The sequence below is a fragment of the Amycolatopsis sp. DSM 110486 genome (assembly GCF_019468465.1).
Taxonomy (GTDB): Bacteria; Actinomycetota; Actinomycetes; order Mycobacteriales; family Pseudonocardiaceae; genus Amycolatopsis.
Window position 1 is genome coordinate 4,396,713 of sequence record NZ_CP080519.1, and the last position, 57,671, is coordinate 4,454,383.

49 protein-coding genes and 1 tRNA gene (2 of these 50 cut by a window edge) are annotated in these 57,671 nt (G+C 70.0%); 23 read left to right on the forward strand and 27 right to left on the reverse strand.

What is annotated here, in order from left to right; translation table 11 throughout:
• The 11 genes from K1T34_RS21425 to K1T34_RS21475 all read left to right on the forward strand — a co-directional run.
• A protein-coding gene (locus K1T34_RS21425; RefSeq protein ID WP_220245998.1) for a nucleotide sugar dehydrogenase crosses the window boundary here: on the forward strand, positions 1-1,160 show its 3' portion. Its footprint begins 157 nt before the window's first position; 1,160 of the gene's 1,317 nt are visible here — the last part of the coding sequence; the start codon falls outside the window, past its left edge; its stop codon occupies positions 1,158-1,160.
• A complete protein-coding gene (locus K1T34_RS21430) occupies positions 1,150-2,337 on the forward strand; it encodes a glycosyltransferase family 4 protein (RefSeq protein ID WP_220245999.1) in 1,188 nt (395 codons plus the stop codon). Before K1T34_RS21425 ends, K1T34_RS21430 begins: the two co-directional genes overlap by 11 nt.
• A gap of 143 nt (positions 2,338-2,480) precedes the next feature.
• A complete protein-coding gene (locus K1T34_RS21435; protein WP_220246000.1) occupies positions 2,481-3,830 on the forward strand; it encodes an exopolysaccharide biosynthesis protein in 1,350 nt (449 codons plus the stop codon).
• Positions 3,827-5,563 (forward strand): Wzz/FepE/Etk N-terminal domain-containing protein, encoded by a 1,737-nt coding sequence (locus K1T34_RS21440; RefSeq protein ID WP_220246001.1) that lies wholly within the window; start codon positions 3,827-3,829, stop codon positions 5,561-5,563. The genes K1T34_RS21435 and K1T34_RS21440 overlap by 4 nt, the downstream gene beginning before the upstream one ends.
• Positions 5,564-5,577: 14 nt before the next feature.
• Entirely contained in the window at positions 5,578-7,503 is a 1,926-nt protein-coding gene (gene asnB, locus K1T34_RS21445; RefSeq protein WP_220246002.1) for an asparagine synthase (glutamine-hydrolyzing), read from the forward strand.
• Between the two features lie 7 nt (positions 7,504-7,510).
• Entirely contained in the window at positions 7,511-9,691 is a 2,181-nt protein-coding gene (locus K1T34_RS21450) for a bi-domain-containing oxidoreductase (protein WP_220246003.1), read from the forward strand.
• The gene (locus K1T34_RS21455; protein ID WP_220246004.1) at positions 9,691-11,595 is read left to right on the forward strand and encodes an alginate lyase family protein; all 1,905 of its coding nucleotides are present in this window, start codon (positions 9,691-9,693) and stop codon (positions 11,593-11,595) included. The genes K1T34_RS21450 and K1T34_RS21455 overlap by 1 nt, the downstream gene beginning before the upstream one ends.
• 174 nt (positions 11,596-11,769) lie before the next feature.
• Positions 11,770-13,137 (forward strand): right-handed parallel beta-helix repeat-containing protein, encoded by a 1,368-nt coding sequence (locus K1T34_RS21460; RefSeq protein WP_255638778.1) that lies wholly within the window; start codon positions 11,770-11,772, stop codon positions 13,135-13,137.
• 1 nt (position 13,138) lies between these two features.
• Entirely contained in the window at positions 13,139-14,383 is a 1,245-nt protein-coding gene (locus tag K1T34_RS21465; RefSeq protein ID WP_220246005.1) for an O-antigen ligase family protein, read from the forward strand.
• Positions 14,380-15,567, forward strand: a complete 1,188-nt coding sequence (locus K1T34_RS21470) for a glycosyltransferase family 4 protein (RefSeq protein ID WP_220246006.1) — start codon at positions 14,380-14,382, stop codon at positions 15,565-15,567. Before K1T34_RS21465 ends, K1T34_RS21470 begins: the two co-directional genes overlap by 4 nt.
• Before the next feature lie 118 nt (positions 15,568-15,685).
• Positions 15,686-16,327, forward strand: coding sequence for a phosphatase PAP2 family protein (locus K1T34_RS21475; RefSeq protein WP_220246007.1), 642 nt, complete (start codon positions 15,686-15,688; stop codon positions 16,325-16,327).
• 11 nt (positions 16,328-16,338) lie between these two features.
• Here K1T34_RS21475 and K1T34_RS21480 read toward each other — a convergent pair whose 3' ends face one another.
• From K1T34_RS21480 to K1T34_RS21490, 3 genes are all read right to left on the reverse strand, one after another.
• Positions 16,339-16,941 (reverse strand): TetR/AcrR family transcriptional regulator C-terminal domain-containing protein, encoded by a 603-nt coding sequence (locus K1T34_RS21480; RefSeq protein WP_220246008.1) that lies wholly within the window; start codon positions 16,939-16,941, stop codon positions 16,339-16,341.
• 29 nt (positions 16,942-16,970) lie between these two features.
• A complete protein-coding gene (locus K1T34_RS21485; RefSeq protein ID WP_220246009.1) occupies positions 16,971-18,422 on the reverse strand; it encodes a right-handed parallel beta-helix repeat-containing protein in 1,452 nt (483 codons plus the stop codon).
• A 141-nt stretch (positions 18,423-18,563) separates the two neighbouring features.
• Positions 18,564-23,903 carry an RHS repeat-associated core domain-containing protein gene (locus K1T34_RS21490; protein ID WP_220246010.1) on the reverse strand — a complete coding sequence of 1,780 codons (5,340 nt, stop codon included), beginning with the start codon at positions 23,901-23,903 and terminating at the stop codon, positions 18,564-18,566.
• Positions 23,904-24,021: 118 nt separating this feature from the next.
• Here K1T34_RS21490 and K1T34_RS21495 point away from each other — a divergent pair, with 118 nt between their 5' ends.
• Positions 24,022-24,723 carry a cyclopropane-fatty-acyl-phospholipid synthase family protein gene (locus K1T34_RS21495; RefSeq protein ID WP_255638630.1) on the forward strand — a complete coding sequence of 234 codons (702 nt, stop codon included), beginning with the start codon at positions 24,022-24,024 and terminating at the stop codon, positions 24,721-24,723.
• Between the two features lies 1 nt (position 24,724).
• Here the strand turns inward: K1T34_RS21495 and K1T34_RS21500 are convergent, their stop codons facing one another.
• The 13 genes from K1T34_RS21500 to K1T34_RS21560 form a co-directional block, all read right to left on the reverse strand.
• Positions 24,725-26,035 (reverse strand): glutamate-1-semialdehyde 2,1-aminomutase, encoded by a 1,311-nt coding sequence (locus K1T34_RS21500; RefSeq protein WP_220246011.1) that lies wholly within the window; start codon positions 26,033-26,035, stop codon positions 24,725-24,727.
• Between the two features lie 12 nt (positions 26,036-26,047).
• Entirely contained in the window at positions 26,048-26,590 is a 543-nt protein-coding gene (rfbC, locus tag K1T34_RS21505) for a dTDP-4-dehydrorhamnose 3,5-epimerase (protein WP_220246012.1), read from the reverse strand.
• On the reverse strand, positions 26,587-27,771 hold the full coding sequence (locus tag K1T34_RS21510) for a polysaccharide pyruvyl transferase family protein (RefSeq protein ID WP_220246013.1): 1,185 nt from the start codon (positions 27,769-27,771) through the stop codon (positions 26,587-26,589). The genes rfbC and K1T34_RS21510 overlap by 4 nt, the downstream gene beginning before the upstream one ends.
• Positions 27,768-28,721 (reverse strand): glycosyltransferase family A protein, encoded by a 954-nt coding sequence (locus K1T34_RS21515; RefSeq protein WP_220246014.1) that lies wholly within the window; start codon positions 28,719-28,721, stop codon positions 27,768-27,770. The genes K1T34_RS21510 and K1T34_RS21515 overlap by 4 nt, the downstream gene beginning before the upstream one ends.
• Complete coding sequence (locus K1T34_RS21520; RefSeq protein WP_255638779.1) at positions 28,718-30,064, reverse strand: hypothetical protein; 1,347 nt, start codon at positions 30,062-30,064, stop codon at positions 28,718-28,720. The genes K1T34_RS21515 and K1T34_RS21520 overlap by 4 nt, the downstream gene beginning before the upstream one ends.
• 41 nt (positions 30,065-30,105) lie before the next feature.
• On the reverse strand, positions 30,106-31,371 hold the full coding sequence (locus K1T34_RS21525) for a DUF4910 domain-containing protein (protein WP_220246015.1): 1,266 nt from the start codon (positions 31,369-31,371) through the stop codon (positions 30,106-30,108).
• On the reverse strand, positions 31,371-32,393 hold the full coding sequence (locus K1T34_RS21530; RefSeq protein ID WP_220246016.1) for an NAD(P)-dependent oxidoreductase: 1,023 nt from the start codon (positions 32,391-32,393) through the stop codon (positions 31,371-31,373). Before K1T34_RS21530 ends, K1T34_RS21525 begins: the two co-directional genes overlap by 1 nt.
• Before the next feature lie 5 nt (positions 32,394-32,398).
• Positions 32,399-33,046, reverse strand: a complete 648-nt coding sequence (locus K1T34_RS21535; protein WP_220246017.1) for a PIG-L deacetylase family protein — start codon at positions 33,044-33,046, stop codon at positions 32,399-32,401.
• The gene (locus K1T34_RS21540) at positions 33,043-33,831 is read right to left on the reverse strand and encodes a glucose-1-phosphate cytidylyltransferase (RefSeq protein WP_220246018.1); all 789 of its coding nucleotides are present in this window, start codon (positions 33,829-33,831) and stop codon (positions 33,043-33,045) included. Before K1T34_RS21540 ends, K1T34_RS21535 begins: the two co-directional genes overlap by 4 nt.
• The gene (locus K1T34_RS21545; RefSeq protein WP_220246019.1) at positions 33,828-35,063 is read right to left on the reverse strand and encodes a class I SAM-dependent methyltransferase; all 1,236 of its coding nucleotides are present in this window, start codon (positions 35,061-35,063) and stop codon (positions 33,828-33,830) included. Before K1T34_RS21545 ends, K1T34_RS21540 begins: the two co-directional genes overlap by 4 nt.
• Before the next feature lie 278 nt (positions 35,064-35,341).
• Positions 35,342-36,214, reverse strand: coding sequence for an LLM class F420-dependent oxidoreductase (locus tag K1T34_RS21550; protein ID WP_220246020.1), 873 nt, complete (start codon positions 36,212-36,214; stop codon positions 35,342-35,344).
• Positions 36,211-37,086, reverse strand: a complete 876-nt coding sequence (locus K1T34_RS21555; protein WP_220246021.1) for an LLM class F420-dependent oxidoreductase — start codon at positions 37,084-37,086, stop codon at positions 36,211-36,213. The genes K1T34_RS21550 and K1T34_RS21555 overlap by 4 nt, the downstream gene beginning before the upstream one ends.
• Before the next feature lie 39 nt (positions 37,087-37,125).
• Positions 37,126-38,094 carry a YncE family protein gene (locus tag K1T34_RS21560; RefSeq protein WP_220246022.1) on the reverse strand — a complete coding sequence of 323 codons (969 nt, stop codon included), beginning with the start codon at positions 38,092-38,094 and terminating at the stop codon, positions 37,126-37,128.
• A gap of 133 nt (positions 38,095-38,227) precedes the next feature.
• Here K1T34_RS21560 and htpX point away from each other — a divergent pair, with 133 nt between their 5' ends.
• Positions 38,228-39,076: a zinc metalloprotease HtpX gene (htpX, locus tag K1T34_RS21565; protein WP_220246023.1), complete on the forward strand. Its 849-nt coding sequence runs from the start codon at positions 38,228-38,230 to the stop codon at positions 39,074-39,076.
• A 6-nt stretch (positions 39,077-39,082) separates the two neighbouring features.
• Here the strand turns inward: htpX and rfbA are convergent, their stop codons facing one another.
• Together rfbA and K1T34_RS21575 are read right to left on the reverse strand one after the other, a co-directional pair.
• Positions 39,083-39,967 (reverse strand): glucose-1-phosphate thymidylyltransferase RfbA, encoded by an 885-nt coding sequence (rfbA, locus tag K1T34_RS21570; protein WP_220246024.1) that lies wholly within the window; start codon positions 39,965-39,967, stop codon positions 39,083-39,085.
• Between the two features lie 42 nt (positions 39,968-40,009).
• Positions 40,010-41,158 (reverse strand): exo-alpha-sialidase, encoded by a 1,149-nt coding sequence (locus K1T34_RS21575; RefSeq protein ID WP_220246025.1) that lies wholly within the window; start codon positions 41,156-41,158, stop codon positions 40,010-40,012.
• Positions 41,159-41,374: 216 nt separating this feature from the next.
• Here K1T34_RS21575 and K1T34_RS21580 point away from each other — a divergent pair, with 216 nt between their 5' ends.
• Positions 41,375-42,061, forward strand: coding sequence for a hypothetical protein (locus tag K1T34_RS21580; RefSeq protein WP_220246026.1), 687 nt, complete (start codon positions 41,375-41,377; stop codon positions 42,059-42,061).
• On the opposite strand, the gene K1T34_RS21585 is transcribed toward K1T34_RS21580, so the two are convergent.
• The gene (locus K1T34_RS21585) at positions 42,048-43,061 is read right to left on the reverse strand and encodes a methyltransferase (protein ID WP_220246027.1); all 1,014 of its coding nucleotides are present in this window, start codon (positions 43,059-43,061) and stop codon (positions 42,048-42,050) included. The genes K1T34_RS21580 and K1T34_RS21585 overlap by 14 nt on opposite strands.
• A gap of 138 nt (positions 43,062-43,199) precedes the next feature.
• On the opposite strand from K1T34_RS21585, the gene K1T34_RS21590 reads away from it, so the two are divergent.
• Positions 43,200-43,829, forward strand: coding sequence for a helix-turn-helix transcriptional regulator (locus K1T34_RS21590; protein WP_220246028.1), 630 nt, complete (start codon positions 43,200-43,202; stop codon positions 43,827-43,829).
• A gap of 211 nt (positions 43,830-44,040) precedes the next feature.
• Here K1T34_RS21590 and K1T34_RS21595 read toward each other — a convergent pair whose 3' ends face one another.
• Positions 44,041-44,532, reverse strand: a complete 492-nt coding sequence (locus K1T34_RS21595) for a YajQ family cyclic di-GMP-binding protein (RefSeq protein WP_220246029.1) — start codon at positions 44,530-44,532, stop codon at positions 44,041-44,043.
• A gap of 127 nt (positions 44,533-44,659) precedes the next feature.
• On the opposite strand from K1T34_RS21595, the gene K1T34_RS21600 reads away from it, so the two are divergent.
• Both K1T34_RS21600 and K1T34_RS21605 read left to right on the forward strand, forming a co-directional pair.
• A tRNA-Tyr gene (locus K1T34_RS21600) sits at positions 44,660-44,741 on the forward strand.
• A 408-nt stretch (positions 44,742-45,149) separates the two neighbouring features.
• Positions 45,150-45,593, forward strand: coding sequence for a hypothetical protein (locus K1T34_RS21605; protein WP_220246030.1), 444 nt, complete (start codon positions 45,150-45,152; stop codon positions 45,591-45,593).
• Positions 45,594-46,032: 439 nt separating this feature from the next.
• On the opposite strand, the gene K1T34_RS21610 is transcribed toward K1T34_RS21605, so the two are convergent.
• Complete coding sequence (locus K1T34_RS21610; RefSeq protein ID WP_220246031.1) at positions 46,033-46,458, reverse strand: TIGR03667 family PPOX class F420-dependent oxidoreductase; 426 nt, start codon at positions 46,456-46,458, stop codon at positions 46,033-46,035.
• Between the two features lie 114 nt (positions 46,459-46,572).
• Here K1T34_RS21610 and K1T34_RS21615 point away from each other — a divergent pair, with 114 nt between their 5' ends.
• From K1T34_RS21615 to K1T34_RS21630, 4 genes are all read left to right on the forward strand, one after another.
• The gene (locus tag K1T34_RS21615; protein ID WP_220246032.1) at positions 46,573-46,953 is read left to right on the forward strand and encodes a hypothetical protein; all 381 of its coding nucleotides are present in this window, start codon (positions 46,573-46,575) and stop codon (positions 46,951-46,953) included.
• 29 nt (positions 46,954-46,982) lie between these two features.
• Positions 46,983-47,654 (forward strand): hypothetical protein, encoded by a 672-nt coding sequence (locus tag K1T34_RS21620; RefSeq protein WP_220246033.1) that lies wholly within the window; start codon positions 46,983-46,985, stop codon positions 47,652-47,654.
• The gene (locus K1T34_RS21625) at positions 47,654-47,884 is read left to right on the forward strand and encodes a hypothetical protein (RefSeq protein ID WP_220246034.1); all 231 of its coding nucleotides are present in this window, start codon (positions 47,654-47,656) and stop codon (positions 47,882-47,884) included. Before K1T34_RS21620 ends, K1T34_RS21625 begins: the two co-directional genes overlap by 1 nt.
• Before the next feature lie 75 nt (positions 47,885-47,959).
• Positions 47,960-48,244: an MSMEG_0570 family nitrogen starvation response protein gene (locus tag K1T34_RS21630; protein WP_220246035.1), complete on the forward strand. Its 285-nt coding sequence runs from the start codon at positions 47,960-47,962 to the stop codon at positions 48,242-48,244.
• Between the two features lie 51 nt (positions 48,245-48,295).
• On the opposite strand, the gene lon is transcribed toward K1T34_RS21630, so the two are convergent.
• From lon to K1T34_RS21655, 5 genes are all read right to left on the reverse strand, one after another.
• On the reverse strand, positions 48,296-50,698 hold the full coding sequence (lon, locus tag K1T34_RS21635; protein ID WP_220246036.1) for an endopeptidase La: 2,403 nt from the start codon (positions 50,696-50,698) through the stop codon (positions 48,296-48,298).
• A 121-nt stretch (positions 50,699-50,819) separates the two neighbouring features.
• Positions 50,820-51,656 carry an SAM-dependent methyltransferase gene (locus K1T34_RS21640; protein WP_255638632.1) on the reverse strand — a complete coding sequence of 279 codons (837 nt, stop codon included), beginning with the start codon at positions 51,654-51,656 and terminating at the stop codon, positions 50,820-50,822.
• Complete coding sequence (locus K1T34_RS21645; RefSeq protein WP_220246038.1) at positions 51,653-52,501, reverse strand: SAM-dependent methyltransferase; 849 nt, start codon at positions 52,499-52,501, stop codon at positions 51,653-51,655. Before K1T34_RS21645 ends, K1T34_RS21640 begins: the two co-directional genes overlap by 4 nt.
• A 32-nt stretch (positions 52,502-52,533) precedes the next feature.
• Positions 52,534-53,052, reverse strand: a complete 519-nt coding sequence (locus K1T34_RS21650) for an MFS transporter (RefSeq protein WP_220246039.1) — start codon at positions 53,050-53,052, stop codon at positions 52,534-52,536.
• A gap of 11 nt (positions 53,053-53,063) precedes the next feature.
• Positions 53,064-53,957, reverse strand: coding sequence for an MFS transporter (locus K1T34_RS21655; RefSeq protein WP_220246040.1), 894 nt, complete (start codon positions 53,955-53,957; stop codon positions 53,064-53,066).
• Here K1T34_RS21655 and K1T34_RS21660 point away from each other — a divergent pair.
• Positions 53,950-54,510: a TetR/AcrR family transcriptional regulator gene (locus K1T34_RS21660; RefSeq protein WP_220246041.1), complete on the forward strand. Its 561-nt coding sequence runs from the start codon at positions 53,950-53,952 to the stop codon at positions 54,508-54,510. The genes K1T34_RS21655 and K1T34_RS21660 overlap by 8 nt on opposite strands.
• On the opposite strand, the gene K1T34_RS21665 is transcribed toward K1T34_RS21660, so the two are convergent.
• The gene (locus tag K1T34_RS21665; RefSeq protein WP_220246042.1) at positions 54,507-55,445 is read right to left on the reverse strand and encodes a GNAT family N-acetyltransferase; all 939 of its coding nucleotides are present in this window, start codon (positions 55,443-55,445) and stop codon (positions 54,507-54,509) included. The two genes, K1T34_RS21660 and K1T34_RS21665, sit on opposite strands and share 4 nt — an antisense overlap.
• 252 nt (positions 55,446-55,697) lie before the next feature.
• Between K1T34_RS21665 and K1T34_RS21670 the strand changes: the two genes are divergently transcribed.
• Positions 55,698-57,671, forward strand: partial view of a bifunctional diguanylate cyclase/phosphodiesterase gene (locus tag K1T34_RS21670; RefSeq protein WP_220246043.1) — the 5' portion only. Its footprint extends 660 nt past the window's final position; the window shows 1,974 of its 2,634 coding nt (coding positions 1-1,974); the start codon lies at positions 55,698-55,700; the stop codon falls past the right edge of the window.

The following is a 57,671-nucleotide window of genomic DNA, read 5'->3' on the forward strand; positions in this document are numbered from 1 at the left end:
AGCTGACGGCCGAGGTCGTGGCGTCGGGGGCGCTGCGCGCGACGACCGACGTGGCCGAGGCGGTGGCGGCGACCGACGTGTCGCTGATCTGCGTGGGCACGCCTTCGGCGCCCAACGGCAGCCTCTCGACCGAGTACCTCGAGCGTGTGGCCGACGAGATCGGCGAAGCGTTGGCGCACAAGGGGTCCCGCCACACGGTGGTGTTCCGCAGCACGATGCTGCCGGGCACCTGTCTCGACCTGCTGGTGCCGATCCTGGAGAAGTCCAGCGGCCGAACCGCGGGCGTCGACTTCGGCGTGGCGGTGAACCCGGAGTTCCTGCGCGAGGGCACCAGCGTGCGCGACTTCTTCGACCCGCCCAAGACCGTGATCGGCGAGCTCGACACGGCCAGCGGCGACATCGTGGCCGAGCTCTACACGGGCCTGCCCGGCGACGTCTTCCGCGTGCCGATCCCGGTGGCGGAGATGACCAAGTACGCCGACAACGCCTTCCACGGCTTGAAGATCGGCTTCGCCAACGAGCTCGGCGCCGTGTGCCGCGCGCTGGGACTCGACTCGCACAAGGTGATGGACGTCTTCCTCGCCGACCGCAAGCTCAACGTTAGCCCCGCGTACCTGCGCCCGGGCTTCGCGTTCGGCGGTTCGTGCCTGCCGAAGGACCTGCGCGGACTGGTCTACGCCGCACGCCGCGCCGACGTGTCGGTGCCGATCCTCGAGCACGTGCTGCCCTCGAACGAAGATCACCTGCAGCGCGCGTTCGACCTCGTCGCGCGCACCGGCAAGCGCAAGGTCGGGCTGTTCGGCCTGTCGTTCAAGCCGGGCACCGACGACCTGCGCGAGAGCCCGCTCGTCGAGCTCGCCGAGCGGCTGCTGGGCAAGGGCTTCGAGCTCAAGATCTACGACGCCAACGTGAGCCTCTCGCGGCTCATGGGCGCCAACCGCGAGTACATCGAGAGCCGGCTGCCGCACCTCGGTCAGCTGCTCGCGAGCTCGGTCGAAGAGGTGCTGGAGCACGCCGAGGTGTGCCTCGTCGGCACCGCCGACCCGGCCGTGCTGGCCGCTCTTCCCCACGGTGGCGAGCAGACGCTCGTCGACCTCGTCCGCCTCCCCGACGCCGAGGTGCGCCGGGCCGAAGAGGGATACGTCGGCCTTGCCTGGTGACAAGAAAAAAGCCCTGATCCTGGTCGAGAACCTCTCGGTTCCGTTCGACCGCCGCGTGTGGCAGGAGTGCCAGACGCTGCGCGACGCCGGCTGGGAGGTGCACGTGATCTGCCCGCAGGGCACCAAACGCGACACCGAACCCGAAGCCGTGATCGACGAGGTGCACATCCACCGCTACCCGCTCAAGGCGGCGACCGGTGGCCCCGCCGGCTACCTGCAGGAGTACGGCTCCGCGGTGTGGCACACGTTGCGGCTGGCCCGCAAGGTCGGCCCCGTCGACGTGGTCCACGCCTGCAATCCGCCGGACCTGCTGTTCCTCGTGGCGCGGATGCTCAAGCGCCAGGGCGCGAAGTTCATCTTCGACCAGCACGACCTCGTGCCGGAGCTGTACTTGTCGCGCTTCGACCGTGGTCAGGACCTGCTCTACCGCGGCGTCTGCGCGCTCGAGCGCTCCACCTACCGCGCGGCCGACGTCGTGATCGCCACCAACGAGAGCTACCGCCAGGTCGCCCTCATCCGCGGCGGCAAGCGGCCCGAGGACGTGTTCGTGGTCCGCAGCGCGCCCGTGGTCGAGCGCTTCCACGAGGTGGCGGTGGAGCCGGAGCTCAAACGCGGCAAACCGCACCTGCTCTGCTACCTCGGCGTGATGGGGCCGCAGGACGGCGTGGACTACGCGTTGCGTGCGCTGGCTTCCCTGCGTGACGAGATCGGCCGCGACGACTGGCACGCCGTGTTCGTGGGCGCCGGCGACGCGTTCGACGACGTGGTGGCGCTGTCGAAGGAACTGGGCCTGGAGAACCAGGTCGAGTTCACCGGTCGCGTCTCCGACGCCGACCTGTTGCGCTACCTGTCCGCGGCCGACGTGTGCCTTTCGCCCGACCCGCTCAACCCGCTCAACGACGTGTCGACCATGAACAAGATCATGGAGTACATGGCGATGAGCAAACCCATCGTCTCGTTCGAACTACGCGAGGCCCGCGTCTCCGCGGGTGAGGCCGCTCTCTACGCGCCGGCCAACGACGTCACCGAGTTCGCGAAGCTCGTCGCCGTGCTGCTCGACGACCCGGGCGAGCGCGTCCGGATGGGGGAACTCGGCAAGGCGCGGGTCAGCGGGCCACTGGCCTGGGCGAACTCACAGAAAGCCCTGCTCGCCGCGTACGAGCGGGCTGCGCGCTGAGCCCACGTGCTTGATCGCGGTTTGAACAAGGTTCGTGCGTTCGGTGTAACCAACGCCTCCAGCACGACGACGGGGTCAGTGACCGGTACGCCACTTTCGGAGGGGAGACCCCGGTTTTGAGTGACGACACGGTACGACTTTCGATGGTGGGACAGGTTCTGCGCAGACGCTGGAGGGCGCTGCTGATCCTGGTGGTCGTGGGGGCGGGCGTCGGTGCGGGTGCTTCTGTCGTGCTCTCGCCCGGTTACGAGACCACGGCGAGCGTGCTCCTGCAGGGCCCGCGCCAGGCCGACGAGCTGCTGACGCAGGCCCAGGTGGCCACCAGCTCGGTGGTGCTGGACCGCGCGGCCGCGGCGCTCGGCATGCGCGAGGCCGGTCCGGACCTCCAGAAGAAGGTCACGGCCTCGGTGGCGCAGGGCAACGTCGTGGCGATCAGTGCTTCGAGCGACAGCCCGGAGCGCGCGCAGCAGCTGGCCGATCAGGTGGCCAAGGAGTTCGTGAAGTACTCCACGCAGCTGCTGTCCAACTCGGCCGGCTCGTCGGCCCAGCTCGCGCAGGAGCAGCGGGAGGCGCTGCGCCAGCAGGTGGCGCAGACCAACCAGCGCATCCTCGACCTGTCCCGTTCGGTGTCCGACGGCCAGACGGTGGAGGGCGTGCAGGTCCGCACGGAGCTGCAGGGCCTGCGCACCTCGCTGGAGCAGGCGATGAACAACCTCGACGCGGCCGACGCGGCCACGGGCGCCGGCAACATGGTCGTGATGGGGCCGTCGGAGAAGCCGACCTCGCAGGCTCCGCCCACGCTGCCGCAGCTTGCCGGGGGCGGCGCGATCCTGTTCTTCCTCATCGGCCTGCTCAGCTACCTCTTCGGGGCGCGCAGCGACCGCCGGCCGCGCAGTGAGACGGAGATCGGCTCGGCGCTGGGTGCGCCGGTGCTGGCGAGCGTCGACGTGCCGGAGACCGGTGAGCCTGAGCGCACCGCCGGCTTCCGGGGCGCGCTGCGCCGGATCACGGGCAGCGACAAGCCGTGGAACCTGCCGGAGGTGCCGGCTTCGGCCGACGAGTCCAGCCGTGAGGTGCGGTACCGCCGGGTGTTCGCCCGGCTGGGCACCGACCGCGACGGCGTGCTGCGGCTGCTCGTGCTCGTCGCCGCGGGCGACAGCGCGGCGCGGCGCGCGGCGACTCAGTTCGCGAAGGTCGCCGAGACCGAGCGCGTGCGGGTGGAGCTGACGATCACGGAGGTCACCGTGGGCTCCGGCGTGCAGCCGACCGTGCCCGACGGCACCGCCGGCGTGCTCGCGGTGCTCTCGGTCGGCAGCCGCAGCGCGTGGGAGCTCGTGGCGATCGCCGAGGCGTGCGCCGACGCGGGCCACGAAGTGCTCGGCGCCGTGCTCACGCGTCAGGTCCGTGTCACCGGGAAACCGCGCAGAGAACCCGCCTCGGCGGATCCACCCCAGGTCCCGGTGGACCGTGACGCGATGGCAGGTTCGTCATGACCAGTTCGCAGAGCTCCTCGCCACCACTGATCGACCTGCAGAGAATCGTCGTCGCCGTGCGCCGGCACCGCCGGCTGTGGGTCGCCTTCGCGTTGCTGGGCCTGGTGGTCGGCGGCGCGGTGGCCGTGCTGCTGCCGGCCCCGCCGACCGCGGTCACCAAGGTGATCGTGATCCATCCGGACGACTCGCCGACCGACAGCGGCACGCTGATGCGCACCGACGTCGCCGTGCTGGAGACCGCGAAGATCGCGTCGGCCGCGCTGCAGAAGGTGCACAGCACCGAGGCGACCGAAGACTTCCTGAAGGACTACACCGGCCTCGGCCTGACCAACAACGTCATGCAGGTGACGGTCACGGCCAAGACCAAGGAAGACGCTGTCGCCAAGGCGCAGGCGCTGGCCGACGTCTTCATCGCCGACCACGTGCAGCGCAACCAGGCCGCCGCGACCGCGCAGGCCAAGGCGCTGCTCGACCAGCGCACGCAGGCGCAGCAGGAGCTGGCGCAGATCGACTCGCAGGCCGCTACCGAGGCGGACAAGGGCAGCCGCGCGAACGCCGGCACGCTGGAGCAGCTGTACACGCAGCGCGCGGACCTCGTGTCGAAGATCGCCGACCTGCAGAACCAGGCGCAGCAGGCGGGCATCGGCACACCGCAGGTGGCCGCGGGCACGCAGATCGTGGACGCGCCGGCGATCCAGAAGGTGTCGTTGCTCAAGACGGTCGCCACCAACGGCGCCATCGGCTTCGCGCTCGGCCTCGCCCTCGGGCTGGCCCTGGCGATGGTCACCGCGCTCGTGCGCGACCGGCCGGTGCTGCGGCGCGAGGTCTCCGAGCACCTCGGTGCGTCGGTGATCGCGCAGCTGCCGTCGAAGCTGCGCGGCCCGAAACGGTTGTGGGCCAAGTCGAAGCCGGTGGTCGAACGCAAGCGCGTGGCCGTGACGCTCGTGCGGGCGGCCCGGGCCGAACGCGGGCCGCTGTCGTTGCTGGAGCTCGGCGCGCCCGGCGTGGCCGCGGGGCTCGCGGTGGACATGGCGGCGGAGCTGGCCGAGGACGGGCCGGTCGTGGTGATCGACGACCTGCCGCGTCACGACGCGAAGCGCCTGACCGTGGCCGGCGACGTGAAGGTGGTCGAGGTCGGGGACCCGTCGATCAAGCGCGCGGTGTACCGGCTCGGCGTGGGCACGGTCGCGCCCGGCACGGCGTGGACGGACCTGGAGTACCTCGGCACGGAGACGGTGCTGGTCGTGCGCTCGGGCCACGCGAACACGCTGTGGCTGCACACCGTGGCCCGGCAGCTCGCCGACTGCGGCATCCCGATCCTGGGTGTAGTGCTCGTCGATCCGGACCCGAAGGACCAGACCGACGGGACGCTGTGGGACGGCCTGCACACCGCGTTGCGCGGGCGGGCGTCCGTGGTGGTGGCCAAGCAGATCGAGAAGCCGGCCGAGCCGCTGCGGAAGTTCGTGGAGCAGGAACCGGAGAAGCCGATCGACTGGCCGGTCGAGCACGACGTGAACGACGCGGCGACCACCATCGAGGCGTCGGTCGTCAAACCGGCCAAGCCCGCCGTGCCCGTCGAAACGAAGGGCCACCTCGAAGCGCCGACCCGCCGGCTCAGCCCGGTGCCGCGCAAGCCCGAGGAGCGCGCGCCGGAACAGCGCAAGTCCGAGCCCGGCAACTCCGAGATGCCGACCAAGAAGTTCGCGCCCGTCCAGTCCGGTCCGGAAAGCTAGAGAGGGTCACGAACATGTGCGGCATCGCAGGTGCCTACCACTGGCCGGACGGCGGCCCGCTCACCGATCGGCTCACGAAGTGCCTCGCGCACCGAGGGCCGGACGGTTCGGGGCGCTACGACCACCGCGCCGGCGCCGGAGAAGTCCACTTCGGACACCGCAGGCTGTCGATCGTCGACCTGTCCGAGACGGGCGCGCAGCCGATGGTGGCCGAGGGGCTCGCGCTGACGTACAACGGCGAGCTCTACAACGCCCCGGAGCTGCGCGCGGAGCTGGAGGGCAAGGGCGTGCGGTTCCGCGGCACGTCCGACACCGAGGTGCTGCTGCGCGCGTGGCGCGAGTGGGGCGTCGACTGCCTGCCGCGGCTGCGCGGGATGTTCGCGTTCGGCGTCTTCGACGAACGCACCGGTGAGCTCACGCTGGTGCGCGACCAGCTGGGCATCAAGCCGCTGTTCTTCGTGCGGCGAAACGGTGGCGTGGCGTTCTCCTCGGAGCTCAAGGCGCTGGCCACCGAGCTCGGCGGCACGCTGGAAGTCGACAAAGCGGCGCTCATCGCATCGCTGCTGTACTACTGGGTGCCCGACAGCCGCTGCGCGTACCGCGAGGTCGAGAAGCTGCAGCCCGGCGCGTGGGTGCGCTTCCGTCCGGACGGCACGAGCGAGCGCGGCGCCTACTGGTCGCTGCGCCAGGTCGCCGAGGAAGGCGAGGCGTATCGGGTTCAGGGGGGTGGCGACGTCGACCTCCACGAGGTGATCGCCGACTCCACGAGCAAGCACCTGCTCTCCGACGTCCCGGTCGCCACGTTCCTCTCCGGCGGCCTCGACTCCAGTTACCTCACCGGGCTCGCCGCGCGGCAGCAGCCCGGGATCTCCGCGTACACCATCGGTTTCCGCGCCGAGGACGCCAAGTTCGAGGCGATGCCGGACGACTTGAAGTACGCCAGGATCGTCGCCAAGCAGTTCGGTGTCGACCTGCACGAGATCGAGATCGCGCCGCAGGTGCTCGACCTGTTGCCGCGCATGACCTACCACCTCGACGAGCCCATCGGCGACCCCGCGGCCATCAACTCGTTCCTCATCTGCTCGGCGGCGCGGGAGGCCGGCGTGAAGGTGATGCTGTCCGGGATGGGCGCCGACGAGATGTTCGCCGGCTACCGCAAGCACTACGCGAACCAGCTCGCCCTGCGTTACCAACGCGTTCCCGGCCTGGTGCGCAAGCCGATCGAAACCGTCGTGGACCGCCTGCCCGTCGCGTCTGCCAGCCGCGGTTACCGCACGGTGCGGTTCGCCAAGCGGTTCCTGTCGTTCGCGGAGCTGCCGGAGGAGACGGCGTTCCGGCGCAGCTACACGATGTACGACCGCGGCGAGCTGCTCGACCTCGTGAACCCGGACCTGGCCGCCGACGTCGACGACGTGCTCACCGAACACGCGGACACGTACCACGACCAGGCGCTGAGCGACTACGTCAACCGCATGTGCCTGGCCGACACGCGGATGTTCCTGCCCGGCCTGAATCTCACCTACACCGACCGCTCGACGATGGCCGCCTCCACCGAGGTGCGCACGCCGTTCGTCGACGTCGAGGTGGTCAAGGCGGCGTTCCGGGTGCCGGGAAACAAGAAGATCGTCGGCCGCCAGGGCAAGGCGGCGCTCAAGGAAGCCGCGCTGGCGATCCTGCCGAAGGAGATCGTCTACCGCCCGAAGGGTCTATTCAGCGCCCCGCTGCGGGCCTGGATGAGCCGCGACCTGGCCCCGCTGGTGCGGGAGGTCGTGAACGAGGGCGTGCTCGTCGAATCCGGGTTCCTGCAGCGGGAGGCCCTGCAGAAGCTCGTGGCCGAGGACGCCGCCGGGCAGCAGGACCGCGCGAAGCACCTCTGGCACGTGTTGACCCTTGAGTACTGGTACCGCGCCGCGTCTTCGACGACTATTCCGAGCAGCTAGGAGTGCTGTGAAGCAGGTAGTGCAGAACTACAAGAGCGGGGAGCTGGCCCTCCTCGACGTCCCGGTCCCGGCGTGCAAGCCGGGTGGCGTGCTCGTGCGCACGGTGTACTCGCTGATCTCGACCGGCACCGAGATGATGAAGGTGTCCGAGGCGAGCATGTCGATGATCGGCAAGGCGCGCTCGCGGCCGGACCAGGTCGCCAAAGTCATGCAGAGCGTCGCCACCAACGGCCTCGCCGCCACCTACCGCAAGGTCACCAGCAAGCTCGACTCCTACACGCCGCTCGGCTACTCGCTGTCCGGCGTGGTTGTGGAGGTCGGTGCCGGGATCGACGACGTCGCGGTGGGCGACGTCGTGGCGTGCGCGGGCAACGAGCACGCGCTGCACTCCGAGCTCAACTGGGTGCCCAAGAACCTCTACGCGCGCGTGCCCGCAGGCCTCGAACCGCGCCACGCGGCGTTCGGCACGGTCGGCTCGATCGCGATGCAGGGCGTGCGCCGCGGCGAGCCGCAGCTCGGTGACCTCGCGCTGGTGATCGGGCTCGGCCTGATCGGGCAGCTCGTGGTGCAGCTGCTGGTCGCCTCCGGCGTACGCGTCGTCGGCGTGGACCCGGACCCGTCGCGGTGCGAACTGGCCGAGCGGCTCGGTGCGCTGACCTGCGCGCACCCGGGCTCGGGCACGGTGGACAACGCCGTCGCGGAGCTGTCCGGCGGCCACGGTGTGGACCAGGTTTACCTGGCCGCGGGTGGCGCCTCGAACGACCCGGTGGAGCTGGCCGCACGGCTCGCGCGCGACCGCGGCCGCGTGGTCGACATCGGCAAGATCTCGCTCAACCTGCCGTGGAACGCCTACTACGAGAAGGAACTCGACGTCCGCTTCTCGCGTTCGTACGGGCCGGGCCGCTACGACCCGGAGTACGAGCTCGAGGGCCGCGACTACCCGATCGGCTACGTGCGCTGGACCGAGCGCCGCAACATCGAGTGCTTCCTCGACCTGGCCGCGCGCGACAAGCTCGACGTCGAACCGCTGATCACGCACACCGCCGACTTCTCGACGGCCGTGGAGACGTACAAGTCGCTGCAGGACGGTGAGCTCAAGGCCGTCGCGGTGCTCTTCCAATACCCGGACGGCCCGGAAGGCGAAGCCGACCCGGTGGTCTCCTCGGTCGCGCTGCCCGCGGAGACGGGCACCCGCGCGACTCCGCGTGGCCGCCTGCGCGTCGGGTTCGTCGGTGCCGGCAACTACGCGTCGTCGATGCTGCTGCCGCACCTGGTCGCCCACGACCGCGTGGCACTGTCCGAAGTGGTCACCACGTCGGCGCTCTCGGGTGCCAACGCGAAGCGCAAGTTCGGCTTCGCTCGCGCCACCACGGACCTCGACGCGCTGCTCGCCGACGAGTCGGTGGACACGCTGTTCGTGGTGACGCGCCACAGCTCGCACGCCGAGCTCACCCGCCGCGCGTTGCTCGCCGGCAAGGCCGTTTTCGTGGAGAAGCCGCTGGCGCTGTCGGAGAAGGAGCTGCGCGGGATCGTCGAGGCCATCGAGGAGTCGGGCAACAACCGGCTGCAGGTCGGCTTCAACCGCCGCTTCGCGCCGCTGCTCAACGAGGCCAGGATGCAGTTCGGTCCCCGGTTGGGCCCGGCTTCGGTGCGCTACCTCGTGAACGCGGGCCGCCTGGAGTCCACCAGCTGGTACAACCAGGCCGACTCCGAGGGCTCCCGGTTCGTCGGCGAGGGCGGCCACTTCATCGACACGGTGAGCTGGTTCCTCGGCAGTGACCCGATCTCGGTCTACGCCACCGCGACCCCGGGCAACGACGACCTGCAGGTGCTGCTCCGCTACGCAGACGGCTCGACCGCGGCCATCAGCTACGTGACCAGCGGCTCCACGTCGTTCCAGAAGGAGACGCTGGAGGTACTGGCCGACGGCAAGGTGCTGAAGTTCGACGACTTCGCCCGCGCCTCGGTGTACGGCAAGAAGCGCTGGGCCAGCTCGCGCATCCCGAAGGGCCGCGACAAGGGCCAGAAGGCCGAGATCGACGCGTTCGTCACGGCGCTGACCACCGGCGTCGCGATGCCGATCGGTGTCGAGTCGCTGGTGAACACCACGCTGGCCACACTCGCCGTGAACCGCAGCCTCGAGACCGGCGCGCCGGTGCGGCTGGAGCCGAAAGAGGTGCTCGGCTGATGGATCCCGCCTGGTACCTGCGAAGACTTTCGGCCATGAGCCCGGCCGAGGTGGCCGGTCGTGCCACCGACGCGTTGCGTAAGCAGCAGTGGCGTGGGGTCGCGAAGCAGAAGGCCACGTGGCTGTCGCACCGCGCATTCGCGCGGCCGGCGAGCGTAGAAGGCGTGTCGGCCGAGGCGCGCGCCGAGCTGCTGGCCACGGCCGAGCGGCTGATGGACGGCCACGCCGAGTACTTCGGTGTGGAGCGCGCGGACCTCGTGACGCCGGACTGGTCGTTCGATCCGAAGACCGGCCGGCACGCGCCCTCCGACGCGTACTCCTTCGACATCGCCTACCGCAGCGAAGACGCGGTCGGCGACATCAAGCAGATCTGGGAGCCGTCGCGCCACCAGCACCTCACCGTGCTGGCCGCCGCGTACGCGCTGACCGGCGAAGACCGCTACGCCCACCGCGTGGCCGACCACCTGAAGTCCTGGTGGGCGGCCAACCCGCCGATGCGTGGCGTGCACTGGGTGAGCGGCATCGAGCTCGGCATCCGCCTGCTGTCGTGGGTCTGGGTGCGCCGGCTGCTCGACGGCTGGACCGGCGCGTCCGGTCTGTTCGAGGACAATCCCGAGGCACTGCACCAGATCTGGCACCACCAGCGCTGGCTCGCGGCGTTCCCGAGCCGGGGTTCGTCCGCGAACAACCACGTGATCGCCGAGGATGCCGGCCAGCTTGCGGCCGCGTGCGCGTTCGGCTGGTTCCCCGAGTCGCCCGCCTGGCGCGACGCGGCGCTGAAGTCGCTGGACACGCAGCTGCAGGCCAACACGTTCGCTTCCGGGCTCAACCGCGAGCTGGCCACGGAGTACCACGGCCTGGTCCTGGAACTGGGTCTCGCGGCCGCGCTGGAAGCCAGCCCGGTCGTGCCGGAGTCGACCTGGCTCGTGCTGCGCCGGATGTGCGACGCGCTGGCGTCCATTGTGGACTCCCACTTGCGGCCGCCGCGCCAGGGCGACGCCGACGACGGCTACGGCCTGATCGTCGACGGCACCGGCACCAGCCGCTGGGCTTCGCTGCTCGCCACCGGCGACGCGTTGTTCGGCCGGCAGGAGTGGTGGCCGAAGGTGCCGGTCGGCGACGTGCGCACCATGGTGTTCGCCTCGCTCGGCGGTGTCCCCGAGCTCACCGATCCGCGACCCCCGCGGCGGATAGACGACCTTTTCGACGCCGGCATGACGATCCTGCGCACCCCGGCCGAGAACACCGCCGAGCCGGAGATCTGGGTCCGCTGCGACGGCGGCCCCCACGGCTTCCTCGCCATCGCCGCCCACGCCCACGCGGACGCACTGGCGCTGGAGGTCCGCCACAACGGCGTCGACATCCTCGCCGACCCGGGCACCTACTGCTACCACGGCGAACCCGAGTGGCGCTCCTACTTCCGCTCGACGCTCGGCCACAACACGTTGCAGCTCGGCGACACCGACTCCTCGGCGTCCGGCGGGCCGTTCCTGTGGACCCGACACGCGCAGACCCGCACGCTCGCGGTCGGCCCGGTGCGCTGGCGCGCCGAGCAAGACGGCTACGCGCCGGCCGTGCACCGCCGCTGCGTGGAGCTCGAGGACCGGACGCTGACGATCCTCGACGAGGTCGACGGCGACCTGACGCTACCGGCGAAACTGGCCTTCCACCTCGGCCCGCTCGTCGAGGTCACCCTCGACGGCAGCACGGCGCGGCTGAGCTGGCCCGGCCACACGGCAACGTTGGCGCTGCCGCCGACGTTGACCTGGGCCGCGCACCGCGGCGAGACGAACCCGCCGCTCGGCTGGTACTCCGCAGGCTTCGGCCGGCGCGAACCGTCGACCACGCTGATCGGCACGGGTACGGCCGCGGAACCCTTGACCACCACGTTGAGTTTTCAATAGATCGAGAGGATCCACCCGGTGCGATCGACCAGCAGGCTTTTGCTGTTCCTGGGTCTGCTGTGCCCGCTCGTCCTCGCCGGGTGCACGAGCGCGCCCGACGACGACGCCGCGTCGAGCCAGGCCGCGGCGACGTCGGCGGCGCCATCCGGGCCGGTGGCGGCGGTGTGCGACAAGATGCCGCCCGGACCCGCCACCGCGCCCGCGGGCGCGCAGGCCGTGGCGGTGACCGACGACTTCGCCGCGAAGGTCCGCGACGCCGCGGCCGGCACCACGTTCTGGCTCGCGCCGGGCAGCCACCACCTCGGCGACGACCGGTTCGACCAGGTCCAGCCCAAGGACGGCGACGTCTTCATCGGCGGGCCGGGCGCGGTGCTCGACGGGCGCAAGATCAACCAGTACGCCTTCACCGGCCACGCCAAGAACGTGAAGATCACCAACCTCACCGTGCAGAACTTCGTCGCCCCGCGCGACGAAGGCGTGGTGAACCACGACTCCGGCGACGGCTGGGTGATCCAGCACGCCACCGTGCAGGACAACGACGGCGCCGGTCTGATGGCGGGCAACAAGCAGCAGGTGCTCGACAACTGCCTGCGCCGCAACGGCCAGTACGGCATGAACGCGTTCTCCGCCGACGACGACATCACCGGGCTGGTGGTGCGTGGCAACGAGATCACCGGCAACAACACCGGTGACTGGGAGAAGAAGATCGACGGCTGCGGCTGCACCGGCGGCATCAAGTTCTGGGCCGTCAACGGTGCCGACGTCGTCGGCAACTGGGTGCACGACAACCGCGGCACCGGCCTGTGGGCCGACACGAACGACAACGACTTCCTCATCGAGGGCAACCTCATCGAGAGCAACGACAGCGCGGCGATCATCTACGAGACCAGCTACAACGCCGTGATCCGCAACAACACGATCCGGCGCAACAACCTCGTCGACGGCCGCGACTACGCCGACCGCGGCGACTCGTTCCCGACCGCGACGATCTACATCTCCGAGTCCGGCGGCGAACCGCGCGTGAAGGCCCGCACGTCGAAGCTCGAGATCTACGGCAACGTGTTCGAGAACAACTGGAACGGCATCACCCTGTGGGAGAACGCCGACCGCTTCTGCAACAGCCCGGCCAACACTTCCAGCGGCGTCTGCACGAAGCTCCAGCCCGACACGGCCAAGTGCGCGGCGCCGGCGATCGCGCAGAAACCGCTGTACGACGACTGCCGCTGGAAGACCCAGCGCGTGGACATCCACAACAACCGCTTCACGCTGCAGCCCTCGGCGATCGGCTGCGAGGAGACGTGCGGGCGCATGGGCCTGCTGTCGAACTTCGGCACCTACCCGGACTGGTCGCCGTACAAGGGTGACGTGGTGCAGAACGCGATCACCTTCAAGCAGGGCAACAGCTGGCACGACAACGCGTACGTGGGGCCGTGGACGTTCATCGCCACGGACATGAGCCACGTCCTCGGCATCGGCGAGTGGGAGGGCGCGCCGTACAACCAGGACGCGCGCACGACGTACCAGCGCAACGGCGGAGGCTGACATGGCACTGCTGACGAGCATCCGGCAACCGACACCGGCGGAGACGGGCGAGCGGACCCCGAAGCTCGTCGGCGCCGCGTGGGCGCTGCTGATCCTCAACACGCTCGGGTCGACCGGCGCGGAGACCGTGATCCCGCTGCCGCGCGCAGTGAGCCAGATCGTGACCATGGGCGCGCTGATGACGGCGTTCGTGATCGCGCTGGCGCTGAACCCGCGGCTGAAGATCCGGCCGAGCGCGTACCTGCTGCTGCTCACGCTGCTGCTGGTCACGAGCACCGTCGCGAGCCTGCACCTGGAAGCCGGGTTCGGGTCGCTGTTCCGGTGCTTCCGCTTCGGGGTGTTCCTCGCGACGCTGTGGCTGCTCACGCGCTGGTGGAACGGGTCGTTCACGTTCGTGCGCCACCACATCAAGATGTTCAGCGCCGTGCTGGTGTCGGTGGCGATCGGGCTCGTGATCGCGCCGGGCAAGGCCATGCCGGAGAGCTACGGCGGCCGGCTCGCGGGCGCGGTGTGGCCGCTGACGCCGCCGCAGGTCGGGCAGTACGCGGCCGTGATCGCAGGTCTGGCGGCGCTGCTGTGGCTGGGCAAGCGCACGACGATGACGAGCGCGTTGATCGTGATCGTGCCCTCGCTGGGGCTGCTTCTGCTCTCGCACACGCGCACGGCGACGCTCGGTCTCGTGGCCGGTCTCGTGGTCGCGCTGCTGTCGCTGGCCATGACGAACTCCCGCGCGCGCAAGGTGTTCACCACGTTCGTGCTGGTGGCGGGCTTCTCCGTGGTGGTGCTCGGCGGGCTGCTGCAAGCGTGGTTCCTGCGCGGGCAGAGCGAGGAGAACTTCTCCAGCCTCACCGGCCGCGCGAAGGTGTGGGACGCGCTGCTGGCCGCGCCGCGCACGGTCAACGAGTACATCTTCGGCGTGGGGCTCACCGACAAGTCCTACGACGGCCTGCCGATCGACAACAGCTGGCTCGCCGTGTACCACGAGCAGGGGTTCACGGGCATCGCGATCGTCGCGTCGTTCCTGCTGGTGCTGGTCGCTGTGGCCGTGCTGCGGCCCCCGTCGCTGGCACGCGCGTGTGCGATCTTCCTGATCACGTACTGCATTTCCGCGTCCTACACCGAGGCCGGGCTCGGTGACGCGTCGCCGTACCTGCTGCACCTGGCGCTGGCCGCGTCGCTGCTGGCCCAGGGCACGGTGCGCGCCGCTTCCGACGAAGAGTTCATTCCGAAGGGGCAGCCCGCATGAAGGTGCTCGTGGTCCACAACCGCTACCGCTCGGAGCAGCCGAGCGGGGAGAACAACGTGGTCGACGCGGAGACGGCTTTGCTGGCGGCCGGCGGCGTTCGGGTTTCGTTGTTCGAGCGGCAGAGCGACGACATCGCTGCCATGTCCTTGCCCCGCAAGGCTTTGGTGCCGGTGCAGGTGCCGTGGAACCGTTCGGCGCGGGCTGAGCTGACGGCTCGGTTGCAGGTCGAGCGGCCGGATGTGGTGCACGTTCACAACACGTTCCCGCTCCTGTCGCCCTCGGTGCTGGCGGCGTGCGCGGACGCGCGGGTGCCGGTGGTGGCGACGCTGCACAACTACGGCATGGTCTGCCCGCCCGGCACGCTCTACCGCGACGGGCGGATCTGCACGGACTGCGTGGGTGGCGCGCCCGTTCCCGCCGTTCGGCACGGGTGTTACCGGGGCTCGCCCGCGGCGACGGTGCCGATGGCCGCGAACCTCCTGCTGAACCGCTCGCGGTGGCGCAGCGACGTGACGCGCTTCTTCTGCATCTCCGACGCCCAGCGGCGGTTGCTCGTGGACGCGGGGATGCCGGCTTCGCGGATGACGGTGAAGCACAACTTCGTGACCGACCCGGGCGTTCGGCGGGTGGGCGAGGGTTCCCACGTGCTGTTCCTCGGCCGGCTGACGGAGGAAAAGGGCGTGCCGCTGCTGATGGCGGCGTGGGACCTGCTCGGCGGTTCACTCGGCTTGCCGCTGGTGATCGCGGGCACCGGGCCGCTTTCGGACGACGTCGCCGCTTGGGCTTCTTCACGCTCGGACGTCTCGTACGTCGGGCTGCAAGACAAGGCGGCTTGCCGGCAGCTCACCGCCTCGGCGGCCGCGGTGGTCGCCCCTTCGGCGTGGCTGGAGGCATTCGGCCTCGTCGTGGTCGAGGCCATGGCCGCCGGCGTGCCGACCGTCGCGCCCGCCCACGGCGCCTTCGAAGAACTGATCTCCGACGGCGTCACCGGCGTCCTTCACGAGCCCGGCTCCGCTTCGGCACTGGCCGACGCCCTTCGCGACGTCCTCGCCGACCCCGAACGCAACCACAAGATGGGCGACGCCGCCCGCCGGCGCTACGACGAGGACTTCACCCCCGCCGTGGGTTTCCGGCGGTTGGTCGAGGGCTACGAGGCCACGATCGCCGCCTACCGCCCGGCTTGACACCGAGGTGACGAAAGCCGCCGTACGGTTCTCCTCGGCGGGTTGTCCGCTTGCTGCTCGGTCCGGTCAGGGTTCCGCGGGGTGAAAGGGCGCTCGGCTCGATGAGAGATTCCGCTCGATGAGATCCGCCGTCCGCGCGGCGCCGCCCGCGCTGCCGGTGTCCGTGCGCACGCCGGTGTTGGTCGTCGCCGGCCTGGGCTTGGTCGTGCTGGTGGTCCTCGCCGTCCTCTTCGCAGGGGAGTCGCAACCCACCGCGTTCGACACCCCGCTCCTGCCCGGCCCTGACCTGCTGCCGGACCCTTGGTGGTACCTCGCCACGGCCGTGGACTTCGTCGGGGAGCCGGCGGGCTCGGCGATCGTGATCGTGCTCATCACCGGCGGCGCGCTGCTCGCCCGCCGCCCCCGCACGGCCGTGCTCACCCTGGTGGGCTGTGGGCTCACGGTGGCGGTGACGTCGCTGCTCAAGCCCATCACCGGCCGCACCATCCACGGCCACTTCCTGTCCTACCCGAGCGGCCACACCGCCTTCGCGACCGCCCTGGCACTGATCGGCGCGTTCGTGCTGGCCGACCGCCTGCACCGCGCCGCCGCCATCACCCTGACGCTCACCCTCGCGCTCATCTGCGGCGCGCTGATGGCCTGGGCCGAAGTCGGCCTCGGCGCCCACTACCCGACCGACACCATCGGCGGCTTCGCGGCGGCGCTCGCCATCGTCCCGGCCACCGCGTTCGCGATCGACCGCGTCGCCGTGCGGCTTTAGGCCTGGGCTCCTCAAGCCTGCGCCGCTGCGAGCCGCACGCGGACGCCGTCGACGAACAGCTCCAGGCCGAACGCGAACCGAGCCTCGGGGGCGGCCTTGCGCACGCTGTCCATCGCGTGGTGCAGCCGATTGTCGGACCCGGCGTCGCGCGCCTGGTCGCCGGAGCGTTCAGCTTGCTCTTCGATCGTGTGGCCGAGCACGTAGTGCAGGAGCGCGAAGACGACCCAGCCAGCGCGTTCGATCGGCATGCCGGCGTCGGCGAGGGCGCGGAGGGCCGCCTCGCCGCCGCGGACGGTGTTCGGCTCCACGACGGAGGTGCCGGCGACCACCCGCGCCCCGTCGCGGTGCGCGAGCAGGGCGCCGCGTGCGCGGTGGGCCAGCTCGACCAGTTGCGCGTCCCATGGACCGTCATCGAACGGCGTCTCCGTGATCGCGGCCGTGATCCGGTCGGCCATCGCGCCGAGCAGCGCGTCCTTGTCCTTGAAAAGCCCGTGGATCGCGTCGGCCCGAACGCCGAGGCGGGCGCCGAGCTCGCGCATGGTCAGCCCGTCGAGTCCCTCGGCGTCGAGGAGTTCCAGCGCCGCCGTGACGACGTCCGTGCGCTTCAGCGGCATGTCACCAGTCTGCGCCTGAATCAACCGCGTCAGAACTTGCTGCCCTGATCCTGCCCGTACGGCCCCGCCTGCCACTGCTCCGGCGTCAGCACCCGGCTGGTGTCGTGGGCGACGAACATCCACGGACCCGAGTACGTGTTGTCGCTGAAGTGGTTGTTCTGGCCGAAGGTGATGGCCTGCTGCACCACGTCGCCCTTGTACGGGGACCAGTCGGGGTAGCTGCCGTAGTTGGACAGCACCGCCATGCGGCCGCAGAACTGCGTGCAGCCCAGGTGCGCCGGGTCGAAGGTGAACGTGTTGTCGTGCACCGTCACGTTCTGCGTCTTCCAGCGGCAGTCGTCGTACAGCGGCTTCTGCGCGATGCCCGGCGCGCTGCACTGGGCCTTCGTGGCGAACGGCGTGCAGTAGCCCGTGGACGTGTTGGCCGGGCTGTTGCAGAAGCGGTCGGCGTTCTCCCACAGGGCGACGCCGCCCCAGTTGTCCTCGAAGGTGTTGCCGCCGATGTCGATCTGGTGCGTGCGCGCGCCCAGGCCGGGTTCGCCGCCGGACTCGGAGAGGTAGATCGTGGCGACGGGGAAGTTGTCGCCCTTGGCGGCGCGGGCGCGGCCGGCGACGAGGCCGTTGCGGCGGAACACGTTGCCGCTGACGGTGAGGTTGTGGCTGATCTCGTAGAACAGCGCTTCGGCGTCGTTGTCCTCGATCACGTTGTCGCGCACGAGGAAGTCGTTGTCGTTGGTGTCGGCCCACAGACCGGGGCCGTGGTTGCCGTGGACCCAGTTGCCGGTGATGTCGGCGCCGTTCACGGCCCAGAACTTCACGCCGCCGCTGCAGCCGCAGCCCGGCGCCTTGGTCTCCCAGTCGTCGGTGTTGTTGCCGGTGATCTCGTTGCCCTCCAGCACGAGCCCGATGATGCCGTCGCCGGCGCGGTAGGCGTTCATGCCGTACTGGCCGTTGTCCTTCAGGCAGCTGCGGCGGACTTCCTGCCGGTCGCCCGCCATCAGCGCGGCGCCGCGGTTGTCCTCGATGGTGCTGTCCTCGATGACCCAGTGCGTGCCCGAGTCGTGGTTCACCACGCCCTGGTCCTGCGGCGCGGCGAAGCCCCGTACGGTGAGGCCGCGGATCGTCACGTCCTTGGCCTGCCCGGTGAACGCGGCCTGGTTGACGCCGCGGCCATCGAGGACGGCGCCCGGCGCGCCGAGGTAGGTGTCGCCGTCCTTGGGCTGGACCTGGCCGAACGCGTCGGTGCCGAGCGTGTGCGTGCCGGGCTTGAGCCAGAACGTGGTGCCCGCCGGGCTGTCCGATGTGCGCTGGGCGAGCTCGCTGTCGTGTGCCGGATCCACCACCACGGCCCCGGACGGCGCCGACGCGTACTCCGTCACCGTCGTGCCGCACACCGCGGCGGTCCCGGCCGAGGCCGTCGCTCCAGAAAGGCCGCTCGTCAGATATACGAGCCCCACCACGACGGCCACGGATCTACCCATGGCCCAACGCTACGGTCCGCCGGCGCCCCCGTAACTTCCCTGATGGGGTCCGCCGACTGCCCCGACGAGTGAATCTTCCTTGCCCGACAACACATTTCCGCGAAATTGCGCACTTGGTGGATCATTTCCGAAGTGGACTGATCAGCTCAGGTTCGTCGAACCGTCGATCCGCTGCAGCGTGCCACCCGGGCCGTCGCCCTTCACCTGCGGCACGCCGAGCAGGTCGCCGATCCCCGCCGACCTCGGCGGCAGGTCGACGCCACCGACGTTGACCGGTGCGGCACCGTTCCACGTGTGCGGTTTGCCGTGCGCCTCGCCGATCTCCATCACGTACTTGCCCGGGTTGGCCGTCTGGTGGTGCGCCACCGACTCAGCGCCGTAGGAGTTGAACATCGCGTGGCGCTGGAACAGCCCGGCGCCGCCGTCGAGGTCGCGCCGCGCGGGGTTGCCGCCGATGCCGATGACGTCGACGCCCTCCTTCTTCGCCGAGTCGATCACCTGGCCCACCAGCTTGCCGTTCGGGCTGGAGTCGAGGTACTTCTTCAGATCCGGGTGCATCTCGCTGCCGGGCGGGGAGTTGAGGTAGTCCTTGACCATGCCGTTGTGCGCGTCGTCGCGCAGGCTTTCCAGGTAGACCTTGTTGACGCCGTTGTTCTTCAGGTCGCCCATGTTGTCGCGCATCATCTCCAGGCCCGGGTGCTTGCCGTCGTGCTTGCCGCCGACGACCACGCCGTCGTACTTGTCCAGCAACGAGCCGGTGGCCTCGTGCTTGTCCATGACGGGGCGCAGCCGGTCGTCCACTTCCTGATCGCGGCCGGCGTCGCGGTGGTCCTGCTTGTTGTTCTCGGTCACCTGGTTCGCCGTGTGCTGGTCGCGCCGGTCCTGCTGCTCCCAGAAGTTCCTCGTGTTCGGGTCGTTGCGGCCCAGCGCATCGACGGCCTGCCGGTCCTTGGACACCGGTGAGACCAGGCCATCGCTGCGCGCTTGTTCGTGCAGCTTCCCGCCGAGCCCGCGGTTGTTCTCCACCATCGTCTGGGCGTCGCCGTTGAGCGTCAGGCGCTGCTTGTTCGGGTTCGGCACACCGGCCTTCTCCGCGATGTCGTTGAACTTCTGCTCGTCGCGGATCTTGTTCGGCGTCCGGCCGGTCTTGCCCGACTTGCGTGGTCCGCGCAGGTTCAGCGAGGGCCCGTCCGGCGTGCTGTGCGCCTGGTCGAACGACAGCTTGCACGGCGCCAGCCCGAGCGGGTCGGTCCAGCCGACCGGGTCGGCGACGTAGGCGTACGGGTTCGTCGCCGGCCTCAGGCCCGAGGGGTCGGGGCTGAGGTAGCGCGCCGCGGTCGGGTCGTAGTAGCGGTGGAAGTTGTAGTGCAGGCCGGTTTCGTCGTCGTGGTACTGCCCGGCGAAGCGCAGTGGCGTCGGCATCGGACCGGTCGCGGCGCCCCACGCGGTGAGCGTGCCGTGCCAGACCAGGCCCTGTTCGGCGTCGAGCAGCTCGGTCGGGGCGCCCGCGAGGTCGGTGACGACGCCGCGGAGGCTGTGGTCGCGCCATTCGCCGCTCGCCTGGTGCAGCACACGTTCGGTCTGCGTGAGCACGCGGCCGCTGCCGGGTTCGGTGTGCCAGACCAGGGCCCGCACGCCGTCGGTGACCTGCTCGGCGAGCTGCTCACCGTCCCAGGTGAACTCGGTGCGGGTGCGCAGGGTGCCGGCGGCGTCGAGGAGCTCCTTGGCGACGCGGCGGCCGAGCGCGTCGTAGCGGTAGCGCCAGTGGTGGCCGGCCGGGGTGTGCACGGCGACGAGCCGCTCGTGACCGTCCCACTCGTACCGCCATTCGTTGCCTTGGGCGGTCCGGCGCAGCACGAGCTTGCCGTCGGGGTCGTACTCGTACTCCGCGGTGTCGTCGCGCTTGAGCAGGCTGCCGGCGTACACGCGGTTGCCGGGCTGCACGAGGTTGCCCGCCGCGTCGTAGCCGTAGGTCTCGCGGCTCGCCGGGGCCTCGACGGCCAGCGGACGGCCGATCGGGTCCAGCCGTAGCTGCCGCCGCCCGGTCAGCGCGTCGTCGACCGCGGTCACGGTGTCGTCGTGGCGGTAGTGCAGGGAGCGCTGCTGCAGCGGCCGACCGTTCACGAGGGTCTGCGTCACGAGCCGGTCGCGCGCGTCCCAGGCCTGGCGCAGCCGCACGTTCCCCAGCCGCCGCTCGACCTCGCGGCCTTCGAGGTCACGCACGGAGGTGAGCTCGCGGCCCGCGGTGAGCAGCGCGATCGGCCGGCCCGCCGCGTCGTGGCGCCATTCGGCGTGGGCGCCGGTCGGCGTCGTGCGCGAGGTGCGGCGGCCCGAAGCGTCGAAAGTGGACGACAGCACGCGGCCGTTCACCGACTCCTCGACCAGGCGGCCGGCGGGGTCGTAGGTGCGACGCAGGTCCGTGTCCTCGTTGACGGCCCGGACGAGCCGGCCGGCGAGGTCGTACTCGTAGGTGGCGACGGCGCCGTCGGCGTCCAGCCGCACGATGCGGCCCACCGCGTCGTAGCCGAAGCGCAGCACGCGGCCGCCGGCCGAGGTCTGCTCGACCAGCCGGCCCGCCGCGTCGTAGCGGAAGGCGCGGCGGCGGCCGTCGTAGTCGGTGTCGGCCGCGAGCCGGCCGGCGGCGTCGTACTCGTAGCGCCACCGCGCGCCCAGCTCGTTGCGCACGCCCGTGACGCGGGTTTCGGTGTCGTAGCTCAGTTCCACGCGCGAGCCGTCGACCGCGGTCACGGCGACGGGCCGGTCGAACCCGGAGTAGTCCGTGCGCGAGACGGTGGTGGCTTCGCGGGTTTCGCGGAGGTTGCCTTCGCCGTCGTGACGGTAGGACACGCTCGTGCCGTCCGGGCGGGTGACGCTCAGCGGCTCGCCCTCGACGGTCCACGCGGTGCGCGTGACCGCGCCCAGTGCGGTGGTTTCGGCGGCGGGGCGGCCGAAGCGGTCGAACACCGTGCGCTGCGTCGCGCCGACGGCGTCGGTCACCGCGACCGGGAGACCCGCGGCGTCGTACTCGTAGCGCGTCACCTCGCCGAGCGGCCCGGTCACGGTGGCGGGCAGCCCCGGCCGCGCGTACTCGAAGCGCGTGCGCGCGCCGAGTGGGTCGACGGCCGCCGCGATGTCACCGTCCTCTGTGTACTCCCGCAGCCACACCGCGCCGTCGGCTTCGACGACCTTCACCGGGCGGTGCTCGTCGTCGTACTCGGCCGTGGTGCGGGAGCCGTCGGCCGCGACGATCTCCACGAGATCGCCGGCCTCGTCGTACTGGTTGCGGGTGGTGGCGCCGAGCGCGTCGGTGCTCGAGAGCAGCCGGTCGCGGTCGTCCCACTCCATGCGCGTGGTGAAGCCGAGCGGGTCGGTCACCGCCACGACCTGGAACGCGTCGTTGAGGTCGAACACCGTGGTGGCGCCGAGCGAGTCGACGGCCGTGGTGCGGCGCGGGTCATATGCGAGGCCGTAGCGCAGATCGCCGTCGCGGCCTTCGGCGCGTACGCAGCGGCCCTGCGCGTCGTAGGAGTAGCGGTACCACATGCCGTTGCGGTCTTCCCAGCTCGCGAGCCGGCCCTCGGCGTCGTAGCCGAAGCGCAGCGGCAGGTCCGAGGAGTTGCGGACCTCGGCCAGGTTCGCGCGCTCGTCGTAGGCGTAGCGCACGAGGACGACCGGCGCGCCGCCGCTGAGCAGCGTCAACTCGGTGACGTGGCCGCCGTCGGTGGTCACGCCGACGTGGTGGCCCGCCGAGTGCGTGAGGTCGGTCAGCGTGCCCGCGTCGTCGTAGGACAGGCGGAAGTGCTGGTCGCCGGTCATCGTGCTCACCGTGACCAGGCGCCCGGTCGCGCCGGAGAACAGCAGCGCGCGGCCGCGGTCGGGCTGGGTGAGCACGTAGGAGCCGTCGATGGCGCGCGTCAGCGGCCACGCGGGGCCGGTCACCGGCAGCACCTCGCCGCCGACCACGGGCTTCGGGTACTCGAGGAAGGTGCCGTCTTCGGCCGCGAAGTGCACGGCGTCGCCGTCGGCTTCGAGCCGCTGGTCGAGCGTCGAGGCCCACGACGCGCCGAAGGCCCGCCCGATCCGGTACGACGACAGGTGCGTGCGCGAGAGGACCAGCGGCAGCGCGGCGTCCAGCCGGACGTCCTCCTGCGTGAGCATGACCCGGCCCGTGGAGACGTCGATGGGGTCACCGCAGGCGAGGCGGTCGGCCGTCGGAGTGTCGTTCGAGCGCGGGGTGGTGTTGGTGTCCTTGATCGAGCTCTGTGCGGAGGTGGTGTCCTTGCCGCCCCCCTTGCCACCACCCGTGCCACCACCGTTGCCACCGCCGGGCAGGCCGCGGTCGGCCGGCGGCGGGTCGAGCGGCGGCGGGCTGTTCTTGGCCGGCGGCGGGGTGTCGCCGGCGCTGGACGCGCTCGTGGAGTCGTTCGTCTTCGGCGGCGGGTCGTTCTTGAGCGGCGGCGGGGTGCCGCCCGCGCCGGACGCGCTGGTCGAGTCGTCCGTCTTCGCGGCCGGCGGCGGGTCGTTCTTCAGCGGCGGCGGAGTGTCCCCGGCGCTGGACGCCGTCGTCGAGTCATCGTTCTTCGTCGGCGAGGGAGTGTCGTGCTTGGGCGGCGGCGTGTAGCCCGACGCCGTCGTGCTGTCGCCCCCGCCCTTCGGCGGCGTCTTCACGTCGGGCGCCTTCGGCGGCGCGTCGACGGTCTTCGGCTTCGGGGGCGCCGAGATCTTGCCGCCCTTGAGCCCCTTCAACGCCTTGCCCGCGTCCTCGAACAGCGTCCCCGCCTTCTTCAGCAGCGGGATCAACGCCTTGAGCGCCTTGACCAGCTTCGTCACGACGTCGGTGATCTTCGACGCGGTCTTCGCGACGGCGTTGATGACCTGCGGCACCACCCACGTCAACCCGATCCCGAGCGTGAACACCACCTGCAACGCCCAGCTGATCATGTGCCCGATCAGGTCGGCGATGATGTCGCGCACCAGCGCCCGCACCGCGCCGACGACCTCGCCGGCCGTCTTCACACCGCTGGCCGCGCCTTCGGTGCCCTTCTGCGCACTTCCCAGCAGAGACGCCAGATCCTGGCTGCGCTGGCGGTACGCGTCCGCCGCGGATCCCGTCCACGACTGCAGGTCCGCCTGCACCATGTCCTGCAGGTCCGAGGCCACGGCCTCCAGCTCACCCGCGACGTTCTTCCACGTCTCCGACTGCGCCGCGATCTGGTCCGCGTTGCCGGTCAGTCCGTTGAGCGCTTCCTTGAGCGGCCCGACGTGCTCCATCAGCCAGCCGACGCCCGCCGCGAGGATCGCGCCGAACGGGTCCATGGCCATCGACAGCGCGTCGAGCGCCGTCCCGACCGCCCCCATCGCCACCGACGCCCAGTCACCGGTCTCGATCGCCGTCTTCAGGTCGTTGGCGTCTTCAAGCAGCGTGATGCCCGAATACGCCTTCGTCGAGTCCTGGGTCGGCGCGATCAAGGGATTGCTCATGAATGAGACACGGTGCCAGAAACCCCTGCGGTTCACCTCCCGTTCAACCGAGATGTCGATCACTCCGGCCGCGGAAAACCACGTGACACCCGTAGGCCCGGCAGCGAGGCTGTCGCCCGTGCCCGACGACTTCACGCTCTCCCGCCGCTCCGCGATGCGCTGGAACGCCCCGCTCGACGAAACCCACGCCGCCTTGCTGCTCGACCGCCTCGATGTCACCGACGGCACCGTCGTCGACCTCGGCGCCGGCTGGGGTGAGCTGCTGATCCGCGCGGTCGACGGCACGGCCGCGCGCGGCATCGCCGTGGACACCGACGAGGTGGCGATCGAACGCGGCCGCCGCGCGGCGAAGGAACGCGGCGCCCAGGTCGAGTTCGTCGAGCAGGACGCCGCCGCCTGGCAGGGCCGGGCCGACCGCGCGCTCTGCATCGGCGCGTCCCACGCCTTCGGCGGCACCCGCCAGGCCCTGGCCGCCCTCGCCGACGTCACCGACCACCTGCTCTACGGCGACGGCTGCTGGTCAGCCGACCCGACGCCCGCCGCTCGCGAAATCTTCGGCGACGACGTCCTCCCGCTGCCCGGCCTCCTCGAAGCCTGCCGCGACACGGGCTGGCGCGTGCTCCACCTGAGCACCGCCGACCAGCGCGAGTGGGACGACTTCGAGTCCACCTCCCGCGCCGGCCGGCTTCGGTGGCTGCTCGCAAACCCCGACGACCCACGCGCCGCCGAGACGCGCGAGTGGCTCGACACCCGCGAACGCGAGTACGTCACCGCCTACCGGGGTGTGCTGGGATTCGCCTACCTGGTGCTCGTCAAGTAACTCAGGCCTTGCGGCGGAACACCGGTTTCACCGGCCGTCCGCCGAGCCACGGCGACGGGTCGCCCGCGTCCAGCGCCTTGCGGTAGACCACGCAGGCCCCGGCCACCGCCTCGACGGTGTGGTCGATGTCGGCGTCCGTCAGGGCCGCGCTGACCACGAACGACGGGCCCAGCACGCCGCCCGTCAAGAGCTGGCGCAGGAACAGCGTGCGGTAGTCCTGAGACGGCGCGCCGGACGCGTCGAGCGTGCCGAAGACCAGGTTGCTGTCACGGCCACGCACCACCACGTGGTCGGCCACGTCGTGCGCCGCGGCCACCTCGCGCACACCGGCGGCCAGCCGCGCGCCCAGCGCGTGCAGGCGCGCGGTGACGTCCTCGGCCTCGTAGGTGTCCATCACGGCCATCGCCGCGGCGAGCGAGTGCGTCTCGGCGCCGTGGGTCGTGGACAGGAGGAACACGCGCTCGCGCGGGTCGCGCAGGCCGCCGAGCTCCATGAACTCGCGCTTGCCGGCCAGGGCCGACACGGCGAAGCCGTTGCCGAGCGCCTTGCCGAACGTGGACAGGTCCGGCGTGACGCCGAACAGCCCCTGCGCGCCGTGCTCGGAGAAGCGGAAGCCGGTGATCATCTCGTCGAAGACCAGCAGCGCGCCGTAGCGGTGGGCGAGGTCGCGCAGACCCGCGAGGTACCCGGAGGGCGGGTCCTGCTGCGTCGCGGCTTCCAGGATCAGGCACGCGACCTGCCCGTCGTGCTGCTGCAGCAGGGCCTCGGTCGCCGCGAGGTCGCCGTACGGGAACCGCACCGTCAGGTCCGTGATCTCACCCGGGATGCCGGCGGGCATGGCCGTGGTGCCGATGAACCAGTCGTCGGTGGAGAAGAACGCGTGGTCGGCGCACAACGCGACCAGCGGCCGCCCCGTCACGCCACGCGCGAGCCGCACGGCGGCCGTCGTCGCGTCGGAGCCGTTCTTGGTGAACTTGACCATGTCCGCGGTCGGCACGTTCTCGAGGAACCGCTCCGCGGCCTCGGCTTCCACAATGGACGGACGCGTGAAGTTGCTGCCCCGCTCGATCTCGCGGCGCACGGCTTCGGTCACGCGCGGATGGGCGTGCCCGAGGCTCACCGAGCGCAGGCCCGAGCCGTACTCCACGTACTCGTTGCCGTCGACGTCCCACACGTGCGCGCCGCGGCCGTGGGAGATCACGGGCGCGAGGTGCTCGGGGTACTGGTCCTCACCCTTGGCGTAGGTGTGCGCGCCGCCGGGGATCACCCGGTGCAGCCGCTCGTTCGCGGCACGGGAGCGGGGCAGGTCCATTGTGGTCACCTTCTAGGTCTGCAGCGCCTCAGCCAGCGAGGGCGCGGTCTTGTCGCGTTCGGACATCAGCGTGGGCGGCAGCGGCCACGGAATCGCGAGTTCGGGATCGTTGTAGGCGATACTGACGTCTTCGTCCGGATTGTGCACGCGATCGATGCGATACGAGACGTCAGCGATATCGGAAAGTGCTTGAAAGCCGTGCGCGCACCCGGCCGGGATGTAAATGCTCACCTGCGTGTCGCCGGAAAGCCGGAACGTTTCCATGGCCCGGAAAGTCGGCGACTCCGGCCGCAGGTCCACGACCACGTCGAACACCTCGCCGAACGAACACCGGACCAGTTTCGCCTCACCGGCGCCCGAGCGCAGATGCATCGCCCGCACGACGCCCCGCACCGACCGCGACACGCTGTCCTGCACGAACGCGTCCGGGTCGATGCCGACGGACCGCGCGACGTCCGCGTCGAAGGTGCGCGAGAAGAACCCGCGCTCGTCGCGGTGCGGGGTCGGCTGGAAGAGGATCAGGCCGGAGATCGCCGGCACGGGAATGGCTTTCATCGGGCCTCCGAAACGGGGAAGAGCGTGGACGAGAGCACGGCGAACTGGGATTTCAGACGTTGCTTGTTGTCCTCGTTGCGTTCGTCCAGCGTCGCTTTCAGTTCCGAGGCGCGGCTTTCCAGCTCCTCGAACTGCGCGATCAGCCGCGGCACGTCCACCGACCGCGCTTCCTGGCAGAACTCGCCGAGGCCCATTTCCGCCATCAGCACGTCGTTCTTCTTCGCGTAACCGATCGCGACAGTCGGTTTCCCGGCCTTCAGCGCGCACAGCACGTTGTGATAGCGAGTGGCCACCACCGTGCCCACGCCGGCCATCGCGGTCATCAGCTCGCCCAGCGACCCCGGCGGCTCGGCCGTGACCAGCGGTGAGTCCACCGCGGCCACGATCTCGTCCACCACAGCGAGGTCGGCGCGGTCGCCGATGAACAGCCGCACCGGCCGGCCGTCGGCCACGAGGTACCGCACGAACTCCGTCAGGGAATCCACATAGGACCGGTAGATCTCCTCGCCCCGCGACCGGTCCTCGTTCCCGCCGTAGTAGGCCATCACGCCGACGCCCACGGCCCGGGGATCTTCGTCCGCGACCGGCGTCGGCAACGCGAACGCGAGGTCCGGGTACACGCCGTCACCCGCGGTCCGCACGCCCATGCCCGCCATGGCCGAACGCGACAGCTCGTCGCGGTAGGACCGGTACGCGGCGAGCTGCGCCGCCTGCCGCACCAGGAACCGCGTGGCCGGCATGCTGATCCGGTCCGCGCCCACGCTGACCAGCGCCACCTTCGTGCCGAACAGCCGCCCCAGCAGCGAAAGCAGGAACAACGCGTAGGGGAAACCCCACGGCCGTAACGGGAGCGTCGCCTCCAGCACCCCCATGCCCGGCACGATCACCACGTTCTGGCGGCGCACCCAGAGCGCCGTGCGCACCACGTCGACGAGCTTGCCCAGCGCCTTCGTGGCGATCGCGCGTACGCCGGCCGCCGTGCGGTACTCGTCGGAGTACCAGTTCAGCCGGACCGCGGGCACGCCGTAGCGGGCCTGCACGACCTCCGGTCCGCCGCAGAACGCCGTCACCGCGGCGTCCGGGTGTTCCGCGCGCAGGAAACCGAGCACGGCTTCCAGCGACCCGTCGTTGCCGAGGTTGCCCGAGCCCAGGAGCCCGAACACACCGACGCGTGTGGTCACGAAACCCGCCGTTCGCGTCCGGCCACCACGAGGTCGACGGTCATCGACAGCTCGTCGGCCGCCACCGGTGCGCGGTCCTCGACTCGCTCCCCGCCGCCGCCCGGGCGCGCCCGGCTCGAGAACCACTCGACCAGCGCGAGGTAGCACGCGCGGCGTTCGCGCGAAGACAGCGGCGCCGTGCGGATACCGTGCACGTAACCCCACACGTATTCGGCCAGCAACCGCGCCGTCGGGTTCGTGACCGGGTTGCCGCGCTTGGGATCGAGGTTCGCGCACCGCGAGCGCTTGCTCGGGTTCGCACGCTCGGCGCGGTCCGGGTGGTCGCGGCGGAAGTACAGCAGCTCCGGCACCTGGTGGAACGGCCCGTGCAACGCCAGCTCGGCCACGTAGGTGCGGTCGGCGTGGTGGTAGCTGTCCATCGGCGTGACTCGGCGCAGCACGTCGGTGCGCATCACGCCGTAGAAGTCGTCGCCGCCGGGTTCGAACAGCAGGCTCTTGAACCGCGTCGACGGCCGCGGCGCGTCGGTCTTGTGCACGTACTCCAGCGGCACGGTCACCGCGCCGTTCCCATCGATGATCGCCTGGTGCGAGTGCGCCACGATGACCTCGGGCCGCTCGTCGAGCACCGCGATGCACTTGGCCAGCAGCTCGCGCCCGTAGAGGTCGTCGTGCGAGGCCCACTTGAACAGCTCGCCGCGCGCCATGTCGAGCAGCACGTTGTGGTTCGGCGTCGCGCCGACGTTGCGGGCCTGGCGCACGTAGCGAATGCGCGAGTCCTTCACCGCGTACTGGCGGCAGATCTCTTCGGTGCCGTCGGCCGACGCGTTGTCGGAGATGACCAGTTCGAAGTCCTCGTACGTCTGACCGAGCAAGGCGTCGAGCGCCTCGCCCAGGAACTCCTCGCCGTTGTACACGGGCAGACCGATGGTCAGCCGGGGAACCGTGCTCATCCCGTTCTCATTTCTGTCATTCCGTCTGACGCCGAATGAAGCTCTTCATGGCTGAACGAACCCGACACCGGGTGGAACTCGAGGGAATGCTCGCCGGTGCGCTGCGCCGGTGCGGTGGGCAGGTTGTCGGCGATGGCGAAGTGGTCACGCAGCGCGATCCGCAGCTGCCACCACCACACGGCCGAACCGGTGATCGTCGCGATCGCGACGCCCCACTCCGACCCGGCCGCACCACCGAGCGCGGCGCCGATCAGGCCGAACACGACGTAGAACACCGAAGCGATCAGCTGCGAACGCAAGCTGCGCTTCGCCGTGCCGAGCGCCCGCAGACCCGCCGTCGCGCCCGTCGTGAAGCTCGCGCCGACCACCGCGAACGTGACCGGCAGGATCAGCAGCGACGAGGTGTCCCACAGCGAACCGAGCACGAACCGCCCGGCCTCGGCCGGGATGAGCAGCAGCAACCCGAGGCCCCACGCCAGCGCGGCCGCGGCCTGCACGCCGCCGAGGACCACGCAGAAGTGCCACAGCCGGTGCGGCGAGCGCTGCAGCACCCGCGCGCCCTCCGCTACCGTGACCAGCGAAAGCCCCATCAGCAACGCGAGGAACGGCCCGAGCAGCTGCTCGGCGCCGCGCACCGTGCCGACCGCGGCGAGGCCGGCAACCGCGCCCAGCCCATACGCGCGCAGCTGCGAAGACCCGCTGTTGCTCACGTTTTCCAGCAGGTAGCGCACGCCCAGCTCACGGTGGTCGCGCAGCCACGAGCGCACCCCGCCCAGCCGCGGCAGCACGCTCGTCTGCACCCACCCGAACGCCGCCGCGACACCGGCCGAACAGCCCCAGGCCAGCAGGAACGCGACCACGGTGCCGTACCGCGCACCGATCACCAGCGCCGGGAACAGCGCCACGGCCTGGATCCCGTCGTTCACGAACGCCTTCTGCCCGGTGCCCGCGGCGAAGAACCCGAACCGCCACGAGTCCTGCACCAGCAGGAACGGCAGCACCACACCGAGCGCCACGAACGCGCCGCCGAGCGAACCGCCCACGAGAAGTCCGAAAAGGACACTCACGATCCCGCTCGCGACACCGACGAGCAGCGCCGTGCCCACGGCCTGGCCGAGCGCCTCGCGCCAGCGCGACTTGGCGCCACCGGAGAACCGCACCATCAGCGGGTCGGTGGCCAGGCCGCGTGAGACGTTGAGGATCACGCCGTAGGTGACCCACGCGATGCTGAACAGGCCGAACGCCGCCGCGCCCAGAGACCGCGCGACGTAGAGGCCCACGACGAAGTTGGTCAGGCTCGACACGGCCTGGTCGCCCAGGCCCCAGCTCAGCCGCCCCGCCATGGCGCGGACGGCCCGCGAACGCAGGATCCCGGGCACCGGGCTCACTCCTTGAGCAGGCCGGCGACCTGCAGTGCCTGGGCCGCGGTGGCCACGGCGCCGAACGGCAGGCCCGCGCGTTCGGCGATGTCGAGGAGGCTGTGCTCGCCGTCGGAGTAGGACAGCACCCAGAGCATCGCCAGCTGCGCTTCCTTGGCGTCGCTGCGGCCGCCGAGCGAGTCGTACAGCCCGCGCTTGCCGAGCTGCGGCTCGCCGTAGGGGCTGAGGTTCACGTAGCGGCGGTTGCGCTCCAGCACGGAGAACGCAGTCTGCAGCGTGTCGAGCGTGTCCTCCATGGCTTCCGGCGAAACGAAGGCCGGGTTGTCGGCCGACGTGTGGTACTCCGGGTAGCCCGCGTACGGCGTGCGCGTCAGGGATCCGACGCCGAGGTTGAAGCCGGGGGAGCAGAACTGCCGCTCGTCGTAGCCGTAGGGCGAGAACTCGCGGATCTCGTGCGGCTTGTCCTTGAGCACGTGGGCCATCACGCGGTCGATGTCCGCGTCACCGCGGCGGCTGCGCTTGTACGTGAGCGAGCCGCGGTCACCCGCGCAGGCCAGCACCACGCCGTGTTTCACGCGGTCGACGTGCTCAACGTTGCGCGCGAGCCACGTGATCGCGCCGATCGTGCCCGGCATGAACAGGAAGCGGTACGTGAAGTGCGGCTTCTCGACAGCCAGCTCCTGCGCCAGCGACACGGCCACCGCGATGCCCGCGAGGTTGTCGTTGGCCAGCGACGGGTGGCAGACGTGGCACGACACGATCACCTCGTCACTCACCTCGCCGGGCACGACGTGCTCGCCGTAGGTGAGCGAGCCGTCGGCCAGCGTCGAGTCGATCTTCACGTGGTAATCGCCCTCGGGCAACGCGTCGAGCACGTCCTGCGCGACGCAGAAACCCCAGGTGAGCGAGTAGTAGCTGGTGCGGTAGGGGACCCAGGAGGGGCTTTCGGGCAGCGTGTGCAGGCGCCCGCGCAGCTCGGCGAGGCTCATCGTCTCGTCCACCGGCACGCTGTAACCGACCACGTGCAGGTTCGACTCGCGGAAGTCGATCACGCGCCGGCCGGAGGCATCCGCGACGTACGCGTCGCGGATGTTCCACTCCTGCGGCACGGTCCAGTCCAGCACCTGCGTGCCGGTGGGCACCTCGTGCACCCGCAGGTCCAGGTGCTCACCGACGATCGCCAGCGTCTGCCGGACGCCGTCCCCCGTGATGCTGCGGCAGAGCGGGTACAGCCGCTCCACCAGCGCGTGCATCTCGCCCCCCGTGAGCATCAGCGCTGCCGCAGCGTGTCGTCGACGGCCCCCTCGGCCTGCCGGTCGGACAGCCAGTTGAGCCGCGTGAAGCGGCGCTCGAACTGCTGCTTGGTGAGCTCGTAGGCGCGGTAGGCGTCGATCAGCTGCAGCGCGCCGTCCTTCACCCCCCACTCGCACTCGAAGCCCGGGATCGCCTCGCGGAAGCGCGAGAAGTCCACGCGGTACGAGCGCGGGTCGGCACCGGCCTCGCCGGTGATCCGCAGCTTGGAGCCCGGCACGGCCTCCACGACCTCCTGCGCGATCTCCGCCACCGTCACGTTGTTGCGCTCGGTGCCGATGTTGAACGCCTTGTTGTGCACGGCCTCGCGCGGCGCGTCGAGCGCGGCGGTGAAGGCGCGGGCGATGTCACGCGCGTGGACCAGCGGCCGCCACGGCGTGCCGTCGGACAGCACGAGCACCTCGCCCGAGAGGTAGGCGTGGCCGACGAGATTGTTGAGCACGATGTCCGCGCGTAGCCGCGGCGAGAAGCCGAACGCGGTGGCGTTGCGCATGTACACCGGCGTGAAGTCGTCGTCCGCGAGCTTGGAAACCTCGTCCTCCACACGCACCTTCGACTCGGCGTACGGCGTGACCGGCCGCAGCGGCGCGTCCTCGTCGACCAGGCCGCTGCCGCCCGAGGCGCCGTAGACCGAGCAGGTGGACGCGTAGAGGTACCAGCCGGCGCCGGCGTCCTTGGCCAGCTGCGCGAGCCGGACCGACGCGTGGTGGTTGATGTCGTAGGTGAGCTCCGGCGCGAGCGAGCCCAGCGGGTCGTTCGACAGCGCGGCCAGGTGGATCACCGCGTCGAAGCCCTCGAGGTGCTCGGGCCGCACGTCGCGCAGGTCCACGTTGATCGTCGGCAGGTCCTTCGGTGCCGGGCCCAGCAGGCAGCTCGCGAAGAGCCCCGAGTCGAGGCCGACGACGTCGTGCCCGGCTTCGGTGAGCACCGGCGCCATCACCGTGCCGAGGTATCCCGTGTGCCCGGTCAGCAACACCCGCATGTCAGTCAGCCCCTCAGGTCGAGAACGAGTTTGTTCAGTTCGAACGCTTCCGCGTACCGCTGCTGGCACTCGATGCCGCGGATGCGCGCGAGGCCAAGGAAGGCCTCGCGGTCGTACCAGGGGCGGTGCCGCTGGGAGGCGTAGTGCTCCTGCAGCAGCCGCACCTTCTGCTCGGCCAGCTCGTCCGCGAGCGGGACGTAGGCCGGGGGGCGGCCGAGGTCGCCGTCCCACTTCACGATCTCGTAGCCCAGCGCCAGGTACCCGCGGTAGACCGTGGGAACCAGCTGCGCGAGGCCGCGGTGGTCCTGGTGCGCGTCGGCCGTGCGCGGTGCGAAGACCACGTCCGGGTCGGTGCGCTGCTTGAGCTCCTCCAGCGCGTTCTTGGCCTCGTCCCAGTGTGCCGGGAGGCGGCCGTCGGGGAGCTTCAGCACCGTGACGTCGAGGTCCGCGCCCGGGCAGAACGCGGCGAGCGCGGCCCGTTCCTCGGCCTCGCGTTCGGTGCCGCCGCCCGACAGCACCAGCGCGTCGACGCGGAGACCGGGCCGCTGCTCGCAGATCGTGAGCAGCGTCCCGCCGGCGCCGATGGCGATGTCGTCGCAGTGCGCACCCAGCACCACGACGCTGTCGAGCTTTTCCGTGCCGAGCCTGATCACGCGTGCACCCGGTCCCGTTCCCACAGCGCCCACGGCCGGTCGCCGCGGGTGTAGCCCTCGTCGAGCGCGAAGCGTTCCTTCACGGTGTCAGTCGGCTTCCAGAATCCGCGGTACGGGTAGGCCAGCAGCCGGCCGCGCTTGGCGAGCTCGCCGCAGCCGTCGGCGACGAGGTCGCCGTTTTCGGGGATGTGGTCGAAGATCTCCTGGCGCAGCACGAAGTACCCGCCGTTCTCCCACAGCGGCATGTCGCTGACCGGGGTGATCGCGCCGATGAGCCCACCCTCGTCCATCTCCACGCAGTGGAACGAAGACTGCGGCGGCACGACCATCATCGACGCGCCGGCGTCGGTCTGCTCGAAGCGCTCGACCATCTTGTCCAGCGGCGCGTCGGTGAGCACGTCGGCGTAGTTGGCGAGGAACATCTCGTCGCCGTCGAGGTACTCGCGCACGCGGCGCAGGCGCTCGCCGATCGGCGACTCGATGCCGGTCTGCACGAAGGAGATGGTCCAGTCGGAGATGTCGGTGCTCAGGAGTTCGGGTTTTCCGCCGCGGAGCACGAAGTCGTTGGACGTCGTCTCCTTGTAGTTGAGGAAGAACTCCTTGATGTGGTGGGCGCCGTAGCCCAGGCACAGCACGAACTCGGTGTGGCCGAAGTGCGCGTAGTAGCGCATCACGTGCCAGATCAGCGGTCTCGGGCCGACCATGGCCATCGGCTTGGGCACGTCGGAGGCGTCTCCGTTGCGCATTCGCATGCCGTAGCCGCCGCAGAACAGGACTACCTTCACTGCTTCACCTCGACGATCTCGAGACGGGGGATCGGGAACACGAGCCGCCCGCCCCAGTCGTCTACATAGGACAGTTGTTCGGTGAGTTCCTTCCTGAGGTTCCAGGGAAGGACGAGGACGTAGTCGGGCTTGTCGGCCGCGATCCGCTCGGGTTCGAGGATCGGCACGCGCGTGCCCGGGGTGTACCGGCCGTGCTTGTACGGGTTGCGGTCGACGGTGTAGGCGAGCACATCGGGGCGGATGCCGCAGTGGTTCAGCAGCGTGTTGCCCTTGCCGGGTGCGCCGTAGCCCACCACGGTCTTGCCCTCCTTGGCCGCCTTGACCAGGAACTCCAGCAGGTCGAGGCGCACGCGCGTGACGCGCTCGGCGAACTCGGTGTAGCCCGACAGCTCGTGCAGGCCCGCGGCCTTCTCGCGCTCCAGCACGTCGACCATCCGCGCGCTCGGCTCGCCGGCGACCTCCATCGGTCGCGCCCACAGGCGGATCGAGCCACCGTGCGTCGGCAGCAGCTCGACGTCCACAACGGACAGTCCGCCGACCGCGAGCGCCCGGCGCGCGGATTCCACGGTGTAGTACTGGAAGTGCTCGTGGTAGATCGTGTCGTACTGGTTCTCGCTGATCAGCGTGAGCAGGTGCTGCACCTCGATGCTGACCCAGCCGTCGTCGGCCACCAGGGCGCGCAGGCCGTGGGTGAAGCCGATGATGTCGGGGATGTGCGCGTACACGTTGTTCGCCGCGACGAGGTCCGCCGGCCCGTGTTCCTCACGCACGTCGCGCCCCGTCTCGGGACTGAGGAACGCCGTCTTCGTCGGCACGCCCTTGTCGCGCGCCGCCTGCCCGACGTTCACCGACGGCTCGATGCCCAGGCACCGGATGCCCCGCTCGACGACGTGCTGCAGCAGGTAACCGTCGTTGCTCGCCACCTCGACCACGAACGAGCCGGACCCCAGCCCGAGCCGCTCGGCCGATTCGGTGACGTACTGCTTGGCGTGCTCGACCCACGAGGTCGAGTACGACGAGAAGTACGCGTAATCGGTGAACGTGTCCTCGGGAGTGATCAGCGGGGGGATCTGCGCCAGCCAGCACTCCGTGCAGACCTGCAGGTGCAGCGGGTAGGTGTTCTCGGGCTCGACCAGCTGTTCCGCGGTCAGGAACCGCTCACACGGCGGGGTCGCTCCGAGATCGACGACACTCACCAGAGCTGTCGAACCGCAGAGTCGGCATGTGGTCATCAACGGGCTCCTCGGCTCGCGGCTTGCGTGCTAGACACGTCGATGACCAGCGGGGGGTCGTTACAGCGAGCGTGTGAGCGGTGGACCACCGTTTTCCGAATGAGATGTGCTCGGCCCGGTTCGCAGCGCTTTTCCCGGCTTGTTCGCCTGGTGGGAGCAGGGGATTGGCGTGGTCTTTACCTTGCCCGGCGGCGTGTGCGGAGAGTAAACGCCGCGCCGGGGTGCGTGGGTTTTTCCCGCACCCCGGCGAGGGATTGTGACTGTGTTGCGGCGGTGGTCTAGAGCTTCTCCACCGCTGGGGTTACGTCGGTGCCGAACTTCTCGATCACCCGCGGATCGGGCACACCCGGGATCCACCCCATGGCGGCCTGGACGCCGAGCTCGGCGAGCTGCCCCAGCTCGTCGAGGAGCTGCCCGGTCTTCTCACCGTTCTCGCCGATGTCGAGCCACAGCGCGACGGTTTTAGTGATCTCGTCGTAGTCGCGGCCGACGGCGGCGCAGTGCTGCTTGAGCACGTCGAGCTTGTGCGGTAGGTCCGGGCCGGGGAAGAGGTTGCAGACGTCGGCGTACTGCGCGACGAACCGCAGCGTCTTCTTCTCGCCGCTGCCGCCGATGAGGATCGGCGGGTGGGGGCGCTGCAGCGACTGCGGCGAGTTGAGCAGGCGCTCGGCCTCGAAGTGCTTGCCGGAGAACGCGTCGTCGCCTTCGGCCCACATCTGCAGGACGTAGCGCAGGGCGTCTTCCAGCTGTTCGAAGCGCTCCTTGAGCGGCGGGAACGGGAAGCCGAGGCCCTTCGCTTCCTCTTCGTTCCAGCCGGCGCCGATGCCGAGGATCGCGCGGCCGCCGGAGAGCACGTCGAGGGTTGTGACGGCCTTCGCGAGCAGGCCCGGGTGCCGGTAGATCACACCGCTGACCAGCGTGAGCAGCTTGACCCGCGAAGTGTGCGCGGCGAGGAACCCCAACGTCGTGTACGCCTCCAGCATTTCGCGCTCGGGCGGGCCGTAGCGCGAGATCTGGAAGAAGTGGTCCATCACCGACAGGTACTCGAACCCGGCCTCGTCCACGGCTTTGGCCACCGTGGCGAGGTCGGGCCCGAGTGCCGCCGGACCGTTCGGCCAGGTCAGCTGGGGGAGGTGCAATCCCAGTTTCATGCGAGCTTCTCGACCGCCGGGATGACGTCCTTCGCGAACTTCTCGATCACCGACACATCCGGCAACGTCGGGATGCTGCCGATCGCCGCGTGGAAGCCCAGGCCGTGCAGACGCTCCAGCTCGGCCAGGAGCTCGCCCGTCTTCTCGCCGTCGGCGCCGATGTCGAGGGTGTGGTAGACGGTCTTGGTGATCTCGTCGTAGTCGCGGCCCTCGTTCTCGCAGTGCTGCTTGAGCACATCGAGCTTGTGTTCCAGGTCGGGGGTGTTGAAGATGTTGCACGCGTCGCCGTACTTGGCGACGAAGCGCAGCGTCTTCTTTTCGCCGCCGCCGCCGATCATGATCGGGGGGTGGGGGCGCGTGATCGGCTGCGGCGAGTTGAGCAGGCGCTCGGCCTCGAAGTGCTTGCTGGAGAACGCGGCGTCGCCCTCGCCCCACATCTGCAGGATGTACTGCAGGTTCTCCTCGAGCAGCTCGAAGCGCTCCGCGGTGGACGGGAACGGGAAGCCGAGGCCCTTCGACTCCTCCTCGTTCCAGCCGGCGCCGATGCCGAGCACCGCGCGGCCGCCGGAAAGCACGTCGAGGGTCGTGATGGCCTTCGCGAGCAGGCCCGGGTGGCGGTAGATCACGCCGGTGATCACCGTGAGCAGCTTCGCGCGCTCGGTGTGCGCCGCGAGGAAGCCCAGCGCCGTGTACGCCTCGAGCATCTCGTTCTCGCTCGGTCCGACGCCGCGGATCTGGAAGAAGTGGTCCATCACCGCCAGGTACTCGAAGCCGGCCTGGTCGGCCGAGCGCGCGACGGAGGCGAGGTCGGCGCCGAGCTTCGACGGACCTCCTGGCCAGGTGAAGTTGGGGATCTGCAGTCCGAGTTTCATATGACCGAACGTATACCTGGAGTTACACCAGGTGCGGCGTCAGAAATTGCGGATGACGGAAACGGTTCCGTGCAAGGGATCCGTCACGTAAACGGCGCGCGAACGCTGGTCGACGGCCACGTCGCCCGGGTTCACGCCGAGGCTCAGTTCGCCTGTCAGCACGCCGGCTTTGCCGTCCACTCGGGACAGTCCGTTCTGGCCGCCGTTGGTGTAGATCGTGTCGGTGCCTTGGTGCACGGCGATCGCCGAAGCTTCGCTGCGCAGCAACACGGTCTTGCTCTGCTCGCGCGTCACGGCGTCCACAATGGACATGTGGTGGATCGCCGAGTTGGCCACGAACACGGTGCCGCTCGCCTCGTGCACCACCACACCCGTGGGCGACGCGCCGACCCCGGCGCTGCTCGTGAACTTGCCGGCGTCGATGTCGTACACCTCGACCGAGTCGGTAGTGGGGCTCGTGCAGTAGGCGATGCGCCGCCCGGTGTCGAGCGCGATCCCAGCGAGGCTCGGCTTCGGCGCCGCCACGATCCGCTGCGTGGTGAGGCTCAGCGTGTCGAGGATGGCGAGCGTCCCCAAGGTGTCGCTCACCGCGTAGACCTTGTTCGCCGCCGAGTCCACGGCGAGCGACGACGCGCCGGCGCCCGCGCCGACGACGCTCATCGTCTGGTGGCTGAGCGCGTCGAGCGCGATCACGGTGCCGCCCGGCGGGTTGGCCACATACACGCGGTTGGCGGCCGAGTCCACGGCGACGTCGCTGGGCTTGCCGCCGACCGTGATGATCGTGGTCACGCGCCCCGCGGCCGGGTCGATCACGGCGACGGAGCCGGAGTTCGAGTCGGTCACATACACCAGCCCCGTGAGCGGATTCACCGCGACGGCCGTGAGCGCCCCGCCGACGTCGACGACGCTCACCTGCTCCGCAAACGCGGTCCCGGGCAGGCAGACACCCGCTACACCCACGGTGGCCAGGGCGAACAGCCCTCGTCGGCTCAGTTCGGGACCGCGCATCGCCCACCTCCGCCGAGGATGATCACTTTCCCGACCATAACCCGCCGGTGGATCATGCGAAGGAACTTCGGGTCGCCCGATCGCGTTGTTTCCGATGAGTAATCACCCCTGAGAGCGGACGGAGGCGAGCCGCGTGCACAAACACCAGAACGGGCTGAAGACGGCATTGCTGCTCGGTCTGCTGTCGGCGATCATCATCGCGATCAGCAGCCTCTTCGGCCGCGGCGCGCTGATCATCGGCCTGGTGCTGGCCCTCGGGGTCAACGCGTATGCCTACTTCAACTCCGAGAAGCTCGCCCTGCGCGCCATGCGCGCGCGGCCCGTGTCGGAGGTCGAGCAGCCCGCGATGTACCGCATCGTGCGCGAGCTGGCCACCACCGCGCGCCAGCCGATGCCCGCGCTCTACCTCAGCCCGACGGTCGCGCCCAACGCGTTCGCCACCGGCCGCAGCCCGCAACACGCCGCCGTGTGCTGCACCGCGGGCATCCTCGACCTGCTCAACGAGCGCGAGCTACGAGCGGTCCTCGGCCACGAACTGTCGCACGTCTACAACCGGGATATTTTGATCTCCTGCGTCGCCGGCGCGCTCGCCAGCGTCATCAGCGTGCTCGCCAACCTGGCCTTCTTCTTCGGCGGCAACAGCCGCGACGGCAACCCGTTCGTGTCCCTGCTGCTCGTCCTCGTCGGCCCCATCGCGGCGTCGGTGATCAAGCTCGCCGTCAGCCGCTCCCGCGAATACCAGGCGGACGCCTCGGGCTCCGAGCTCACGGGCGACCCGCTCGCCCTGGCCTCGGCCCTGCGCAAACTGGAGGCGGGCACGCGCGCGGCGCCTCTGGCCCCCGAACCGGCCGTCGTCTCGCAGTCCCACCTGATGATCGCCAACCCGTTCCGCCCGGGCGCGGGGCTGTCGAAGCTGTTCTCCACGCACCCGCCGATCGAGGACCGCATCCGCCGCCTGGAAGCGATGGCGCGGGGCTTCTGAGCGGAGCTACGCCCCGGTCGCACCCAACGACTGCGCCACACTCATCACGTAATCCCCATACCCCGATTTCGCCAGCTTCGTCCCCAGCGCATAACACTCGTCCGCGCTGATGAAGCCCATGCGCGCCGCGATCTCCTCGAGACAGGCGATGCGCACCCCGGTGCGGTGTTCCAGCACCTGCACGAACTGCCCGGCCTCCAGCAGCGAGTCGTGCGTGCCCGTGTCGAGCCAGGCGAAGCCGCGGCTGAGCTCGATGAGGGTGGCGCGGCCTTCGCGCAGGTAGGTGAGGTTGACGTCCGTGATCTCCAGCTCGCCGCGGTGCGACGGCTTCAGCGCGCGCGAGATGTCGACGACGCCGTTGTCGTAGAAGTACAGCCCGGTGATCGCGTTGTTCGAGCGCGCCTTCACCGGCTTCTCCTCGATCGACACGAGCTTGCCGGACCCGTCGATCTCGCCGACGCCGTAGCGCTCGGGGTCCTTGACGCGGTATCCGAACAGCACGCAGCCGTCGAGGTCGGTCGACGCGTCCTGCAGGGTGCGCGAGAAACCCTGGCCGTAGAAGATGTTGTCGCCCAGGACGAGGGCCACGGAGTCGTCGCCCACGAAATCGGCGCCGATGACGAAGGCCTCGGCCAGACCGTTGGGGCTGGGCTGCTCGGCGAAGCTGAACGACAGCCCGAACTGGCTGCCGTCACCCAGCAGGCGCCGGAAGTTCGGCAGGTCGGCGGGCGTGGAGATCACCAGGATCTCGCGGATGCCGGCCAGCATGAGCACCGAGATCGGGTAGTAGATCATCGGCTTGTCGTAGACCGGCAGCAGCTGCTTCGACACGGCCTGCGTGATCGGGTGCAGCCGCGTCCCGCTGCCCCCCGCCAGCACGATGCCCTTCATCCGTCTCCTCACTCGTGGCGTTCACCGTCCCGAGTGAGTGTGTCAGCCCATCGGACCTTTGCCGAAGTAGGCCTTGCAGCCGAGGTTGTACTCGGTCGCGACCTCCAGCACGCTCTTCCCGCCGTCGACCGGCAGCAGCGTGGACGAGTAGTTGGGGCAGAAGTTGTTGTAGATGCCGGTGATGAGGATGGGGGCGGGCAGCGGGTACCAGTTGCCGGCGCCGAGGTTGTCGTTGGCGAGCAAGGTCTGGCCGTTGCCGGCGACGGGCGTGCCCTTGGCGTTGGTGTAGATCTGCCCGACCATCACGAGCCGCACGCCGTTGGGGCCGCCGGGGAAGAGCGTGACGGTCTGCGCGTGCTGGAAGTAGTTGCCGCCGGCCGTGTTCACGCGCGTGCCCGGATCGGCCGGATCGCCCCAGTTCGCGCCGTCCGCGGAGATCTTGTAGTACGGGTCGCAGTAGCGGTCGCCGTAGTTGCAGATCTCGTAGCTGAACCAGTACCGGCCGTCGGGCAGGCGCCGGATGATCGGCATGCCCGGGCGGACGCGGTCGGGCGGGATGGCCAGCGTGAGCTGCTTGGTGCCCCAGTGGATCCCGTCGGTGGACGCGACGCGGTTGAGCACCTGCGCGTACTTCGGGGCTTGGGTCTCGTCGGCGTAGTGCAGCCAGAGCGTGCCGCCGGCGTCGACGGTGAACTCGGGTTCCCAGATGCCGTCGTGGTTGTGCGAGATCGCGGCCTCGGACAGGTACGTCCAGCGCTTCCCGCCGGCGGAGCTGGCCCAGACCTTGATGCCGATGCGCCGCTGGGCGCCCGCGTCCTGCCGGTAGCTGGCCGCCCACAGCACGGTGCCCGCGCGCAGCCGGCCGACGCGTTGGGGCAGCTCGTAGAGGGTGCCGCAGCATTCGCCGAGCTTGCCGTCGGGGTCGCGGATCTCGCCGATCTTGTGGAAGCTCGCGCCCTCGTCGGTGCTCTCCATGATGGGCGTGAACTTGCCGCCGCCGTCCTCACTCGTGAGCGACGCGAGGATGTGCCCCTTGCCGAACGGCGAGAACTGCAGCCGGATCAGCCGCGCGTACGAGCCGTACCCCGGCACCAGCTGCTGCTTGTCGACCACGGCCGACGCGGGCGTGAGCCCGGCGGCCAGCACCACCAGTGACGTGAGGAAGGCGATCACGGGTGTCCAACGGCGCATCGGCGAACCTCTCTCGCGGGCGGGCCGCGCGATTACACCACGCAACCGCTTCCGTTCCGGCCCGCTTTGCGGCGCTTCCGCAGGTCAGCGCCAGGACTCCACTCGGTCGAGGGGTTTGACCCGCCCGATCGGGTGTCAGGTGGAGGTAACGGATCGTCAAAGGGTGACGAAAGATCACCTGAGAGCCGCGCGGCGGCTCACGAGGGGGAATGTCTGATGACGCGCGTCCGCGGGCGTGTTGCGGTGCTGCTGCTCGCGGGCCTGGTCACGGCCTCGTGCAGCGTCCAGCCGTCGGGGCGCGGGGTGATCCTCGGGTCGCTGGGTGTCGACGCGCCTTCGTCGACTTCGGTCGCGCCGCCCCCGCCCCCGCGTCGCCTGGAAGCCCCGACGGAAACCCACACCGGCAAGGGCGACGCCACGGTTCAGTTGTCGTGGCCCACCGACGTCCCCGGCTACCTCACCTTCGACTGCCCGCACTGCGACTCCAACATCTTCGTCCACACCGACGGCGACGAGAATTCGCTCATCAACGCCATCGGCGCGTACCACGGCACGGTCTGGTTCAACGTCACCGAAGGCCGCGACCCCTCCCGAAACTTCACGATCAACGCGAACTCCTCGTGGACTGCCACCCTCTCCGACCACCGCACCCTCCCTGCCGTCACGGCGGGCAAGCCCTACGCCGGCAAGGGCGACGCTGTGCTGGTGGTCCCCGCGGGCGTCACCCACGCGACCTTCAAAACCGGCTCGCGCGGCAACTCCGCCGTCTGGGTCCAGGGCGGCGGCACCATGGACCTGGCGGTCAACGAGATCGGCGCCACCACTTCGGACTTCCCCGTGCCGGGCCCGACGCTGGTGGAGGTCCAGGCGTACGAGGGCTCGTGGACGTTCACGGCGTCGTGACGAGTTCCAGCACCGAGTAACCACCGCCGACCGGATACGTCCTCTCCCGCCGCCAGCCCGACGCGGCGAACAGGGCGTCGTACTCGTCCAGGTCGCGTTCCATGCCGTCGGTGACGTTGAGCATGTTCATGTCCACGCGCGTCGCGAAGTCCGGCGTGCCGAGCTCGCCGATCACCATCTCGACGACCAGCAGCCGCCCGCCTTCGGTCACGGCGGCGCGGCAGTTGCGCAGGATCGTGAGGCAGCGTTCGTCGTTCCAGTCGTGGAGGATCATCTTCAGCAGGTACAGGTCCGCGGGCGGTACCTCGACGAAGAAGTCACCCGCGACGGCGGTGAAGCGGCCGGCCAGCCCACGCCGTTCGGCCTCCTTGCGGGCGCCCGGCACGACGTGCGGCAGGTCGAGCACCAGTCCTTCCAGCCGGGGGTCGGCGGCCATCAGGCCGAGCACGAAGTCGCCGTCCGCACCGCCGGCGTCGACGACGGTCGTCACGCCCGTGGTGTCCACCGTGGCCACCGCGCCCTGGGTGACCAAACCGGACAGATCTCCCATCGCACGCGAGAACAGCGCGGCCTCCTCGGCGTTCTCCGGTTGCGCGAAGTAACCGAACAGGTCCGCGCCGAGCACTTCGCGCGCCTTCGACCCGCCCGCGCGAACGGCGTCGGGCAGCCGTTCCCACGACTGCCAGTGCGCGTGCTCGTTCTGCACCAGCACGAGCGACCGCATCGAGCCGGGCACGCCCGTGCGCAGCAGCTCGCCCAACGGCGTCAACGCGAAGCGGCGCTCGCCCTCGTACCCGAGCACCCCGAGCGACGACGCCGCGCGCATCAGCCGGTACGTCGTGCGGGGGTCGCTGCCCTCACGCTCCGCGACCTGCTCGGCCGTGGCGGGACCGTCGGCGAGGTGGTCGGCGATGTTCAGCTCCGCCGTGGCGCGCAGGGTCTGGGCGACCCAGCCGCCGGTGAGCAGGTCGAGCATCTGTGCTGCCGGGTCCGCGGTCATGGCGGGTCCTTCCGTACCGGGCCTGCCGGACTCCCCGGCGGCGCTCCGCCTCACGCTAGGAACGCCCCGGTGCCACGCGATTGGACGCGAACGCCGTCTCCGTTGAACCTCAGCGCCCGCGTTCGTCCGTGGTGGAGGGTGTGGAGACGCCAGTTCGTGGTGCGCCTCAACGATCCCTCGTGGACGTTCGAGGTCGAGCCGCGCACGACCGCGACCGTCCTGCAGCTGCCCGTCGACCAGCTGCGCCCCCACCTGGCCGACCGGCACGTGATCGGTCTCGCCGGCTCGGCGGAGGTCCGCCTTCTGCTCGCCCAGACCCGCGCCGTCGAGGCCACCGTCGACACCTTCACCCCGGTCGGCCTCATCACCGCGCGCGCGTCCTTGGTGGAACTGGCGAAGGGCGTCATCCTCGGCCACGCTGACTGCGCCGACCCCTTGCTGGCCACCGCCTTGGCCCAGGCCGCCCGCGACCTCGCCGACGCCCTGCTCCCGGACGCGGACCTCTCGCCGGCCGTGCTGGCCCGCCACCTGAACGTCTCGGTCCGCACCCTCCAACGCGCCTTCGCCGGCTTCGACGAGTCCGTCACGGCCTACGTCCGGCGCCGCCGCCTGGAACGCGCGCGTTCGGACCTGGCCACGGGCCACGCCACCGTTTCGGAAGTCGCGGCCCGCTGGCAGTTCTCGGACAGCAGCCACCTGATCCGCGCGTTCAAATCCCGCTACGGCCAAACTCCGACGCAGTTCGTCAGGTCAGCTCAGCAGCAGTGACGTCGGTCGACGGTCTGGTCGTCCGGTCAGTGCCGAACCCCACACGACGCCACCGTCCTCGGGCGTCGGCGGAGGGGTGTCCTGGCCGCGGCCGCCGGCCGTCCGCACTGGCGATTCCTCAGCGACAGCCCGGAGTCGCTCGCCGTCAACGCGCTACGTCACCAGAGGGGACGTCGAAGCGGGCACCCTGCGACCGGATGCCCGCGGCGCCTCAGCGGTAGTTCGTGAACTGCAACGCGATCTCGAAATCCTTGCCCTTCAACAGGGCGATCACGTCCTGCAGCTGATCCTTCTTCTTGCCCGACACCCGCAGCTGGTCGCCCTGGATCTGGGCCTGGACGCCCTTCGGGCCTTCGTCGCGGATGAACTTGGCGATCTGCTTCGCCTTGTCCGACGCGATGCCCTGCAGGATCTTGCCGCCGATCTTGTAGATCTTGCCGGACAGCGCGGGCTCGCCGGCTTCGAACGCCTTCAGCGAGATGCTGCGCTTGATCAGCTTCTCCTTGAAGACCTCCACGGCCGCGAGCGCCCGCTCCTCGGTCTCCGACTCGATGGTGAGCGCTTCTTCGCCGGACCAGTCGATGCTCGTGCCCGTGCCCCGGAAGTCGAACCGGGTGCCCAGCTCCTTGCTCGCCTGGTTCAGGGCGTTGTCCACCTCCTGGCGGTCGACCTTGCTCACCACGTCGAAAGAGGGATCCGCCACGTGTCCTCACACCTCGTACTCGCTCGTCAGGGGCCACCAGCCTAGCCCCTGTCACCTGGTGGGGTCCCCGGTTGATCGGCGCGTCGGACCGTTGGGTATCCTTCTACGCGGCCGGTCACCCGGCCATGGCAGGTTACCCAAGCGGCCAAAGGGATCTGACTGTAAATCAGACGGCTCAGCCTTCGGGGGTTCGAATCCCTCACCTGCCACACCAGCCAAATCACCCCCGTGACCAGCGCCAACAGGTCACGGGGGTGATCTTGTGTTGCGCGGCTGTGTGCAGGCGTGTGCGGCCGTTTCCGGTTGCCCGCCCCACATACGCCCCACAGATTTTCGAGCCTCACCTGCCGGTGAGCGCCCTTGCCGCGACTACGCGGAACACCTGCTCGGCTGAGTGACGGGACACCGACATGTACCGAAGACGCACCCTGGGCTTCTCGCTCGCCGCACTCACGTTGGCGATCGGCGCATGCTCGGGACCAACGGCTCCAGCGGGGAACCACCCCGCGCCGGCCACGTTCGCGCCAACGGCAACCACGCCGTCCTCAAGCGCGACAGCAGCCCCCACGCTGTCCTCGGACGGCTACATCATCAGGAAGGTTGGCGACCGCGCGGAGGTGAGGACCCCGGACTCGCCCAACCCGGTTTTCGACTTCTGGATCACGAAGATCCAGGTCGACCCCGAGTGTTACCAGGATCGCGTGGAGGGCGTACACATGCTGCTCCTCGATGTCACCGTCAAGACGTACACGCCCGCCGCACCCGTCGATCTTGAGACCGTCTACGCCCTCCTGAACCCGTGGGCGTTCGAGATCAAGGGCGCGGACGGAGCCACCCAGGTCAGCCAAAAGGGAGAATGCCCGAAGTCCGAGCCGCTGCCGCAGCACTACGCCGCCAACAGCAAGTACACGGGCCAGATCCCGTTGATTTCGCTGGCCGCGTCGGGGACCTTGATCCTTCTTCCGGACGGGCCGAAGGTCTTCGCTCCGACCGACCCCGCTCTGGCCCCGCCGAAGACTCCAGCTCCAGGCACCTCGAACGGGTGGGAGTGGCGTTTCTAGCCGCGGCGCATGTGAGCGTGGGTCATTCGTGGGCCGCGGCGCCTGTTGCTGGTGCGGACGGTCGTGAACGTGCAGGTCAGCCCTCCGTCGGGTCTGGATCGCTGTTGCCTGCAATTCAGCAAAGATTCCGGAGTCGGCAAAGAGGGCGGCGTTCTTTCGCGATAGGGGTAGATGCTGCGATTGTGAAAGAGATCTCGGGGGATCATGCAGTCCCATTAATCGAGCGCAATACGATCACATTGTCCCACTGGCTGAAGGTGGCATGAACGACGTAACCAACCTCCAGCACCGGCCGCCGGCCGACGAGGACTAATCCATGTTGGAGTAGGAGCGCGAAGTCGACCGGTGGGTGGGTGACCAGCCGGAGCGATGGGAGCGTCTCTGTCCTGCCGCCTCACATACACCCACGGCAGAGTCTCGATTCGACAAACGTGCTGTCTTACGAGGTGCTCACCTTCGTCGGCGTCACCACCACCGCGACGGAGAACAACTCGGCGAACCGCTCAGGCGTGTCGAACAGTGCCGCGATGCGTTCGGTGTACTTGGCCAGGTACGCGGGGTTCCGGTCGGCCGGCGGGGCTGTCGCGGGCGTGGCCAGGCCTTCGATCCGCACGACGTTGCGGCCGACGTCGGTGACGTCCAGCACCAGGCTGACTTTCGGGTTGGCGGCGATGTTGCGCAGCTTTCGCGTGTGAGGGCGGCTGTAGAGCAGGACCGTTCCGTCTCCGCGCGTGAGGAACCACACGGGCACAGTGACCGGCTGCCCGTCCGGCCGCACGGTGGTGAGCCACGCCATCAGGTTGTGCTCCAGCCGCGACTCGACCCGTTCGCGGTCGGCGGGTGGCAGGTGCGTCGTGAGTTCCACAGTGGTCCTCCCCAGTCGGTACACCGCCAGGCTAACGGCGAGGTCCGACAATTTCGGGTGATCAAAGGCCCGACCAGGGGATTCACACCCGGGTGTGATGGCAGACTTCCGGGCATGGGCGAGGTCATCGGGTTCCAGCCGTTCCGCAGCAGCTTCCCCGCACCGCCGCCGGGCTGGCACGAGGCTCACGTCGGCGCCCTCGACGAGTTCGATCACCTCATGATCTACGTGTGCCGCGCGGCGGTGCCGTCCGACGTGGACGTCGAGGACCCGACGTACGAGGCCTGGGACGACTGGGACGTCCAGGCCCTCATCGACGCCCTCGGCGGCCAGGCACGGCTCGACGAGCTCCTCCTCGACCCCGCCACCGCGCCCGCCCTGCTCACCCGCCTGCCGGAGACGCTGGAGCGTCATCGTCAGGTCGTGATCGACATCGACATCTACTACGCCCTCACCAAGCTCGCTTCGATGCTCGGCCGCGTGGAGGCGACGTAAGCTCGTCCCCAAACTGGGGGGAAGTGCCGATGAGTTTCGATCTCGCGGTGTGGTTCGCGCCCGCGGCCATGAGCGCAGCCGACGCGAAGCGCAAGTACGAGCAGCTCTTCGAGATCGAGCCCGGCGAGATACGGCACCCGCAGGTGGCGGCGTTCTACCGTGAGTTGACGGCGCGGTACCCCGAACTCGTCGACGCCCTCGAGACCGGCGATCTGGAAAAGGCGCCTTGGTCGGCGGCCCTCAGTCGCTATGAAGACGCCGTCGTCATGCCCATCTCTTGGTCCTTCGCCGGCGTCGTGCTGCGGGTCGTGCTGGACTTGGCCCGTCACCACGGCCTGGGCGTGTACAACCCGCAGACCGACGACGTCCACAACCCGGCCGCCCTCTCCCTGACCGCGTGCGACGGCTCCCACCTCGAAAACCCCGACCCCACCGCCATCCGCGCCGCCCTGCAGCGCCTCTCCGCCGCCAACTGGTACGCCATCCTCGAACGCGGCGACTCCTACGTCCAGGTCGGCCAGGGCAAGTCCGCCGGCGCTGTCGGCAACCTGTACGCCCTCGAACACCGCGACGGCTCCCCGGACCGCCACTACCGCACCGACGTCCTCTCCCTCGAAGACGTCACCACGGCCTTCCTCGCCTTCGCCACCCACGACACCACCTGGCGCGCCCACTTCGAGTGGCGAAAGCTCGACTTCTGATGACCTACGTGCTGGAAGCCGCCCAGGTGTGGGAATCGGGGGCCGTCGTCTTCGGCCCGATCCACGTCTCCGAAGACGAGCTCGTCAACCCGCCCGAGGGTTCTCCGGCTTCCCAAGCCCTCCGCCACCTGGGCGTCGACGCCGGATCCCACCGCGACGAGTTCGCCGCCGTCGGCATCGGCCGGCACCGGTTCACCGAGCAGTGGGTTCGCCGAGGGCTGTTGCCCTGATCACACCCGCGCCTTCGCGCAACATCGGCGAAACGTCAGTGGTGTCCACTCGCGGCAACAGCGAGGAGGCCCCCCATGCCCGAGATGGTGTTCCGAGTGCGCTGGCCGGATTCCTCGGTGCAGCGGTGCTATTCACCGTCCACTGTGGTCGAAGAGCATTTCGCCGCGGGGGAGGAGTACCCGGTCGCCGAGTTCGTCGAGCGCTCGCGGGCGGCGCTGACGCTCGCGTCGGAGCGGGTGCTCGCGCGGTTCGGGTTCCCCTGCTCGCGCGCCGCTGCCCAGCTCGCCGATATCGAGAGGCGCGCCGGTGCCTTCGGAGACGAGAGTGCGCGGGTCGTGGTGGAGGCCTTCGAAAAGTGAAAGGCCCCCGTTCCCGAGGGAACGAGGGCCTTCCGTCTGTCTACAAGCGACTCACGCAGCCTGCGGAATCTCCGACGAAGCAGGCGTCAAAGCCAGCTCCAGCACCTCGCCGACATTCGCCACAGCGTGGACATCCAGCTGCGACAACACCTCGGCGGGCACGTCGTCCAGGTCCGGCTCGTTGCGCTGCGGGATGATCACCGTCTTCATCCCGGCCCGGTGCGCGGCGAGCAGCTTCTGCTTCACCCCACCGATCGGCAGCACACGGCCGGTCAGCGAGACCTCACCGGTCATCGCCACATCCGCGCGAACCACACGCCCGGACAGGAGCGAAGCCAGAGCCGTCGTCATGGTGACGCCGGCCGAGGGGCCGTCCTTCGGCACCGCGCCCGCGGGGACGTGGACGTGGATGCCGCGGTCCTTCAGGTCGCTGACGGGCAGTTCGAGCTCCGCGCCGTGCGAGCGCAGGTACGACAGGGCGATCTGCACCGACTCCTTCATCACGTCACCGAGCTGGCCGGTGAGCTGAAGGCCCGTCGAGCCGCTCTCCGGGTCGGCCAGCGACGCCTCGATGTAGAGCACGTCACCGCCCGCGCCGGTCACGGCCAGGCCCGTCGCGACGCCCGGGATGGACGTGCGCTGGGTCGAGGTGGGCAGGGACGACTCCGGCACGTGGCGCGGGCGGCCCAGGTAGGTTTCCAGGTCCGCGGCGTCCAAGGACACCGGCAGCGAAACGGAGTCCAGAGCCACCTTCGTCGCGATCTTGCGCAGCAGCTTGGCGATCGTCCGGTTCGCGTCGCGCACGCCCGCCTCGCGGGTGTACTCGGCGGCGATCCGGCTGAACGCCGCGTCGGTGATCACCACGTCGCCGGTCGTGAGGCCGGCGCGCTCCAGCTCGCGCGGGAGCAGGTGGTCACGGGCGATCGTCACCTTCTCGTGCTCGGTGTAGCCGTCGAGGGTGACGAGCTCCATGCGGTCGAGCAGCGGGCCGGGGATGGTCTCCAGCGCGTTGGCCGTCGCGAGGAACACGACGTCGGACAGGTCGAGCTCCACCTCGAGGTAGTGGTCGCGGAACGTGTGGTTCTGCTCCGGGTCCAGCACCTCCAGCAGGGCGGCCGTCGGGTCGCCGCGGTAGTCGGCGCCGACCTTGTCGATCTCGTCGAGCAGCACGACCGGGTTCATCGAGCCGGCCTCCTTGATGGCCCGCACGATGCGGCCCGGCAGCGCGCCGACGTAGGTACGACGGTGCCCGCGGATCTCCGCCTCGTCCCGGATGCCACCGAGGGCGACGCGCACGAACTTGCGTCCCATGGCCTTCGCCACGGACTCGCCCAGCGACGTCTTGCCGACACCGGGAGGGCCCGCGAGGGCGAGCACGGCACCCGAACGGCGTCCGCCGACCGGGCCGAGCCCCGACTCCGCGCGACGCTTGCGCACGGCCAAGTACTCGATGATGCGTTCCTTGACGTCGTCGAGGCCCGCGTGGTCCGCGTCGAGCACGGCGCGCGCGGCGGCGATGTCGTAGACGTCTTCGGTGCGCTCGTTCCACGGCAGCTCCAGCACCGTGTCGAGCCAGGTCCGGATCCAGCCGCCCTCGGGCGACTGCTCGGAGGTGCGCTCCAGCTTGTCGACCTCGGCCAGCGCGGCCTTCTTGACGTTGTCGGGCAGGTCGGCGGCCTCCACGCGGGCGCGATAGTCGTCGTCCTTGTCGGAACCGTCGAGCTCACCGAGCTCCTTGCGGATCGCCTCGAGCTGGCGGCGCAGCAGGAATTCCTTCTGCTGCTTGTCCATACCCTCTTGGACGTCCTTGCGGATGGTGTCGGTCACCTCGAGCTCGGCGAGGTACTCCTTGCTCCACTCCATGGCCTTCTCGAGCCGCTTGCTCACGTCAAGTGTGGTCAGCAGTTCGAGCTTCTGCTCCGTGGCCAGGTACGGCGCGTTGCCGGACAGGTCGGCGACCGCGGAGGGCTCCTCGACCTGCTGGACGGCGTCGATCATCTGCCAGCCGCCACGCTGCTGGAGCAGCGAGATGACCACGGCCTTGTACTCCGACGCGAAGTGCGTGGAGCGGTCGTCGGTGAAGTCGGTGGCCTCGTCTGCGTGGACCCAGCGCGCGGCGCCGGGACCGTCCGCAATGCGGCCCACCACGGCGCGGCCGGTGCCGCGCAGCAGAACGGCGGCCTTGCCGCCGGGAACCCGGCCGATGCGCTCGACGGTGGCGACCGTGCCGATCTCGGCGTACTCGCCGTGGATGCGGGGGACGATCAGCACTTCGGCCTTGGTGGCCGCGCCGGAGCGGATGCCGGGGAACGACGCCGTCGCGGGCGTCTTGGCCTGAGCGGACTCCACTGCGCCCCGGGTCTCGGCGTCGGTGAGGTCGAGCGGGACAACCATGCCCGGCAGCACGACGTCGTCATCGAGCGGGAGAACGGGCAGGAGGCGGGGATCTGACATGTGCACTCCTCGATTAGTTGAGTCTGCCTTGCTCAACTATCCGTGGGGCGGGTTTGTTTCCCGAGGAGTGTTCGCTGGCAGCGATCACGCCCCCGCGCTGGTCAGAGCCACGTGGGCCCGGTCACGGCTTCTCCGCGACCCCGCTCCAGGCGAACGGCCGCGTCTCCGCTTCCAGCGCCGACACCGGCCGGTCCGGCCGCCAGTTCGGCAGCGGGGACAGCCCCGGCTCCAGCAGGGGCCAGCCGCCGAACCAGGGCAGAATCTCGGCGTCCGAGCGGAGGTAGGCGGGGTTGGACGTGTCGCGGTAGGCGTCGATGAACGTCTTCACCTCGGCCGCGCGCTCCGGCGGTGCGTCGTCGCGGCACGTGCCGTGCGTCACGGCCAGCCACGAGCCGGGGGCGAGCTTCGCGCGGTAGGTCGCCATGAGCCCGCCGGGGTCGTCGTCGGGGCCGATGAAGTGCAGCACGGTGATCATCAGCAGGCACACCGGTTCGGACCAGTCGACGAGCCGCCGCGTGGTCTCGTCGGCGAAGAGGGCGTCCGGGTCGCGGATGTCGCGCTGCACGAGGCCGGCCCAGTCACCCGCGTGCTCGCGTTCGAGGATCACGCGCGAGTGCGCGGCGGCCACCGGCTCGTAGTCCACGTACACCACGGTCGCGCGCTCGTCCTCCGTTAGCCGCTCGCGCACGATCTCGTGGACGTTCCCCGCCGTCGGCACGCCCGAGCCGAGGTCCACGAACTGCCGGATCCCGGCGTCGAGCGCCGCCCGCACCACGCGGTTCATGAACGCCCGGTTCTGCCGCGAGATGGGCCGGATCAGCGGCCACACCTTCTCCACGCGCCGGCCGAACTCGCGGTCGACGGCCCAGTTCTGCGAACCACCGAGGTACCAGTCGTAGACGCGCGCGGCCGACGGCTTCTCGACGTCCACCCCGGCCGGCGCGTCCGGCGGGGTCACGGCTTCTCCGCGACCCCGCACCACGCGAACGGTCTGGCCTCGGCCTCCACCGCGTTCAGCTCACGCTCCGGCCGCCAGTCCGGCAGGTGCACGATCCCGGGCTCCAGCAACGGCCAGCCACCGAAGAACGGCACGATGTCGTCGCGGTCGCGCATCCAGACGGGGTTGCTGGTCTTGCGGTACTGCTCCACGAACCAGCGCAGGCCTTCGAGCGCCGGGCCGTCGCCGTCGCCCTCACTCATCTGCGAGATGGACAGCCAGCTGCCCGGCGCGAGCGCGTCGCGGTAGGCCTTGACGAGGCCCTCGGGGTCGTCGTCCGGGCCGACGAAGTGCAGCACCGCCATCATCAGCAGGCACACGGGCTTGCCGAAGTCGATGAACTCGCGCGTGGTCGGTGAATGCAGCACAGCCTTGGGGTCGCGCATGTCGGCCTGCAGGATGCCGGCCCAGTCGGTGGCCGCTTCTTCCTCGAGGATCAGCGTCGCGTGGGCCACGGCCACCGGCTCGTAGTCCACGTACAACACGGTCGCGCGGTCGTCGTCGTCCAGCTCGGCCTCGATGACCTCGTGGACGTTGCCGGCCGTCGGCACCCCCGAGCCGAGGTCGATGAACTGCCGGATCCCCGCCTTGAGCGCGGCGCGCACCGCACGGTTCATGAACTCGCGGTTCTGCTTCGCGCCCGGCCGCACCAGCGGCCACTGCTGCTCCACGCGCCGGCCGAACTCGCGGTCGACGGCCCAGTTCTGAGTGCCGCCGAGGTACCAGTCGTAGATCCGCGCCGCCGAAGGCTTCTCGGTGTCCACGCCCTCGGGCGCCTTCGGCGCGGCCGCCGGCTGCTCGCTCACGTCGGAACTCCCCTCGTCGCGGAACGCCAAGCCTAGCGAGCAGCGACAACGATCTTCCGACGGCCGAGCAGCAACGCGGGTCCGACGGCGACGATCGCCGGCGCGGCGCTCACCACGAACGCCACGTGGAACGCACCCGCGGCCGCGATCGCCGCGAGCACCGCCGTGCCCGCCGACCCGCCGAGCTGCTGCACCAGCCGCACCACCGCCGCCCCCGACGGCACGTCCTCCCGGGGCAACCGCGTGAACGCGGCCGACGTGACCGCGATGTTCGCCGCGCTCAACGCCCCGCCCCGCACCACGAGCGCGACGCCGAGCACCACGAAACTCGTCGACGGCCCGGCCACCACGAAGGGCACGGTCGCCGCCGCACACCCAGCGATCCCGACGACGGCGATCACGCGCGCCCCCACGCGGTCGATCACACCGCCCACCCACCGCGTCAGCAGCGATCCCACCCCTTGTAACGCGAGGATCATCCCGGCCGCGAACGCACCAAGCCCGCGCTCCTGCTCGAAGTACAGCGGGATCAGGAAAAGCGCGCCGTACAACGACAATCCGGTCAGAAACAACACCGCGGCCGAAGCGCGAACGCCCGGTTGGCGAACAGCCGCACCGGAATCAACGCACGCTCACCCCGGCGCAGGCTCCAACCCACGAACCCGCCGAGCAGCACGACCCCCACACTCAACGGCACCACGAACCCGCTCCCCGACGCCGCATCGTTGAGAGCGAACAACAACGCGACCACCGCCGGCGCCAGCAAACCCAGCCCCGGCAGATCCAGCCGGCTCCGGCGGTCGGCGGAGTCCATCGGAACGAACCGCCGCGCCAGCACGATCGCCGTCAGGCACAGCGGAACGTTGATCGCGAACAGCCAGCGCCAGCTCCCGCCGGCGACGATCACGCCGCCGACGAGCGGCCCGGCGATGGGCGCGATCACGCTCACCAGCATCACGATCGTCAGCAATCGCGCCGTCTTCGCCGGCCCCGCCGCCCGAACCAGGATCGTCTGCAGCACCGGCAGCAGCACGCCGGCGCCCACACCTTGCAGCACGCGGAACGCGACCAGGCTGCCCAGGTTCCACGACAACCCCGACAGCGCGGAGCCGGCGAGGAACACCGCCAGCCCGGCCAGCCACAACCGCGCCGCGCCGAACCGGCTCGTCGCCCACGAAGTCACGGGGATCGCTACCCCCAGCGCCAGCAGGTACCCGGTCGAAACCCACTGGATCGCCGCCGTGCCCACTCCGAAATCGGCGGCGACGGTGGGCAGCGCGACGTTCACGATTGTCGTGTCAACCAGTGGTGCGACTCCGCCGAGCACGATCACCAGCGCCAGCCGCACGAGCGGCCACCCGAGCGGTTCGAGCTTCTCCTCCACGATCGCCCCCATTAGATACACGTGTATCTTATCGAGATTAAGATACACGTGTATCTTCGCGAGGGTGAGCACTGCACAACGGAGAAGGGGCGCGGTCCTCGAAGAAGCCCTTGTCGAAGCCGCCTGGACCGAGCTCAACCGCACCGGCTACGACGGCTTCACCATCGACGCCGTCGCCAAAGCCGCCGGCACCAGCCGCGCCGTGTTGTACCGGCGGTGGCCCAACCGGGCGGCGCTCGTGCACGCCGCGGTGCGTGCGCACGTCGGCTCGATCGCCGACGTCGTGCCGGACACGGGGGAGCTCCGCCAGGACGTCCTGGCCACCCTGCAGGCCATCGCCGACCGCATCGTGCTGGTCGGGATCGACGTGATGACCGGGTTGCTCAGCGAGCTGGCCGAGCTACCGGAGGCCCTCGCGACGACCGTGCCCGACGTCTTCGAGCGCATCGTCCGGCGCGCGGCCGAACGCGGGGAGATCGGGACGGGCCACATCCCCGACACGGTCCTGCAGATGCCCGCGGTCCTCGTGCGCTACGAGATGATCACCAAGCGCACGGTGCCCGACGTCGAAATCCTGGTGGACGAGCTCTTCCTGCCACTCGTCCGCCACCACGCCACGAACTAGCGCACCGCAGGCCTCCGCTGCCACCCCGTCCACAACGGCCGGTACCCCTGCGCGTACCAAAACGGCGTCGACCGCGGGTTCGGCACCGCCGTGTGCAGCAGCACGACATCCGCCCCGGCCTCGTCGAACACCTGGTGCGCGTGCGCCGCCAGCGCCGTACCCACACCAGCCGACCGCGCGGCCTCCGCGACTGCCAGCGAAGACAGGTACCCGATCCGCGAAGCGGCCACGCGGTGCTGGATCCACGCCGTCTCGTCGGGCATCTGGAGCACGACCATGCCGAGCGCCTTGCCGTACAGCTCCGCGATCCACACCTGGGATTCCGGCCGTTCGAGCTGGCGCAGCAGCCCCTTGCCCACGAGTTCCTCGATGCCCGGGCGCACGGTCACCTTGCCGAACTGAGCGTCGTACCGCTGCAGCTCCAGCATCAGGCGCATGGCTGTGTCGAGGTCGTCCGGCGTGGCGTGGCGGATGCAGACGCCGGGGGTCGTGGTGGGGCCCGAGGCGGCCATGCGCTGGGCCGGGCGGACGGCGATCACGCCGACGGGGGCGAAGCCGTGGCGCAGCATTTCGGTCACGCCGGCGGTGTCACGGCTGGGCCGGGAGACCACGGCCGCGCACTCGGGATCCCCCGGGCGGGCGATGGTCGACAGGTGTTCATCCCATCGAGTGAGCAACGCGTCGAGGCCGGCGGCGGGGTCCGGGCCGGCGAGCTGGACCTCGAGCCGGTGCTCGGTCAGGGCCCGCCAGATGGACTGGGAGCTGTCGGGGCCGAGCTCGGTGCTGGTGGCCAGACCGGCGGCCCTCGTGTCTCCGACCTGCGCCGACAGGAGGGTGGCGTCGTCGTGGACTTCGAAGGGGAGGGGCGCGGGGAGCAGTGCGTCCACCGTGGCGATCCGCGCCGCGTGCCCGGTGGCTGTCACGTCGTTGTGCATGTACTTCATTGTCGCCCCGCGGGACTCGGCAGAACCCCTGAACACACCCCACGGCGTCAGATCAGGCACGAACGGGGAGTTTCACTCCTTGGTCCACGCTGGTCAGCGCCACAAGCCCATTGTTAACCCTGGGGTGATCTCCTACTGTCTCGAAAGGGACACGGGTACGCCCTCCGGGGTACGGTATGGCCCTTGTCCACACCTGACGTCACTGACGAGCGCGACCGGTGGGCAGCCGGGAAGGAAGGTCGGATGCCGGACAGCAACGGCAGGCCTGATGCCGCTCCAGCGGCGAAACAGGCCAAGGGGGGCGCCGTTTCCGGGACCTTCACCGAGGCCCGCACGGACGAACGCCGGTTCCGCATATACACCTTCGCCGTTCTCGGCCTGGGTCTGATCACCGCGTTCGCGGTCGGTTCTTGGTTACCTTTCCACGGCTCGGCCAAGCTCTGGTGGATCGGACCAGTGCTGGCGCTCGCGTTCCTGCTCGCCGAACAGCTGGGCATCAACGTCGACGTCCGAAGCGGCATTTCGTGGACGATCTCGTTCACAGAAATTCCGCTGGTAATCGGTTTCTTCGTCGCTCCGTTCGAGGTCGTGCTGGCCGCGCACCTCGTCGCGGGCATCGGCACGCTGCTGGCCCGCAAGGTCGCCGGTCGCGTCCTCTACAACGCGGGCGCGTTCCTGCTCGAGATCACCGGCGCGTTCGCCGTCGCCGGGCTCGTCAAGCAGGCCGTGGGCGGCGGCGAGGCCATGCCGTGGGTCGCCGCCTTGGCGGGCACGCTCACCGCGCCGCTGGTGAGCACGCTGCTGGCGCTGGCCGCCGTGCGCGTGCTGCGCCGCCGCATGCGCGTGAGCACCGCGATCCGCCTCACCGGCCGCATCCTCGTGGTGGGCTTCGTGAACGCGTCGGTGGGCCTGAGCGGCTACCTCGTGATCGCGAACACCCCGCAGGCGTGGCCGTTGGTGCTGGCCGTGTTCCTCGGGCTGACCGCGCTGTACTGGGCCTACTCCGACCTGCTGCGCGAGCAGCGGGACATGGAGGCGCTGTCCGACGTGAGCCTCATGGTCGCGCGCTCGGGCCAGCAGGCCGCCGCGCGTCCGGCCGGGCGCGCCGACGAGCTCGTGGGCGGCGTCGACGTGCGCGAGTGGGCCACGATCGCCGAGCGGATCAAGGACCAGCTGGCCGCCGGCCGTGTCGTGCTGCGGCTGCGCCTGGAGGCCAAGGACACGATGCGCGTGGTCGTGGCCGGCGACGAGCTGCCGCCCGTGGACCCGAACGCCGACGACCCGCTGCAGCGCCTGCCCGGCGCCCACGTGCGCCACTTCCGCATCACCGAGGCCAACCCCGACGTCCGCGCGGCGCTGCTCAACCGCGGCGCGCAGGAGGCGCTCGTGGTGCCGCTGCGCAGTGCCAACCAGCTGCTCGGTGTCGTCGAGGCCCACGACCGGCTCTCCCGCTGGCGCGGCTTCGGCAAGTACGACGTGCAGCTGCTCGGCACGATGGCCAGCCACCTCGCGACGTCGCTCGACAACCGGCGCCTGCTCGCGACCCTGCGCCACGACGCCTACCACGACCCGCTCACCGGCCACCTCAACCGGCCGGGCTTCCAGCAGGTCGCCAAGGAGCCGCTGCGCGACTTCGCCAACGCCGTGGTGCTGCGCATCGACCTCGACGTCTTCTCGACCGTCAGCGACGCCCTGGGCTACTCGTGGGCCGACCGCATGGTGATCGCCGCCGGCCGCCGGATCCGCGACGCGCTGGGTCCGGACGTGCCGCTCGCCCGCCTGGAGGGCGCGTCGTTCGCCGCCCTGCTCGTGGGCTGCACGTCGGAAAACGCCCACGCCGCGGCCGAACGCCTGCGCGTGCAGCTTTCGGCGCCCTACCCCGTCGACCGGCTTTCGGTCGAGGCCAACGCGATGATCGGCTACGCCACCACCTCCACCGAGGACGGCGGCGAGCCCGTGGACGTCGACGGCCTGCTGCAGCGCGCCGACGTCGCCGTGCGGGCCACTCGCGGCGGCGAAGAGGTGCGCGGCTACGTGCCGAGCATGGGCCAGATCTTCCTGCGCCGCTTCCAGATGGTGACGCAGTTCCGGCAGTCGCTGGAGGACGGGCACGTGTCCGTCCACTACCAGCCGAAGATCACGCTGCCGAACCGTCAGGTGCAGGGCGTCGAGGCGCTGGTGCGCTGGGTGCACCCGGAGTTCGGCCGGCTCGGCCCC

Bases quoted from the DNA above. Each gene is read 5' to 3' on its own strand.
- K1T34_RS21465 (WP_220246005.1), top strand. From the start codon at position 13,139: ATGGCACTGCTGACGAGCATCCGGCAACCGACACCGGCGGAGACGGGC.
- K1T34_RS21620 (WP_220246033.1), top strand. From the start codon at position 46,983: ATGAGTTTCGATCTCGCGGTGTGGTTCGCGCCCGCGGCCATGAGCGCA.
- K1T34_RS21485 (WP_220246009.1), bottom strand. From the start codon at position 18,422: ATGGGTAGATCCGTGGCCGTCGTGGTGGGGCTCGTATATCTGACGAGC.
- K1T34_RS21460 (WP_255638778.1), top strand. From the start codon at position 11,770: ATGCCGCCCGGACCCGCCACCGCGCCCGCGGGCGCGCAGGCCGTGGCG.
- K1T34_RS21580 (WP_220246026.1), top strand. From the start codon at position 41,375: ATGACGCGCGTCCGCGGGCGTGTTGCGGTGCTGCTGCTCGCGGGCCTG.
- K1T34_RS21550 (WP_220246020.1), bottom strand. From the start codon at position 36,214: ATGAAACTGGGATTGCACCTCCCCCAGCTGACCTGGCCGAACGGTCCG.
- K1T34_RS21665 (WP_220246042.1), bottom strand. From the start codon at position 55,445: ATGCACAACGACGTGACAGCCACCGGGCACGCGGCGCGGATCGCCACG.
- K1T34_RS21470 (WP_220246006.1), top strand. From the start codon at position 14,380: ATGAAGGTGCTCGTGGTCCACAACCGCTACCGCTCGGAGCAGCCGAGC.
- K1T34_RS21530 (WP_220246016.1), bottom strand. From the start codon at position 32,393: ATGCGGGTGTTGCTGACCGGGCACACGGGATACCTCGGCACGGTGATG.
- K1T34_RS21520 (WP_255638779.1), bottom strand. From the start codon at position 30,064: ATGGCGGGGCGGCTGAGCTGGGGCCTGGGCGACCAGGCCGTGTCGAGC.
- K1T34_RS21585 (WP_220246027.1), bottom strand. From the start codon at position 43,061: ATGACCGCGGACCCGGCAGCACAGATGCTCGACCTGCTCACCGGCGGC.
- K1T34_RS21615 (WP_220246032.1), top strand. From the start codon at position 46,573: ATGGGCGAGGTCATCGGGTTCCAGCCGTTCCGCAGCAGCTTCCCCGCA.
- K1T34_RS21560 (WP_220246022.1), bottom strand. From the start codon at position 38,094: ATGCGCGGTCCCGAACTGAGCCGACGAGGGCTGTTCGCCCTGGCCACC.
- K1T34_RS21555 (WP_220246021.1), bottom strand. From the start codon at position 37,086: ATGAAACTCGGACTGCAGATCCCCAACTTCACCTGGCCAGGAGGTCCG.
- K1T34_RS21500 (WP_220246011.1), bottom strand. From the start codon at position 26,035: ATGGACCTGCCCCGCTCCCGTGCCGCGAACGAGCGGCTGCACCGGGTG.
- K1T34_RS21630 (WP_220246035.1), top strand. From the start codon at position 47,960: ATGCCCGAGATGGTGTTCCGAGTGCGCTGGCCGGATTCCTCGGTGCAG.
- rfbC (WP_220246012.1), bottom strand. From the start codon at position 26,590: ATGAAAGCCATTCCCGTGCCGGCGATCTCCGGCCTGATCCTCTTCCAG.
- K1T34_RS21480 (WP_220246008.1), bottom strand. From the start codon at position 16,941: ATGCCGCTGAAGCGCACGGACGTCGTCACGGCGGCGCTGGAACTCCTC.
- K1T34_RS21525 (WP_220246015.1), bottom strand. From the start codon at position 31,371: ATGCTCACGGGGGGCGAGATGCACGCGCTGGTGGAGCGGCTGTACCCG.
- K1T34_RS21545 (WP_220246019.1), bottom strand. From the start codon at position 35,063: ATGACCACATGCCGACTCTGCGGTTCGACAGCTCTGGTGAGTGTCGTC.
- asnB (WP_220246002.1), top strand. From the start codon at position 5,578: ATGTGCGGCATCGCAGGTGCCTACCACTGGCCGGACGGCGGCCCGCTC.
- K1T34_RS21625 (WP_220246034.1), top strand. From the start codon at position 47,654: ATGACCTACGTGCTGGAAGCCGCCCAGGTGTGGGAATCGGGGGCCGTC.
- K1T34_RS21440 (WP_220246001.1), top strand. From the start codon at position 3,827: ATGACCAGTTCGCAGAGCTCCTCGCCACCACTGATCGACCTGCAGAGA.
- rfbA (WP_220246024.1), bottom strand. From the start codon at position 39,967: ATGAAGGGCATCGTGCTGGCGGGGGGCAGCGGGACGCGGCTGCACCCG.
- K1T34_RS21575 (WP_220246025.1), bottom strand. From the start codon at position 41,158: ATGCGCCGTTGGACACCCGTGATCGCCTTCCTCACGTCACTGGTGGTG.
- K1T34_RS21435 (WP_220246000.1), top strand. From the start codon at position 2,481: ATGGTGGGACAGGTTCTGCGCAGACGCTGGAGGGCGCTGCTGATCCTG.
- K1T34_RS21515 (WP_220246014.1), bottom strand. From the start codon at position 28,721: ATGAGCACGGTTCCCCGGCTGACCATCGGTCTGCCCGTGTACAACGGC.
- K1T34_RS21490 (WP_220246010.1), bottom strand. From the start codon at position 23,903: ATGAGCAATCCCTTGATCGCGCCGACCCAGGACTCGACGAAGGCGTAT.
- K1T34_RS21475 (WP_220246007.1), top strand. From the start codon at position 15,686: ATGAGATCCGCCGTCCGCGCGGCGCCGCCCGCGCTGCCGGTGTCCGTG.
- lon (WP_220246036.1), bottom strand. From the start codon at position 50,698: ATGTCAGATCCCCGCCTCCTGCCCGTTCTCCCGCTCGATGACGACGTC.
- K1T34_RS21455 (WP_220246004.1), top strand. From the start codon at position 9,691: ATGGATCCCGCCTGGTACCTGCGAAGACTTTCGGCCATGAGCCCGGCC.